Below are 57,671 nucleotides of genomic sequence, written 5' to 3'. Positions count from 1 at the left end.
CCTGCCGTCGGCGCTCGCCGCGTTGCTGCACGTCGGACCCGGAACACCGCGGTCGTTCGACTCGCGCCTCGGTCCCCAATCGGTGATCTGGGTGTCGGTGCAAGCGCGTTCGGGCACGATCAAACGATTCGTCGACGACATGGGCCTCATCGACGGCGAGGACATCTTTCTCGAGTTCGGCGACGACGCGTCGTTCGACGTGGTGCGGGCCGAGAACACCCGATCTGCCTCTCCGAGTAACATTCTCGGCCTCGTCGGCCGCCGTGGAGACGACGCACTCGATGCAGTGGACGTACTGGCGAATGTCGCCGACGCTCTCTGGCTTCCGGCGAGCGCGTCACACGACGAGGTTGTGTCGACCCTCCTCACGCGCAAGGAATTCGAGCTGATCGACGCCCTCGGATCGACCCCGCAGCTACACCACTAACCGCGTGTGGAGAACTCCACTACCGTCGAGCCCCAGCCCAAGGAGCCGAATCTCGGTGCACCGCAGCCGGTCTCGGAGATCAGGGTCCGCACCTCGTCCTCGGTGCGCCGCCCCGTTCCGTACAGACACAAGTGCAACAGGTCGCTCTCGGTGTCGTGGTCGTCGGTGGTCGCCGGATCCAGCAGATCGGTGATCAGCACCGTTCGCGCAGACGACGCACCGATCGCGCGCAGGAGCAACTGCGCGTCGGCGTCGGGATGGACGTCGAGAAGATCGACGACGATCGCCACGTCGACAGGTTCCGGCAACACGCTGAACTCACTGGCGTCGATGCGCACGATCCGGTCACGCCGCCCGTCGGTGACGTCGGTGAGGTTTCGTGTGTTGATCGCCGGCAGCCCGACGACGGCGACACGAAGTTCGGGCCTCAGTCGAACGAGAGTGTCCGCGTAGACACCGCCGCCCTCACCGTAGATGGCCACGGTCGTGACGCCGTCGAAGTCCACGGCGTCCGGTAGCGCCGGGGCGCGATACACCGCCCCGAACGCCGATTCCTCGTGGAAGTCGTCGACGAACCCCGGTTCTCGCGACTTATCGGCGAAACCATGTCCGACAGAGGCCGTTCCCGTCCGTACCGACTCGAGCAATCCGAGGAATGCCATGTCGAGCCGAGTATGGATCTTGTCGAAATGCAACGCCTGACTGAGGAACGTATCCTGATCCGCCAGAATGGAACCCGTGTCCGTGAGCGCATAGCGATCGCCGTCGACACTGAGCAGTTCCATCAACGTGAGGTGCCGAAGAAGCTTGCCCGTCGCGCGTGGATCGGTGGCGCATTCCGCGGCGATCGCCGCGGCGGTGTCCGCACCGGCGTCGACGGCAGCGAACAACCCCACCGTGACCGCAGTCCGAATGGCAACCGGCGGAAGCAGTTCCGACATCTCGTGCACCACGTCCGCAGGATCCTCTGCGGCAACAACCGATTCGGCGACATCGACCTGCTCTCGATACCGCCAGTACCCGGTGATCTCGACGAACTGCTTGGCCAGCTCGCGGTCGTGCTTGGCCCAGCGCCGCAGAGGTTTGATCGTCGACGCCTCCCCCGCCACCCACAGATACGGCTGGCCTGGACGCCAGGGCGCGTTCTGGACCGTCTCGACCAGTCGCGACTGCCCGTCGACACCGGATCGGTACAACCAGCTAACGTCCACCTCGGCGTTCGACGACAATTCCTGGCGGTGCGACGGTTCGGCGACCTCGATCACGACGGTCGCCGGCAGGTCCGCGGGTAGTTTCTCGAGGCAATGTGCGATAGCGGGCAGCGCCGTCTCGTCGCCTGCGATCAAGATCCAGTCGACGCCCTTCGGCAGACTCGACGAATGTTTCGGTCCCGCAACGAGAATCTTCTCACCCGGCTGGACGCTGTACGCCCATTCCGACGCGAGGCCTCCCTTGTGCGCGGCGAAGTCGACCACCAGTTCCCGTGCCGCCGCGTCGAACCGGCGCACCGTGTACGTCCGGCTGTACTGGAACGAACCCGACGGCCAGTCGACTGTCCCGTTGTCCAGGTTGCGAGGAACCTCGAACGGCAACGCTCCCGTTCCCGGATCGACGGGCAACAATTTGATGTCGTCGTCGAATCCGTTGCTGCACACCGCAGGAAGCTCGACGCCGTCGCGCACGTGCCGGTCCATCGACGGTCCGCCGAGCGTGACGCGACGCATGCCAGGCGTCACGTCCTCGACCGTCAGAACGTCGAATTCACGCATGCAGATCGGAAAAACTTCGACCTCGCGTACGGTCGCCGCCATCGAGCTTCCTCTTCTCTCGTGTGTTCTCAGTACTCGCCGAGTGCGACCGCGACCCAGTGGGACACGGTCGGATCGGCAGCGAGCGTCGGGAAGTCGACATCGGGAGCACCCGCCGACCGCCATCGTTCCACAAGCCCCATGATGCGGATCGAGTCCAACCCCTCGTCGAGCAGATTCAGCTCGTCGCTGATCGATTCGGGTGACTGATCCAACGCGGTGGCGATGTCGCCGATGACGGTCTCGCGGGTGAGCACAGTTGTCGTCCTTGTCTTGTCGAGGCTCGGGAGAGTTACTTGGCGAACAGTGTCTCGACCTGGTCCAGCGTCGAGATCACTCCGTCGTAGTCGGGCCGGTAGCTCGTCGCAGGCAGCTCGAACACGTTGCCCGACGCGAATGCGGGCAGGTTCGCGTAGGCCGGGTCCTGCTTCAGTTCGTCGAGACTGCGGCCGGCGACGGGAACGACGATGACGACGGGTGCAGTCGCAACGGTGCCGAGCAGTTCGTTGCTGATGATGAACGAATCACCGGATCCGTAGAGCTCGGGGTTGTCCGCCTTCGTCAGCACGTCGTCGGGTTCGAGACCGACGTTCTTCAGCAGATCGGGCAGCGTCGCGGTCTGCGGGATGAAGGCAGGCTCGTTGGTGCTCAGCGACAGGAAGTACGTCACGGGAGAGCCAGGAACGGTGATGGCGTCCTTGACCTCGGCGACCTTGTCGTCGTAGGCCTCGAGCAGACCGTCGACCTTGTCGGATTCACCGGCGGCGTCGGCCACGGCTTCGAGCTGTCCCTGCCACGTGTTGACCGAGGACGGGATGAGGACCGTCGGCGCGATGGCCGTCAACTGGTCGTACGCCTCGTCCGCTTGAACGGCGGAAATACCCTGTCCGCCACCGATGATGAGGTCCGGCTGCGCCTGAGCGATGGCTTCGATGTTCAGCGCCTCGCCCGCAGGTAGTTCCTTGGTGCCCTGCGCTTCCGCTTTCTCGGCCCACTGCGGCGGGAATCCACCGTCGAGATTGGTGACGCCGAGCAGTCGCGTGTCGGTGATCGCGATCGGTGCGTCGAGCGTGAACAAGTAGCCTGCCAGGCCTGCCGACAACACCGCGATGCGCTGCGGGTCGGCCGGAACCGTGACGTCGCCCTTGTCGGTCGACACGACTCGCGTGTCGCTGCTGCTCTCGGTGGTCGCGGCGTCGCCGTCGGATGCGGCGTCGCTGCTGCTGCATGCCGTCAGGCCGATGGTCACCGCGGCCAATGCCGCTACGACGCGCAACCCACGTCGTCGGAACTGTGTGTCAGACACTGCAAGATCCTTTCGAGATCATCATCGTTGTGTTCCCCGATCGGCTTTCGTGCCCATCGGAATTCTTCTCGCGCGCAAGCATCGGGCTTCGAACAGCGTCAACGCTCCCCGGTGGGTGGGCGCAGTCGTAGTACTCGGCAACGACGCAGTGTAAGCGAAGTTCGCGGCGATGTGGGGTGCTAGCTTCTGGGGTACTTCCACCGGATTCATCGGCCGTCCACCAGTTCCGCAACGGCGCACACCGTCTGGCGCGCGATCAGTTGCGAGATCTCGATACGAACTCCGTAGTCGCGCTGCACCCGCGAGACCAGACGCATCGCGGCGAGCGAGTCACCACCGCAGTCGGCGAAACCGTCGTCGGCTCCGATGTCGTCCAGCCCGAGCACGTCTCGGAAAATCTGTGCGACGCCTCGCTGCGTGGCGGTCTGCAGCGTCTCCGAGACATCCCGACGCGGCGGCTCGGGTAGCGCTGCGCGATCGAGCTTGCCGTTGATCGTCAACGGAATGTGATCGACGACCACGACGCGCGACGGAACAAGGTGCGCGGGTACCGAATCCCGCAGCAGCGAACGGAAATCCGTCGAACCGTCCTGTGCGACGACGTATCCCACCAACTGTGACGCTGTTCCCGTCGACCGCACCGTCGCCGCGGCACGCTCCACACCGGGCAGGGCTTCGAGTGCGGATTCCACCTCCCCGAGCTCGATGCGGATTCCTCGGATCTTCACCTGCCGATCGGCCCGCCCGAGGTATTCGAGACGTCCGCCCGGCAGGTATCGCACGAGGTCGCCTGTCCGGTACATGCGCTCACCTGCCGCGAACGGATCGGCAAGGAACACCGTCGAGGTTCGTCCCGGCCGCCCAAGATATCCCTGTGCCACGCCGTCACCCGACATGTACAGCTCCCCTGCCGCACCGACCGCGACCGGACGCAGCCCCGAGTCGAGCACTCTCGCGAAGGCATTGCGCACAGGTCTGCCGAGGCATGGCGTCGCACTGTCGCGCACTGCGGATCCCAGTGCGTTGATGGTGAATTCGGTCGGTCCGTACAGGTCGTATCCGTCGACACCGTCCTGTTCACGCAAGTGCGTCCACAGTTCCTGCGGGACGGCCTCGCCGCCGAGCATCACCAGTACCGGTGCGCGATCGCCGTCGAGCAGTCCCGCGGCCACCAATTCCCTTGCGTACGACGGGGTCACGTTGACGACGTCGATCCCGACGTCACGGTAGTGCCCGACGAGTCCGATCGGATCCGCACGAGCCGCTTCGTCGACCACATGAACGTGGTGCCCGGCGAGCATCCAGAACAGTTCTTCCCACGACATGTCGAACGAGAACGACACGGTATGTGCGATGCGGAGAGTTCGCCCGCCGACGGAATCCTCTGTGGGACGGAATATCTCGTCACGGTGATTGTGATACATCGTCGTCAGCCCACGATGCCCCACCTGCACGCCCTTGGGTTTGCCGGTCGATCCCGACGTGTAGATCACGTATGCGAGCTGATCGGGATGAACGGGCCCTGCGATCCTGTCCGGTGACACCGTCGGCGCCACGACCGAACCCGACAGAACATCGCGCACCGTCGGTGTCGACAGATCGAGTACGTCGACGTCGGATGGCAGGGCCGCGGTGACGGCCCGGACCGATTCCGACTCGGCGTCGACGGTGATGATCGCGCGTGAACCGCTGTCCTGCACCAACTCGATGTGCCGTGACGTCGGATGTGCAAGATCGAGCGGAAGATATGCTGCGCCACTGCGCATCACGGCGAAGATCGCCACGACGTGGTCGGCGACGCGGGGCAGCAACAGAGCGACGACGTCGCCTGCTCCGACACCCGATGCGGCGAGCAACGACGCGAGCGCAGTCACCCGATCGTCGAACTGCCGTGCCGTCAGCGTCTCGTCACCGCACGTCAAGGCCGGATGATCCGGCGATGCCGCAGCACGCTCGCTGAGCAACGAGTCGATATTGCCTTCGTACTCACCCGGGCCAGGAATGCGTACCCGAGGGGCAACGAGTGGTGTCGCTTCGAGATCGGCTCGGCGTCGACCGGTATGTGCGACCGTCGTGTCCGCCTGATCCACGAGCGCACCGAGCATGTCGACGACGACCGACGCCATGGCCCGCGCAGTGGTGTCGTCGACGAGTTCGGGCCGATTCTCGATCGTGAGTTCCAATCCGCCACCCCGGCTTCGCGGGTCGACGTCGACGGTCACCGCGTAGTGCGTCGCGTCGAACGCCTCGGCCTCGGAGATGCCTGCGCGCTCGAACACACCCGCTCGATCCGCGTCGCCGCCGACGTTGCGGAACACCACCAGCGTGTCGAACAACGTCTCGAATCCTGCGGCTCGCGAGATCTCGCCGAGTCCCACGTGATGGTGGTCGATCACGGCCGTCTGCCTGCCGAAGACATCCCGCACCAGGTCGTGCAACGACATTCCCGGATCCGTACGTACCCGCACCGGCACCGTGTTCAGCGTCAGGCCCACCATGCGGTCGACCCGAGGAACACGCGGGTCACGCCCGGACACGGTGGTGCCGAAAACGACGTCGTCCCGCCCGGTGACCCTGCGCAACGTCAATCCCCAAGCTGCAGAGACGATTGCGGATACGGTCACGCCCATGTCCGCGGCGAGAGCAGCCATGGCGTCGCGCACCGCGTCGCCGATTCCTATGGTGTGCCTGTTCGGAACGGACATCGTTCCCCGCGAGGCGTCGGGCGCGACGATCGTGGGCTCGTCCAGTTCGGCGAGCTGCAAAGCCCACGCCTTCGCCGACACGTCGTGGTCCGACGACGACAACAAACGTAGGTGATCGGTGAAGTTCGCAGCAGGCTCGAGCACACGAAGTGCAGCATCGACGACATCGCCGTCCGGCCGAGAAGAATCGAGACCGACCAGCATCTTCGCGGTGCCGTACAGCACGAAGAACTCGCTGAACAACACGCCTTGCGACCACGCGTCGGTCAGCAGATGATGCCCGGTCACCATCACTTGCTCGCACTGCGGACCGGTCACGACGACCGTCCGCAGCAACGGCCCACGATCGAGCGCGAACGGTCGTGAGAACTCCTCGGCCGCAACGTCGTCGAACTCGGCCTCCGACTGCACGGTCCGCACTTCTGCGACAACGACGACCGGACGAAGAATCGACACCGGTTCGGCGAACACCGAATGCGTGAAGACGCCCGTCAAGTTCGGGTACCGCTGCAACACGGCTGCCATGGCGATGTCCACAGCCCTGCGATCGACCGTCCCCGCGAACGTGAAGCGGTGTTGCACATGGTAATTGTCGCCGGTCCGGCCGCTCGTCACGGATTGGAAGTACATCCCTCGCTGCAACGGCGTCAGCGGCAGAACCTGCTGCCACCCTGGGTGATCCGCATCGAGAACCGCGCGCTCGGCATCCTCGACTCGGATCAGCTCGGCGGTGCCGTCCGCGGCCTGCCCACTGCTGCGAGATGCGGTGTCCGCGAGTCCTGCGAGTGAGCTCGATTCGAACACGGCAGCGATCTCCACGGCGATGCCGCGCCGCGCGGCTGCCGCGACGAACCGAACCGCCGCAATACTGTCGCCGCCCGCGGCGAAGAAACCGACATCCGGATCGACGACGGATCCCAGCACCTCCGCTGCTGCTGCGAGTACGTCGTCGAGAATCGACATCGATGGTGGTCGAACATCGACAGCCACAGCCGGTTCCACGAGATCCGGTATCGGCAGTGCTGCCCGATCCAGCTTGCCGTTGAGCGTGCGCGGTAGTGCTCCCAGGACGGTGATCGACTGCGGCAGGAAGTGATTCGGAACCTTCGGAGCAAGCTCCGCACGCAATGCCGTTCCGTTCGGTTCCGTTCCCTTGATAGCGACGACGTATCCGAACAACCGGACGGTGCCGTCGTCGATCTCGGCGACCTTGGCCGCGGCGTCGGCGACTCCGTCGAGCCCGCGCAGTGCAGTCTCGACCTCGCCCAGTTCCACGCGGAAGCCGCGCACCTTGACTTGGTCGTCGGTGCGGCGTAGGTACTCGATGACACTGTCGCGCTTACGGACGAGGTCCCCGGTGCGGTAGAGCCGCGCGCCTGTACGCGTCGGGTGCGCGACGAATCGTGTTGCACTGTGCGACGAGCGATTCAGATAACCGCGTGCCACCTGAGCGCCACCGAGGTACAACTCACCGGACGCACCGTCGGGAACTTCCCGCAGCAGCTCGTCCAGGACATGAGCATCGACGTCGATCCATGGGCTTCCGATGGTGACAGGTCGCCCCTTGTCCAAGCTGGCGGCCGTCGCCCACACCGTGGCTTCCGTCGGCCCGTACACGTTCCAGACCTCACTGCCCACGTCCGACAGCCGGTCCGCGAGTTCGGCCGGTACAGCCTCTCCACCGACGAGTACACGCACCGAATAGTCACGGTCTGCGGCGAGCAGCAACCGCCACAGCGACGGTGTCGCCTGCACGACGGTCGCACCGGACTCCGTGATCACACGAGCGAGTTTCGGCGGATCGACGACGGTCGCGCGCGGCACGACGACGACCGATGCCCCGACGATCAACGGGCACAACAGTTCCAGCACTGCGATGTCGAACGACACAGTCGTGACTGCGACGATCGTGTCCGACGGCCTCAGCCATTCGAGCACCACCGCAGCGTCGGCGAACGCGGCGAGGTTCGCCGACGTGATCATGACGCCCTTGGGATTTCCGGTCGTGCCGGACGTGTGGATGACATAAGCGAGCGAGTCGTCGGCCGCAGGGATGCTCGGCAAGTCGACAGCAGGTGCACTACGCACATCGATCCGATCGACCTCGACCGTGGGTAGATCGATCCACTCGACCGCCCCAGCGGTCGAGGACTGCACGAGAACGCACTTCGGCTTCGCGTCGTCGACCATGTACTGCAGCCGCTGCTGCGGATAGTCGACATCGAGGGGCAGATATGCTGCACCACAGCGTAATACGGCCAGCAATGCCGTCGGCAGATCCTGGTCACGACCGACTGCGACGGCGACGACGGAACCCGGACGTACCCCGCGGCTCACCAACTCACGCGCCGTCGCATCCACTCGGGCAGCCAGTTCGCCGTACGTGAGCAGGCGGTCCCCCGCCGTCACAGCAGCGGCGTCGGGCCCGTCGGCGACACGGTCGAGGAAGCGCTGAATCAACGACGCTGGGGCAGTCTGCCGGACTGCTGTCTCCAGGGCTTCGGAACCCCCGACCTGCGACAGCCGTTCGTCGGGACGCCCTAGAACGCACTCGAGTGAACGAACGATCTCGATGGCCAGCCTGTCGACCGTGTCGGCGTCGAACAGGTCTGCGGCACCACCGACGGCCAGGTCGATCCCGTTCCCATGTTCGCGCAACCAGATCGCGACGTCCATGCGGGCGGGCGGGTCGGCGAGCTCCAGTTCGGAAGCCGTCACGCCCCCGAAGTCGAACGAGCCGCCGCGGACGTCGTGGCCGACGATCGTCTGGAACAGCGGATGCCGTCCCAGAGCACGTTCCGGTGCGACCGCTTCGACGACGCGATCGAACGGAGTCTGCTGATGAGCGAGGGCATCGAGGCTCGTCGTGCGTACGCGTTCCAAGACCTGTGCGGGAGTCGGATTACCCGACAGATCGATCCGGTGGACGACGGTGTTGACGAGGTAGCCCACGGTGTCGCGGAAGCGTCCGTCGTCGATCAGTTCACGGTCCGACACCGTGGTGCCCAGCGGAATGTCGACCCCTGCACCGAACCGATGCCATGCCAGTGCAACGGCAGTCTCGAGGATCATCAGCGGACTGACACCGTGCTGTACGGCCGCCTGTCGAACGGCCCCGATCACGCTCTGTTGCAACGGCTTCGAGACACCGATCGAGCGGTGCGAGCCAGTACGCGGCCGCGGTCGGTCCGTCGGCAATTCGAGTTCGGCCGGGAGCCCGGCAAGCTGCGTCGACCAATACCGCTCCGACTTCTCGGACTGGCCGGCGGCCTTGTCCGCGAACTCCCAGAACGTCGGCGCTCCGGTGGTGAGCGAGGGGGTTCGGCCTGCGCTCCGTTCTCGATACGCAGTCGCCAGCGAGTCCATGATCACGCCCACCGAGGTGCCGTCGATCGCGATGTGGTGCACGACGATCACCAGAACGGTTCGGCCGTCTCCTCGAACGATCGTGGCACGCGCAGGAATTCTTCGTTCGATGTCGAATGTCGCGGCCGGGTCCGTGAGAAGCGCGTGCACCGAAGCATCGACACCGTTCACCACATCCACCGTCGTCATAGCCGGAATGTCGGACTCGGCAAGAACGACAGGATACGGATCGCCGGCCGAATCCCCTGGATAACACGTGCGCAGAATCTCGAACAGTGACAGCACATCTCGCCATGCCCCTGCCATCGCGTCGACGTCGATCGGCCCGGAGAACTCGAGTACGACCGGAACGTCGTGTGCTCGTGAACCCTGGCCCAACCGTTCGAGAATCCACAGACGCCGCTGAGCAGAGGACATCACCGGTTCGGCGGGCGCCGACACGGCAGGTTCGACCTGGTCTCCGATCGGCCGCGACAGTGTCGCAAGCACTGTCGGCGTCCGCGCGGCGAATATCTCGGCGACGGTGACCGCGACACCGCATCGTCTCAGTACCGAGACCGCGCGCATCGCAGCGAGTGAATGGCCGCCGCGGTCGAAGAAGTCGTCGTCGACGCCCACCTGGGTCTCGAGTACGTCGGACAAGCGCGCGGCGATGGTCTCGGCGGTGCGAGCATCAACGGGACGGAGATCAGGTGTGGCGTGATCGGCGGTACGGTCCGAACGTGGCGGCAGCGGGTCGATCGAGGACGGAACGAAGTCCGACGCCGGGCGCCGAAGACTGTCGATCATCTCGGCCAACACGGCCGGAAGTGCCTGTGCCACAGCACCTGCGATCGATCCGCTGACCACGGCCGGATCGTGATCGACGACGAGGGTGAAGGCGTCGCCGGGAGGCGCGAGCAGCGACAGCGGGTACTGAGTGACGCTGACGTTGCCGATTCCGGTGATGCGTGTCTCCGGGTCCGAATCATCCTGTGGACCGAACACATTCGGGTAGTTCTCGAACACGACGAGAGTGTCGAACAGGGGCCCGCGCGCGTCGGCGCACGACTCGATCTCCGACAACGACAGCTGCTGCGCGTCACCGAGTTCGTACTGTTCCCTCTGGCTTTGCTGTAACACCTCGACCAACGGGCGGCTGTCCATTCGAAGCCGGACGGGCACGGTGTTGCTGAAGAGCCCGACCATCTCCGTGGCCCGATCGAGATCGGACGGCCTGCCGGACACCGTCGTTCCGAACACCACGTCGTCGCGTCCGACGAGCGCAGCCAACACAGCGCTCCACGCGCCCTGCACCACCGAGTTGACCGTGAGGCCGTTCTCTCGCGCGAGTGCCGCGAGCCGATCCCCCATCGTCGACGGCACATCGACGTCGATCGACAGCGCTGCGCTGCCTCCGTCTTCCCCGCGAGCAACGATGGTCGGCTGTGTCAGGCCCGCGAGACGCGCACGCCACGCGCCGAGCAGATCGGTGCGGTTCAGGCGCGTCAACCAGACGAGGAAGTCGGCGTAGTCCGCGGCAGGAGGCAGACCGGAGCCCCCGTGGTTGTAGTGATGGACCAGCTCTCGGAGCACGATCGGTGTCGACCATCCGTCGGTCACCAGGTGATGGGCGTTGAGGATCAACTGTGTTCGGTTCTCCGGCAACAGCACCACCCGAGCGGCGAGAAGCGGGCCGCGTCGAACATCGAACACACGCGCAGCTGCTCGCGTCTGCAGCAGGGACGTAGCCGAGCAGGCCGCCTGACGCGACAGACCACGAAGGTCGGTGACGTCCCACGGAACGGTGATGACGCGCGGGATCGTCTGGACCGGATCGTCGACTCCCTCGAAGTGGAAGCCGGATGCCAGGTTCGGATGGCGTGTCACGACGGCGTGGAACGCTGTCTGCAGCCGCACCGGATCGAGATCGCCGTCGAGGTCGACGACCGCGGTCAAGGTGTAGACGTCGCGTTCGGTGAACCGGGCGGCGTGTGCCAGCAAGCCTGCCTGCAGTGGAGACAGCGGTAGCACGGTGGCCAGCGGCCCGGTGATGGCTTCGAGTTCCGCGATCTGAGACTGGGTGATCGACACCGCCTCGCAGTCGACGGCACTCAACCCACCGGGGAAGAGCGCGGCGTGCGCAGCCAGACTCTCCAACGCGTCGGAGAACCCCCGTCGAAGTGCATCCACACTGTTCTCGTCCAACAGTGCGCTCGCAGCGGTCCATTCGATCGTCAGCGTGCGTTCGTGCACGGACACGTTGACGGCCAACACCTCCGACAACGTGCGCGCGGCAGGCTCGACGACCCCGAATGCCTCACGCGCCGAGCGCCACCCTGGCCCGGCCAAGCCCGTCGACGTACCGAGGTAGTTCAGCACTATCTGCGGCGCAGGCAGAGAAACCAGATCGCGGCCGGCGTCGTCGAGGAAACGCAGGACTCCGTAGCCGATTCCGTTGTCGCGGCCGCGTCGTCGTTCGGCCTTGATCGCATGCAGCATGTCGGCGAGAACCGCTCCGCCCGAGCGTGCTTCGGCAAAGCTGACATCGTCGGCCACGAGCGACGCCGGTGCACGCACCGGATACTCGGTCGTGAACCAGCCGACGGTCGATCCTCGCCCCCTGTCGTGATCGGTGTCCGAGTCGCGACCGTGGCCCTCCATGAGCACCGGGAAATCACCTCGGCCCGCACCGCGATGGCCGCGAACCGCAAGCGTCAGCGCGAGGAGCAGTACCTCGTCGGGCCGTGCGGCATAGCGCGCGCACAGGTCGTCGAGTATTGCCATGGTGACAGCCGTCGATGCCGTCGTGTGTGTGATCGTCGACGTCGCATGGGTGTCGATGCCAGGACGGGGCCCGGCGTGCGTCAACGCTGCGGAGTCCGACTCCAGAACGGCTGTCCAGTGGTCGATTTCGTCGATGTATCCGTGTGCGGCCGCGCGGGCGGACAGCTCAGTGGCGCGGTGTCGCCACGACTCTTCGTCGACCTGCGGCACATCCCGGCCCGATGCGAAGGCGAGGAGGTCCGAGACCAGCACGCCCCAGGACACGGCGTCGACCGCGAAGTGATGGGCGACCGTGAGCACACGGTCCGGCCCGTCCGCCACCCGAACGATACCGACGGCCAGCATCTTTCCCGACGACGGATCGAGTGTCCCCGCGAGATCTCGTGCGTACTCGACATCACTGGTCTCGGAAGTCGTCGCCGATCCGAACTCGCTGACGACCGGCGCGTTGTGGTCTTCGAGTATCTCCACCGATTCGGCGTCCGTGACGATCATCCGCAGTGCGCTGTGCCGCTGCAGCACTGCGGCGACCGCGTCTGCAAGCGTGTCGAGGTCGAGGCGATCCTGCACTTCGACTGCCGTCCACTGCGCATACGACGCCATCACGTCGAGCGTGTCGACGGACAGTGCGTTGCGCATGATCGGGGTGGTCGGTGCGACGCCGATGGCGACGTCCTCGTCGCTGTCGGTGGGCCGTTCGAGGGCACGACCTGCCGCGGCCAGCGTCGCGAGGTCCTTCCCCGACAGAATCTCCTTGGGTGTGAGCACGATCCCGTGACCACGAAGTCGTGAGCTGATGGCGATGGCACCGATGCTGTCGCCGCCGAGGGTGAACAGATCGGCATCGAGTGAGACGTCGTCCTGGCCGAGTACGTCGCCGATGACGGCACACAGTGCGTATTCGGCTGGTGTGCTCGGGCGGCGATCGGCCTGCGACTCCGTTGCCGTCGTCGGTGCGGGCAATCGAGCCTTGTCCACCTTGCCGTTGACGGTGACCGGCAGTTCGTCGAGTACGACGACCGCTGACGGGACGAGATGGTCCGGAACACGAGTGAGCAGGTCGCGTCGGATGTCGTCGCCGGTCGGATCACCGTCGGCGGTGACGTATCCGATCAATTTCACCTCGACGCCCGACCCGACGACGACGGCCACTGCCGTTCGCACCGAATCGGTCAGGGCCAGAGCGCTTTCCACCTCACGCAGCTCGATGCGGTGCCCGCGGATCTTCACCTGATCGTCCGCGCGGCCAAGGTATTCGAACCCGCTCTCCCTGTCCCACCGGGCCAGGTCACCGGTGCGGTACATGCGCAGACCCTCGTGATGAGGGTTCGCGACGAAGCGTTCGGAGGTGACGCCCGGCCTGTCGAGATACCCTCGGGCCAGTTGTGGTCCCGCGAGATACAGCTCACCGATCTCGCCGTCGAGCGCGGGCTGTAGCGCACCGTCGAGAAGATAGGCCGCGGTGCCGTCGAGCGGGCGTCCGATACGGACCGACGCACTGTCGACGTCGTCCGAAATCGCATCCACGGTCGCTTCGGTCGGCCCGTACATGTTGTAGGCCCGAGCCGGACTCGCTGCGAGCACCTCGGCGAGTTTCGACGGCAGCGCTTCGCCGCCGACGACGACGGTGCTGACGGCCGTGTCGACCAACCCGGCGTCGACCAGGAACGATGCCATCGACGGTGTGGTGTCGACGACGTCGATGCCGTGCTCTCGGAACTTCGCGATCTGGAGGTCGGCGTCTCGTTGAACTTCGCTGTCGTACAGATGCACTCGGTGTCCGTCGAGTATCCACAGCAGCGGATCGAGTGAGGCATCGAAGGCGAACGACGTCGTGTGGGCGACATGTAGTCGACGGCCACCGGCACGAGCCGCGGCATCGGCGTAGACACTGGCACGCTGACGCGCAACGAGGTGCGCGAGGCCGCCCGCGCGGACGACGACGCCTTTCGGTGTGCCCGTCGACCCGGAGGTGAACAGCACGTAGGCCATGTCGTCGGGATCGGTCACCGAGACACCGAGTTCGGACCGACGCGCCTCGGTCGCGAGGCCGCGCAGTGCGACCACGTCGCAGTCGGCCGTCACCGGGGATTCGTCGTCGCACAGAAGCACCGCGGGCTTCGCCTGTCGAACAAGACCGTCGAGCCGCTCCAGCGGATACGACGGGTCGAGCACGACGTACGCTGCACCGACTTGCCACACTGCGAAGATGCTGGCGACGATGTCCGCGTTCCGCGGCAGCGCGAGGGCGACGACGTCTTCCGCGCCGATGCCGCGGCGGCGGAGCGCGCCCGCGATCGTACCGACTCGGTCACCGAGTTCTGCTGCAGTCCACTGCTTCTCGTCGTCCACGAGCACGACGTCGCCTGCATGGGCGTCCACCATGTCCGCGAACACGTCGGGCACGGACGGCACGTCCTGCACCAACGCAGGTGGATTCCATCCAGCGGGGATCGACGATCCACGCAGATTCACGTCACCGAGGCGGGGTCGATCGGGACTGCACAGAGCGCGGACGAGCTCGGCGAGGCCCTGCACCCGAGCGGTCGCCGCCTCGGCGGAGACGGCTCGGGCGTCGACCTCGAAGCCGAGCAACATTCGCCCGCCGTCGATCGGCGTGGCCGTCAGTCCGAGTTCCTCGGGTGGGCCACCCGCCACGTTGCGCAGAGTGCCGACGGCACCTGCGAAGTCCAGATCGAAGTCGAAGGCCTTCAGGTTGATTCCGACGCCGTGCAGCAATGCGCCTGCCCCTGGAGCCGCCAGGTCTCGTACGACGTCCTCGCCTCGATAGCGTTGGTGCGCTCGAAGCTCACCCAGCGCGGTCGCTACCGAGCTCGCCAGAGTCGCGATGTCGTCGGCGAGAGCCACCGATACCCGAAGCGGCAGAACGTTCACCGCCATCGACGGCGTGGTCAGCGCCGCGCGCGTGGTGCGCACCATCACCGGCAGCGCGAGCACGACGTCGGTGCTCTGGTGCAGGCGAGCCACGAAACCGACATATGCGCCGATGAACACGTCGGCCCAGGTGCAGCCGAGGCCATCCGCGATGGATTTCATCACTGCCATGCCATCGGCGTCGACGACGGCGCGTGCGGAATGCGTCCGAGATGCGGACCCCACATCGCCGGTCGATCGTCCGCGAAGCTCGGGAAGAGGATTCAGTCGATTCGTCCAGTACTCGCGATCGCCGACGGCATCGTCGGACTCTCGGTACCGAACGTCCTCGACGACGACGTCCTCGAACGATCCGAACGTATTGGGCCGCAGCTTCTTTCCGGTGATCGCAGAGGTGTACCGAGCAGCGAGTCTACGAGAGATCATCGCCGCGGAGTACCCGTCGACGATCAGGTGGTGGTACAGCTGAACACACCAGGTCTCCGAGTCGGACAACTGAAGCACCGTGTAGACGAACAGCTCTCGGTCCACCATGTCCCGGGCGAGAAGAGCCGCGTCGTGACGAATCTGCGCGACGCGCTCGTGCGCCGCAGCGTGCGGATCCGCCTCGCCGGACAGATCGACGATCGGAACGGCCACCTCACCTGCAGGTTCGATCCACTGCCGAGGGCCGTCCTCGGTGGACACGAACCGCAACCGCATGGTCTCGGCTTCTCCGACGGTCGCGGTGATCGCATCGATCAATGCCGGGACATCGATCGAACTGCCGTCGGCAGACGCGTCGATCTCGAGCACCTCGCCGACGAGGTAGTACGGTGAATCCGGCTCCAGCCGTTGGGCATTCCAGATTCCCAGTTGCGCACCGGTGAGCGGCAGCATTACCGTCTCGGTGTCGTCGGCGTGATGCTCTTCGACGAGTGTCATCGTGATTGAACCTTTTTGTCGATCTTGCCCACCGAGGTCGTGGGGAATTCGGAGACGAACTCGAACGTGTCAGGAACGGTGTACGCGGCGACCTTGCGCTCGGTGCGCAGGAACGCCCTCAGCTGACCCGCCGTCGGGACGTCCGAATCCGAGTCACGCCGGATGACGAACGCGCAGATCTTCTCTCCCAGAACCGGATCTGGAATACCGACGACCGAGACGTCGTGAATCGCCTCGTGGGCGAGCAGATGGTTCTCGACGACGGCCGGTGCGATCTTCTCCCCGCCGCGATTGATCTGATCCTTGCTGCGGCCGACCACCTGGAGGTAACCCCTGGCATCCTGAACGACGATGTCGCCCGTCGCGTAGAAGCCGTCCTCGGTGAATGCCGTCCGATTGTGCTGGGGTGCAGCGAAATACCCGCGAATCGTGTACGGTCCACGGGTCTGGAGGTGTCCCGGCATCCCGACCTCGACCGGTTCGCCCGCATCGTCGACCACTCGAACTTCGTCGTCCGGTGAGATGGGTCTGCCCTGCGTGCCGAACACCGTGGCGTCGTCGTCACCGACGCGGGTGTAGTTCACGAGCCCTTCGGCCATGCCGAAGACCTGAGTCAACGCGCAGCCGAGCTCGGGGCCGACGCGTCGAGCCACCTCGGAGGTGAGCTTGGCTCCGCCCACCCAGACCGATACCAGCGAGGATATGTCGCGCTCGGTGCGCGCAGACGAGTTGAGCCACGCCATCAACACCGGCGGAACCAGGGCCGCGTGCGTCACCTCGTGCTGTTCGACGAGCCGCAGACAGGTGTCCGGGGAGGGATCGGGCGCCATGACGACGCAGCCTCCGACGGCGACGAGTCCGAGCAGCCCGGGCGAGCTCATGGTGAAGTTGTGCGAAATGGGCAGTGCCGCAAGCATGACCGATGTCTCGTCGATGGCGCAGATACGCGCGCTCTCACGCACGGAGTACAGGTAGTCGTCGTGCGTGCGCGGGATCAGTTTGGGTGTACCCGTCGTTCCGCCGGACAGCTGCAGAAAAGCGATGTCCGACGGCAGGGCACGGGTCCTGCGTGCTGCAGGCTCGGCCTGGGCCCACGACGGGTCACCGACCGGTACCACGACGGTGACGAGACCGGCTACGGCAGTGTCGATCTCGGCCGCGATGTCCTCGAACGACGTCAGGCCGAACCGGTCCACGGTGACGTATCCGTGGGCTCCCGTGGCTACGCAGAACTGTTCGATCTCGGCGCGGCGATGCGCCGCGAGCGCGAATACGGGAAGGGCGCCGAGTTCGAACAACGCGAATACGACCTCGACGAACTCGGTCGTGTTCGGCATGTGCACGACGACGCGGTCGCCGCGCTGTATCCCGCGCGCCGACAGCTCACCCGCGACCTTCTGGACGCGGTCGGCGAGTTCCCAGTAGGTCAGCGACCGGTTCGCGTCGACGACGGCGATGCGCGCCGGATGCGCGGACACCGTGTCCGCCAACAGATCCGAGTGTGTCTGGCCGATCCAGTACCCCTTGTCCCGGTAGCGAGCAGCGAACTCCTCGGGGTACGCGACGACGCCGTCCAGAACGAGCGGCGCGAGCGTGTCCGCCGAAGAACTCACAGTCCGGCTCCCACTGCCACCGGCGCTCGGTTCAATGCACCCGCGACATCGGACGTCGTGACAACAGCTCCGCACCGCTTCGCCGCGTATGTTGCGGCCATCAGATGCTCGTCGCGCGAGAAGTCCGCGGTGGCGTCGAGCACGAGGAACGGGCACACGTCGGACATGAATGCCTCGGCGGCACTGAGCATGCATCCCATGTGCGCGTAGACGCCGGTGACGATCAGCTGGTCGCGGCCGTGGTGACCGAGCAGCTCACGAAGGTCGGTGCGCTGGAACGCCGAATAGCGCCACTTGGTGACCTCGATGTCGCCGCGACGCGGTGCGAGGGCGTCGATGACGTCGGTATCGCGACCCGTGCCGAGGCCTGGGCCCCAGAAGTCCGCGAGAATGCCTCGGCGCGAGGGGTGTTGGTCTCCCGGCTGCATCGTGTAGACGACCGGGATGCCCAGCTCGGATGCCTGTTCACGCAGCGCGACGATGTTGTTCACGACGGGTGTGATCAGCCCGGGCGCATCGACGTACGCGTCGATGAAGTAGTTCTGCATGTCGTGGATGAGCAGTGCGGCCCGGTTCGGGTCGAGCTCCCAGTCGACGACGTTGGCAGGAATCTCGTCACGCCCGGGAATCGAGTAGCTCGAAATCTTGGGAATTGCCATTGTCGTCCCTCTCGTTTTCTGTTGCGATTCTTCGAAACGGTTTGTCTGCCTGATCTTTCGACGCGCGCAGGGCTAGCGGTGCCTGCTCCACGCCTCCCACAGCTCGCTGTACCGACCACGCCGGTCGATCAAGTTCTCGTGAGTTCCTTCTTCGACGATCGTCCCGTCGTGCATCAGTACGATCCGGTCGGCACGACGTGCCTGATCGAGGCGATGCGCCACTATCACCGCGCTGCGACCGACGAGGGCCGCCTCCGCTGCGCGTTCGAGTAGGCCTGCGCCGCTGCTGCCTGCGTCGGCAGTGGCTTCGTCGAGAATCGCCACCGGCGGGTCCGCCAGTACCAGCCTCGCCAGCGCCAGCTGTTGGGCTTGAATCGGCGTGAGCTGGTGGCCGCCTGCCCCGACGACGGTGTCGAGCCCATCCGGCAGCAGGTCGACCCACTCGCGGGCGAACACCGTGTCCAGTGCCGCGAGCTTCGTCGCATCGTCGGCACTGGGATCCGCCAAGGCGAGGTCGTCACGCAGCGGCCCGGCGAACACGTGGACCTCCTGCGTGATCAGTGTGACGCGGCGTGCTCGGTCGGTGTCGGATGCACCGGCGATGTCGACGGACCCGAAACCGATGCGTCCGGTGCCTGGCATCCGAACACCCGCGAGCAGTGCCGCCAGCGTCGTCTTCCCCGATCCCGACGCGCCGACCACGGCGACGGTCTCACCGGGTTCGACGCGGAAGTCGATCCCCCGCACGACGGGCCTGTCCGGCCGGTAGCCGAACGTGACGTTCCGCGCCTCGAGAGTTCCCGTCTTCGGAAGCGGAGTCGTATCGCCGGATTCGGTGTGACCCACCTGGATGACACCGACGATCCTGGCGAGTGAGGCGAGCGCGGATTGCAGTTCGTCGATGACGAGCAGAACGTCCTCGATCGGTTCGAACAGGCGCAGGAAGAACAGCACTGCCGTCGTCGTCGCGCCGACCGTCAACGCGTCGGCGCCGACGAGGTAGAACCCGATGATCAGAAGCGACGCCATTCCCACGTACTGCGCGGTGTTGAGCCGTCCGTAGAAGCGGTTCTGCACGATCCGCGCACGCATCGTCCACCGCACGACCTCCCACGAGTGAAGGCCGATGCGGCGCGCGAGCGACGGCGCCAGGTCGTACGCGTGGACTGTGCGCAACCCGTGGATCGAACCCAGAACATGTTGCGCGCGAACGCCCATCGCTGCTCGTTCGGCGGCATAGATCTCGGGTGCATTGCGCAGGTACCAGCGCACCGCGAACGCGTAGATGGGCACGATGACGACGAGTGCGGCGAGGAACCGCCAGTCCAACGCGGTCAGGCCGACCGCGGTCAGCAGGACGGTGAACAACGACGTCGACAGAGCGGGTACGACCGAGGTGATGGCGTTCGACACTTCTTCGACATCATCGGTCGCCCTCGATACGACGTCTCCGCTTCCGGCTTCTTCTACGCGTTCGAGAGGCAGACCGAGGCTCGACGTGAACATCTTCTCGCGAAGCCTGGCCAGCAGCGTCTCGAACAATCTCGACGACAGGACGACTCCGAGTGCGCTGAACGCCGCGAAGCCGAGTGCTGCGACGACCATGACGGCGCCGAGTACCCAGATACGGCCACCGGTGTTGCCTTCGACGACGGCGTCGACCATCAGGCCGAGCGCCCACGGTGCGACGAGTCCGAGTGCGGCTCCGACGATCATCGTCACCACGACGACCACAGACCTCAGGCCCTGACCGTGCATCGCGCGGCGCACCTCGGCCACGACGGCCGCACGATTCGCTATGGGGAGCGTTGTCCGTTCGATCGTGGTCGTCATCGCGACACCTCCAGTGCTGCACCGTCGGCGGAGAGCGGAACGACCGTCGAGGCCGCTGCAAGCAGTGCAGGCGACGACGTGAACACGATCGTGGTCCGGCCTTCACGTGCGGTCGTCATGCGTTCTGCAACAGCGGCTTCGGTCACGGAATCGACTGCCGACGTCGGCTCGATCAGAACGAGTACCGCCGGATCGGCCGCGAGCGCACGGGCAAGGGAGACGCGTTGACGCTGACCTCCGGACAACAACCTGCCCGCCTCACCCACCGGGGTGTCGAGGCCGTGGGGAAGAACATCGACGACGTCGTCGCACGCTGCGGCGAAGATCGCGCGTGCCACTGCATCCGAGTCCCTGCACACGGTGTCTGCTGCACTGTTCTCCGCAGCGATGTTCTCCGCCAGGGTGCCTTCGAAGAGATCGCTCTCGTGCGGTGCGACGAGCAACGTCGTGCGTCGATCGCCGTCGGACAGATCCGCCGCGTCGACACCTCCGACGGTCACGGTCCCTGCGGCCGGAGTAGCGAGACCGGCGAGCACGTCGGTGAGCTGTGCGGTGAGACCGGCATCGGCCTGGATCGCGAGAAATTCACCTTCGGGGACGCGCAGGTCCAGTGCACGCCGCGACCCGAGGACCACGCCGTCGAACCGGATCTCGAATCCTGTTGTCGCGCCGAGCCGGTCACTGTGACCCCGGGCGGGTGGCGCCTGGAGCACGGTCAGTACTCGTTCCGCCGACGCCACCGCCTGGGCCCAGATGGTGCCCGCGTTCGACGCGAACGCCTGCAGCGGACCCATGACGAACTGGGTGACGGCGACGACGGTGATCAATTGGCCGACCGTCATCGCGTCACCGAGCGCCATCAGACCGGCCGCGACGGCGACACCGGCGATGAACAGTCCGGCGACGGCTTCCATGGATCCGAGGTAGCCGGCGCGCGCCACACTCGCCTTCAATGTCTTGCGCAGTGCGCGTTCGCTCGCATCGAGATACCGAGTACCTGCCTGGTGTTCCGCACCGAGGCCCTTGACGATTCGGAATCCTCCGACGAGATCGGTTGCCGTGCCCGCGGCTTCACCGGCTGCCTGCTGCTCGTGCATGCTGCGTACCCGCAACGGTGAACCGGCTCGATCCATGAGCCACAGCATCAACGGTGTGGCGACGAGGATCGCGAGGCCGAGCGGCCACGAGATGTAGAGCAGAATCACTGCGGAGGCGACCACGGCAGCGAATTCCCCGACCGGATACACGACGATCGCGACGGCACTTGCCATTTGGCGCGCGTCGGACGTCGCGATGTTCAGCAACATGCCGGGTTGCCGCGCCGGACCCGCCATTCCCCTGGCGTCGAGAATGCGGTCGGTGATTCTGGTACGTACCTGATGCTGGATCGAGTTCATACCGAGAAAGCCGATGCGCGAACCGAATCGGTAGGTCACCGACACTCCCGCGTAGACCACACCGAGGACGAGCACCCACAGGACGAGCTGGCCGACGTCACCTGGTCCGATCGCACGGTCGACGGCGACACCCATGATCACCGGAACCAGTGCGGCACAGAGCTGATGAACGATGAGCAGCGCGCCGGCAGGCACGGTGTACTTCTTGGCCGCGAACATCGTTCGCCGAGTCAGCTCGCGCGCTGTCGTCGATTCGGTGACGACGATGTCGGCGGTCGCGATCGGCGTCGCGGGCGCTGCGAAATAGACGGGCAGTTTCATCAGTGTGTCAGTACCGAATCGAGCAGCGCGCGAGATGCCAGCGAGTCCACCAGCTCACCCGAACGCACCGCGATGTTCGACAGCAGCGACGACGTCAAGCCGTGCGAGTGCTCCGTACCGCCCTGCAAGTAGATGCCTCCGGTGACGCGCTCGGCGGTCCGCAACCGGTAGTCGCGCTCGAGCTCGGGTGTACCGTCCACGGCGAACCTGCACTCGTCGGCCAACGGCCCGAGAATTCTGCGCAGATCCAGCGGCCTGAAACCCGTTGCGAAAATCACTGCGTCACATTGCAACAACTCGTCGCGGCCGGTCGGACGGTGCCGAACGGTCACATCGACGCCACTCTCGGACGCGACAGGCGTCGACACTTCCGACGCACCGTGAACGAACAGTCGGCGGTCCCCCGTGACCCGCTCGGTGTACTCGCGGCCGTACAGATCCTCGATCAGCGGCAGGTCGACGGCCGAGTAATTGGTACTGCGGTGGTAGGCCATCAGCTGGGCACGCAATTGTGGTGTAGCCGAATAGAAGTCGTCGACGGCCTCCGGATCGAACACACGGTTCGCGTACGGGCTGTCGTCGGCGGGGCTGTACCCGTACTTGCTGATGACACCGTGCACTTCCGCGTCGGCGAACCGATCGTGCAGATGTGCGACGACCTCGGCGGCGCTCTGCCCTGCACCGACGACGACGAAGCGCCGATGATGAAGCGCCGGCAACGCGGACAGATGATCCAGCAGTCGGTGGTTGTGGAAGACACGGGGCGTCGTTTCCACACCGTCGGGCAGTTTCGGGGCGAGCCCACCTGCGAGGACGACGTTACGAGCACGCAGTACCCGCGTACTGCCGTCCGCACCGACGACGGCGACCTCGAACAGCTCACCGTTCCATGTCACGGACGTCGCCGACGTCGAGTAATGGACGTCGGCAGCGACCTTGTCGGCGGCCCACCTCAGGTAGTCGTGGAATTCGACCCTGGACGGAAAGAACGTCTGCAGATTGATGAAATGAGTGAGACGTCCACGGTGCGTGAGGTATTCGAGAAAGGTGAACTCGCTGCGGGAGTTACGCTGCGTCGCGAGGTCCTTCAGGAACGAGATCTGCATCGTCGCACCGGGAAGCAACATCCCGGCGTGCCAGCGAAACTCGGGCTGCCGTTCGACGAACGTAGCCGTCAGCCTGCGTCCTTCGGGGACCTCCGAGTTGTGCTCTTTCAGAGCGATCGCCAGGCCCAGATTCGACGGCCCGAATCCGACTCCCACGATGTCGACTACCTCGGAATGATCGCTCTCCATCAGCACAAGTCGTCCTCCGTCGAAGTGATTAACGTAGCCTAACCTATCGGAAGTCAGTCAGTTTAGGCTATGTGTCGTTCGACGAGGAATCGACCCATCGAGAAGAGGGACGTGATGAGCACTCAGGCGAGTACGACGGACGAATCGACAGGAGTCGGGACACCGCCACCGGGCGAGTTCGTATTGTCCCGTCCGCACGGAACAGTGACGGCGAGTGGCGTGCGCGGGCAGTTCGACGACGCCGGTGCAGCGGTCGCCGCCTTGCGCTCGGGGAACGTTGCGCAGGTCGCAGGCGCTCTCCCCTTCGCATCGGACGCACCGTGTGCCTTGACGTGGCCCGACCGATTCGTCTCGACGACGCAGCGATGGGTCCCGAGGAGGGCACTGACGCCGCTGCCGAACTTCGCCATCGACGAACTCCGCGAGGCCGAGCATCTCGATCGCGTGCGAACCGCGGTAGAGGTATTGCGTAGTGAACACAGCGCACTGCAGAAAGTCGTTCTCGCACGCACCCTCACGTTACGAGCAGATGCTTCCGCCGACCCCGATTCCGTTCTCGCAGCACTGGTGTCGGGCACACCGCACGGAAACGGATACCGGGTCGACCTCAGCGCAGCGGGCGGCCGTTTCGTCGGCAAGACCCTTGTCGGGTCCAGCCCCGAAGTGCTGATCCGCAAGCAGGGGTCCGTTGTCACTTGCCATCCGCTCGCCGGTTCGGCGCCCCGCCACACCGATCCACGCATCGACGACGACAACGGGCGTGCACTCGCGGAATCGAGCAAAGACCTGCGCGAACACGCATTCGTCGTCGATGCCATCCGCACGGCGTTGGCACCGTTCTGCAGCGAACTCGACATCCCGGACGTGCCGACGCTGACGACCACACCACAGCTGTGGCACCTGGGAACGCCGATTCGCGGCGTACTACGCGACCCCCAGGTGACGTCGCTCGAACTTGCCCTTGCTCTGCACCCGACCCCTGCCGTGTGCGGCACTCCCACCGAATTAGCCTATGCGTCGATCGATGAGCTCGAGGGTGACAGGGGCTTCTACGCGGGCGCCGTCGGCTGGTGCACTGCGGACGGCGACGGCGAATGGATGGTGGCGATTCGCTGTGCCGAGATCAGCAGCGACAGGAGAAGAGTCGACGCCTACGCCGGCGGAGGCATCGTCGCGCAGTCCGATCCCGACGCCGAACTGCAAGAGACCATCACCAAGTTCGGCACCGTTCTCGGTGCGTTGGGAGTGCAGCTGTGACGACGGTGGTAGTAGGGGCAGGTAAAGGAATCGGGCGCGCTGTCGCGCAATTGCTCGCTCGGTCCGGGCACGAGCTGGCACTGCTCGACGCCGACGCCACCGCGCTCGCAACGACCGCGCGCCTCCTCGGGGACTCGGTGATCCCCACGTACGACGTCGACGTACGGGACGCCTGTGCCGTCGACACCGCGATCGACGACATCGAGACATCACTGGGCCCGATCACCGGGCTCGCGCACGTCGCCGCGATCCTCGAGACGGGGTCGATACTGGACTCGGATCTCGGCGACTGGCGAAAGACATACGACGTCAACGTCTTCGGACTCCTCAACGTCGTCCGCAGTGTCGGACGTCCGATGCGGGAGCGGCGGTCCGGCTCGATCGTGCTCGTCGGTTCCAACGCCGCAGGCGTCCCGCGGATGTCGATGGGAGCGTACGGGTCGTCGAAGGCCGCCGCGACGATGCTCACCCGCATCCTCGGACTGGAGCTCGCGCAGTACGGCATTCGAGCCAATATCGTCGCGCCCGGCTCGACCGACACCGACATGCAGCGATCGCTGTGGGCCGATCCGGCCGACGACGCATTCGCACAGCCGGTCATCGACGGCGACCTCGCGACGTTCAAGGCCGGAATTCCTCTGGGCCGCATAGCTTCACCCGAGGACATCGCGGACTCGGTCGAGTTCCTTCTGTCCGACCGGGCGCGGCACATCACGATGCAGTCGCTCTATGTCGACGGCGGAGCGACGCTACGAGCCTGATCCGTCATCGTCGAGCAAGCGGAATGACCAGTGGCGTGTGTGATTCGGGATCGTCGATGATGCGGCACGGCAATCCGAACACCGACTCGACCAGCTCTGCCGTGATCACGTCGGTCGGCCTGCCCGACGTGACCACGTCGCCGTCCTTCATCGCGATGATGTGGTCGGCGTAGCGACATGCGTGGTTCAGATCGTGCAACACGGCGACCATCGTGTTGCCCTGTTCACGGTTGAGCTGCGAGCACAACTCCAGCAGATCGATCTGGTGGGCGATGTCGAGGAAGGTCGTCGGCTCGTCGAGCAACATCAGAGGCGTCTGCTGTGCGAGAACCATGGCAACCCAGACACGTTGACGCTGTCCGCCGGACAACTCGTCGACCAGGCGCCCGGAGAGGTCGGTGACTCCCGTCGCGTTCATCGCGAAGACAACGGCGGCCTCGTCCTCCTTCGACCACTGCCTGATCAGTTTCTGATGCGGATAGCGCCCTCGTGCAACGAGATCGGCGACGGAGATGCCGTCGGGTGCGATCGAGGTCTGAGGCAGGAGGCCGAGTCGTCGCGCAACTTCCTTCGCGGGGTACGACGAGATCGCCTTCCCGTCCAGCAGAACGGTACCCGCCTCGGGCTTCAGCAGACGCGAGAGTGCTCGCAGCAGAGTCGATTTGCCGCACGCGTTGGGGCCGACGATGACGGTGAACTTGCCGTCGGGAATCTCGACCGACAGGTTCTCGCTGATGATGCGCTTGTCGTACCCGATCGTCACGTTGTCCGCGTGCAGACGAGCCTTGGTCAACACCTGTGTCACTGTTTTCTACCTTCCCGAGCCAACAACCACACGAAATATGCGCCACCGATGGACACCGTCACGACGCCGACCGGAAGCTGGGTCGGCGCGAACAGCCGCTGCGCAGCCCAGTCGCTGAGCACCAACAGGAATGCGCCCATCACCGCCGACGGCAGCAGCGCGACTCCCGCAGTCTTGGTGAGGCGACGCACCAGCTGGGGTGCGGCGAGCGCGATGAACGAAATCGGTCCTGCTGCAGCGGTAACCAGCGCAGTCAGTGCGACGCCCAGCACCATGAGAATCAAGCGCGTGGGTTCGGCGCGAATGCCGAGCGCCTTGGCCGCGTCGTCGCCCATCTCGAGCATCGGGAGACGCTTCGCGACGACGGCGATCGTCGGGGTGAGCACCGCCAACACGATCAGAACAGGTCCGACCTGTGCCCACCCGAGTCCGTTCAGACTGCCCGCACCCCACACGGCCGCGGCCATGGCGTCGGCGAGATCCGCTTTGATGATCAGCCATGTGTTGACCGACGCGAGGATGGCGCTGATCGCGATACCGACGATGATCAGCCGGAAGCCTTGCACACCGCGCTTGAATGCCAAGAGATACACCACTGCGGCAGTGCAGATTCCGCCGATCAGCGCGCCTGCACCGGTCTGGTAGTAACCACCGCCGAGGGTCAGGATGACGATCAACGCGCCGGTGTAGGCGCCGGTGTCGAAGCCGATAATGTCGGGGCTGCCCAACGGGTTTCGCGTCAGCGATTGGAAGATCGCACCCGAAACGCCCAGGGCGCCACCGAGAAGCAGTGCCAACGCGACCCGCGGGAACCGCCATTCCATGACGACAAGTTCGGTGAACCGCGGCGCGTCGGAGAAGATGGCCTGCAGAACATCGCCGGGCGGCACGTAGTAGTCACCGGTTCCGAGGGCGATCACGGCCACGAACAACGACAACAGCACGAGGATCGAACAGACGACGACGGTCCGGACGTCGATGCGTCCGTTGATCTTGTCGTCGGCAAGCCGGAGGATGCGGATCCTGCGACCGAAGTCGACGTCGGTCTCCTGATCGGGCTTCACGACACTCACAGTCCGCTCACCTTCTTGCGGCGGACGAGGAGAATGAGGACCGGTGCGCCGACGAACGCGGTGACGATCCCGACCTGCAACTCACCCGGACGGATGACGATGCGCCCGACGACGTCGGACAGCAGAAGCAGGCACGGCGCGGCAGCGACGGTGTACAGCAGGATCCATCGCTGGTCGGGTCCGACGAACCACCGCACCATGTGCGGGATCATCAGGCCGACGAACCCGATGGGCCCGGCCGCCGCAGTGGCAGCGCCGGCGAGCAACGTGACGGCGATGACGCCGATCACCCTGGTGCTCTTCACTTTGGCGCCGAGTGACTGCGCGAGGTCGTCGCCCAGTGCGATTGCGTTCAGAGGCCGAGCGATGACGATCGCAAGTATCAATCCGAGAGCGATGAACGGCCCGACCGCCAGCGAGATGTCGAGTCCGCGGCCGGACAGCGAGCCTGCTCCCCAGAACCGCATCTTGTCGAACGCCTCGGGATCGAGCAGCAACATGCCCGACGTGACGCCGCCCAGCACGGCAGCGAGCGCAATTCCCGCCAGTGTCAATCGAATCGGTGTTGCTCCCGCGCGCCCCATCGAGCCGAGCGCATAGACGGCGACCGTCGCGAGGATGGCGCCGAGGAACGCGAACCAGATGTACGACCAGATGCCGGTGAAGCCGAACACTCCGACGGCCAGTGCGACGAAGAACGCGGCGCCTGCGTTGACTCCCAGAATGCCGGGGTCTGCCAACGGGTTTCGTGTCATCGCCTGAATGAGGGCGCCGCTGACACCGAGCGCGATTCCGACGATCAGGCCGAGCACCGTTCGCGGAACCCGTAGTTCGCGAATGATGACGGCGTTGTTGGAGTCGTCGTACGCGAACAGGCCGTTCCAGACCTCGTTCAGCGGAATGGATTTGGTGCCGACAGCAATGCTGAGCAAGCAGATGCCGGCCAGCAGCCCGACAACGACGATCAGCCCGAGGGTGCGTCGAGCGTTGGTCTTGGCAAGGCCGCCCGGGGTCGTCGGACTCTCGAGCTGCCCAGCGACCGGCTCCTCCAGATGACCGGGGTCACCCGTCTTGCTCGCTACCTGCGTCATGCATGCACTCCCGAGATCACCACCGCGGCGGGCACCGACAGTCTTGTTCCCTGGTCAGCGCACCTCCCGCCCGAATTAGGTATACCTTACACACCTCGGTTCGGGGTCGGAGTCCGCCCTGTCAGCGGAGGGCGGCCGAGATCTCTGCGGCCGTCGCGTCGAGTTCGGGACGGGACGGCGTCGTCGGACGCGCACGAAGTCCGAAGCCGTCGCCCGACGTTCTCGGAATGACATGGAGATGGACGTGGAAGATTTCCTGCCCCGCGACCGTGCCGTCGGCGAGGAAGAAATTCACACCCGCCACGCGTGGGTTGCTCGCCCGCACCGCCGCTGCGATCTTCTGCCCGACGACGAACAGATGCGCACCGACGTCGGGTTCCAACTCGGCCAGAGAGCGCGCCTGCTGCCTCGGCACGACGAGGACATGTCCGCTCGTCAGGGGGCGGATGTCCATGAACGCGACGACTGTGTCGTCCTCGTACACCCGCGACGACGCGGCAGTTCCAGCGATGATCTCCGAGAAAATCGTGTACGGGTTCATGGGACAACAGCCTAATTCGGGGTCCACTCCCGGCTGGAACTGCAGGGCCGGAAGCCCGCGACTAGAGTTCTGCCATGGGTTTGATCGGTGGTGTTCTGTTCGACATCGACGGCGTGCTGGTCACGTCGTGGAAGCCCGTTGCCGGGGCCGCGGAGACGCTGGAGTACCTGAGCAGCAACGACATCGCGCGCGCGTTCCTGACGAACACCACGTCCAAGACTCGTTCTCAGATCGCCGACGCCCTCACCGAGGTGGGTATGTCGGTGCATGCCGACGAGATCGTCACCGCCGCGTCGCTCACCGCCGATCACCTGCGCGAGACGTATCCGGGAGCGCGGACGGTCGTCGTCAACAACGGCGACATCACCAGTGACATGCCGGGAATCGAGTTCGTCGACGAGGACGCGGGAGACCCCGATGTCGTCGTCGTCGGCGGGGCCGGTCCCGAGTTCACGCACGAACGCCTGAGCCGCGTCTACGACTGGCTGTGCCGCGGCATCCCCGTCGTCGCCATGCACCGGAGTCTGATGTGGACGACGGGTGACGGCCTGCGCATCGACACCGGCATGTACCTGGCCGGCATGGAGAAGGCGTCAGGACACAAGGCCAAAGCCGTCGGAAAGCCTGCGCCGCTTGGCTTTCAGACCGCAGCCGAACGCATGGGCGTCGATCCGGAGGATGTCATCATGGTCGGCGACGACCTGGACAACGACGTATTGGCCGCCCAGGTCGTCGGGATGACGGGTGTTCTCGTGCGCACCGGCAAGTTCCAGCAGGACGTCCTCGACCGACGCACGAAGCAGGAGTTCGGACTTCAGCCGAATCACGTCATCGATTCGGTCGCGGATCTGCCGGATCTGTTGCGCTGACGCGCCCGTGCGTGCGTAGTGACAACGGAGACCAACTCTGCACGCACAGGCGGCGCAGCCGCATCAGAGAATCGGCGACGGCGTGTACTTCGCTCCGGCGGGGAACTGGTGCAGCAGGTTCTCGACCTCGGACACCACCGCGGCGACCTGAGATTCCGCGGAACCGATGAACGCCGACTTGTCGGCCAATGCCTCGTCGAGGCCCTTCCGGTCGAGCGGGATGCGGTCGTCGGCGGCGAGGCGGTCGAGCAGATCGGGTTCCTTGCCCTGCTCACGCATCGCGAGTGCGACGGCGACGGCATGTTCCTTGATCGCCTCGTGTGCGGTCTCGCGGCCGACACCCGCGCGCACCGACGCCATGAGCACCTTGGTCGTCGCGAGGAACGGCAAGTAGCGCTCGAGCTCTTTCGCGATGACAGCCGGGTAGGCGCCGAATTCGGCGAGCACGGTCAGGAAGGTCTCGATCATGCCGTCGATGGCGAAGAACGCATCGGGCAGCGCGACGCGGCGCACGACCGAACAGAAGACGTCGCCCTCGTTCCATTGCGCGCCTGCGAGTTCCGCGGCCATCGATGCGTACCCGCGCAACACGACCTGCAGTCCGTTGACACGTTCGCACGAGCGAGTGTTCATCTTGTGCGGCATCGCCGACGAGCCGACCTGGCCCGGCTGGAACCCCTCGGTGACGAGTTCGTGGCCTGCCATCAGGCGGATGGTGTGTGCGAACGAGGACGGGCCTGCGCCGACCTGGACCAGCGCGGACAGAACGTCGTGATCGAGCGAACGCGGGTACACCTGGCCGACGCTCGTGAGCACGTGGCGGAAACCGAGGTGATCGGCGACGAGGCGTTCGAGCGCCGTGAGCTTCGACGCGTCCCCACCGAACAGGTCGAGCATGTCCTGGCTCGTTCCCATCGGGCCCTTGATGCCGCGCAGCGGGTAACGCGAGATGAGCTCCTGCAGACGCGCGAGCGCGAGGAGCAGTTCGTCGGCAGCGGATGCGAATCGCTTGCCGAGCGTCGTGGCCTGCGCGGCGACGTTGTGGCTGCGCCCTGCCATGACGATGGACGAGTACTCGGCTGCACGCTCGGCGAGCCGCGCGGCGACGGCGACTCCGTGCGCGTGGACGTGTTCGAGCGAGCGCAGGATCTGCAGCTGTTCGACGTTCTCGGTGAGGTCGCGGCTCGTCAGACCCTTGTGGATGTGCTCGTGACCGGCGAGGGCGTTGAACTCCTCGATCCGTGCCTTGACGTCGTGACGGGTGACGCGTTCGCGGTCGGCGATCGATGCGAGATCGACCTGCTCGAGGACGCGTTCGTAGTCGGCGATCGCCGCGGACGGCACGTCGACGCCCAGTGAGGACTGGGCTTTGAGGACGGCGATCCACAGCTGTCGTTCGAGGACGATCTTGTGTTCCGGAGACCAGAGGGCCACCAATTCGGGGCTGGCGTAACGGGTGGCGAGGACATTCGGAATGGTCACGGGAGTCCAGTTTAGCGGCGCGCCTTCAGCCGGCTGGTGCCACCACGTCGATGACCTCGAGCAGCATGCTTCGTGCCATCGCGCGAGGTTCCGGGTCGACCTCGCCGAGCGCTCCGACGACGGCCCCGTCGACGACGGCGACGAGCCGTCGTAACTGCGGCTCACCGACCGTGCGACCCGCCCTGCGCAGGACGTCGGTCAGCAGGTCGTCGATCTGTGAGCGAAGCCGAAGCTGCACTTCGCGTAGTTCGGGGTGCCGCGCCGACGCGATGAATCGCTCGTAGCGTGCGATCAGCCGTTCACGTCCTTCCCCCTGCCCGTCCTCGGGGCCGATGAGCAGATCGACGATGAGCTCGACCGTCGACTCCAGGTCCGTGTGGGGTGTGCCGAGCCTGTCGACTCGGCCGCGCATGACTTCCAACTCGCGGTGGCCGAGGACTTCGACAGCGCACGCGATCAGGTCGTCGAGAGATCCGAAGTAGTACGTCGTCGACGCCAACGGAAGTCCGGCCCGCGTCGCCACGGCCCGATGACGCACGGCGTCGAAGCCGCCTTCGACGAGCAGGTCGGCCGCGGCGCAGGACAACGCGTGTCGACGGCGGACTCCTTTCGGAGTGGCACCCGACACCTTGTGCGGCGTTCCGGCGGGACCAACGGACATTCGAGTCATCGTGCCAGTCCTCGGTGTCGTGTTCGACCGAAAACGCGGCTTTTGCTCGTGTGGAATCGTGAAGACCATGCACCACGCAACCATCGACCTACGTTCGGACACCGTCACCCGCCCCGACGCCGCGATGCGAGCGGCGATGGCCGACGCGGAAGTGGGCGACGACGTTCTCGACCACGACCCGACGATGGCCGCGCTCGAGGAGCGCGTCGCATCGATGCTCGGCTACGACGCGGCGCTGTGGGTGCCGAGCGGGACGATGTCGAACGTCATCGCTCTGATGATTCATCTACGACGCGGCGACGCGTTTCTCGCACCCGAGCACGCGCACGTCCTCGGCTCCGAACTCGGCACGGCCGCGTGGCTGGCGCAGGGAATGCCGCAGGTACTCCCCCACGACGCCGGGCCTGGCAGGCCGACCGCCGCGACCGTTCGCGCGGCTGCCGGCGGCCCAGGACCGTACTTCACGCTGAACACGCAGCTGCTGTGTCTCGAGAACACGCACAACTTCGCGGGCGGCGCGGTCTTCGACGCGCAGGAGTGGAACGAATTGCTGGGCGCAGCAAGGGAATCGGGTTTGCTCGTACACCTCGACGGTGCCCGTGTGTGGAATGCAGCGGCCGCTCTCGGCGTCGAACCGGGTGTCCTGACGCGCGGCGCGGACACCGTATCGGTCTGTCTCAGCAAGGGTCTCGGTGCGCCGGTCGGCTCGGTTCTGGTGTCGGATGCCGCCCGCATCACCGAGGCCAGACGTATCCGCAAGATGCTCGGCGGCGGTGTCCGTCAGGGCGGTGTCCTGGCCGCGGCCGGACTGCTCGCGCTGGACAATGTCGACTCGCTCGCCCAGGACCACTCGAATGCGCGACTGCTCGCCGACGGTCTCCGCGAGCGCGGGTGGGACGTCGCCGAACCACAGACCAACATCGTCCTGGCGACGGTTCCGGACCCAGCGGCCTCGGTGGCCGAGCTGGCCGCGTCGGGAATCGCTGCGGTGACCGTCGCCGGGAAGGTGCGGTTCGTGACGCACCGGGACGTCTCGGAAGCCGATGTCCGTGAGGCGTTGGCGCGCCTCTCGCCCGTGCGCGCGTAGCGCCCTCGCCCTACCGGCCGAACACGGGTGCGAGGCGCTCCAATGCCGAGCGCATGTCCGCAGTCGCGCCCGCGAACGAGAACCGAATCGTGTGGTGGCCGTGCACGGTGTCGAAGTCGACGCCGGGCGCGATCGCCACGCCCGTCTCCGCGAGTACCTGCTCGCACCACGCCCGCGAGTCCTGCGTCAGGTGGCCCACGTCGGCGTAGGCGTAGAACGCCCCGTCGGCCGGTGCGAGGTCGGTGACACCGAGGGTAGCCAGACCGTCGAGCAGAATCCCTCGGTTGACGGCATATCTCTGCACGTGGCCGTCGAGTTCGGCGCGGGAGGCGTCCGTGAATGCGGCAATCGCGGCAACCTGCGAGATCGCGGGCGGGCACACGGTCATGTTCGACGCGAGCCTCTCGACGGCCCGGTGCAAATACCTCGGTATCAGCATCCAGCCGAGCCGCCAGCCCGTCATCGAGAAGTACTTCGACACCGATCCGACGACGACGGATTCCCTCGACGTCGCCCAGGCACTCGACGTCGTCACGTCGCCGTACGAGATGCCGTGGTAGATCTCGTCGGAGATCAACAGGGTGCCGTGCGCGTCGCACCAGCGTGCGATCGCGGCGAGTTCGTCGGCCTCGATGATCGTGCCCGTCGGATTGGCCGGGCTCGCGATGATCAGCCCCTTCGGCGGCTCGGGAAGGGCGTCGAGCATCTGCACCGTCGGTTGGAATCTGGACTCCGCGCCACAATCGAGTTCGACGACGCGGCATCCCAACGCCGCCAACGTGTTTCGGTACGCCGGATATCCCGGGCGGGCCATCACCACGGTATCGCCGATATCGAACGCGGCGAGGAACAACAGCGTGAACGCGCCCGACGAGCCGGTGGTCACGACGACGTCGTCCGGATCGACGGTCGCCCCGATCTCCTCCGAGTGATACGCCGCGATCGCCTCGCGTAGTGGGAGAATGCCGAGGGTCTCGGTGTAGCCGAGCAGGTGCGCGTCGAGCGCGTCGCGCGTCGCCTGCAGAACCGGAGCAGGCGCGGGTGTCGACGGCTGTCCCGCCGCGAGCGACAGCACGTCTCCGTGCGTCCGCGTCCGCACGGCTGCAGCTTTGAACACGTCCATCACGTGAAACGGTTCGATCTCGGATCTTCTCGATGGAGTTCTTCTCGACGGGGTGACCACACCGGAAAGGCTATCCGGGCCGCACCTGACGCAACGCGACGTGGTCGGCACGGAAATGGCTGTATCCGACGGCACGGGCCTCACCGGCCGCGTCGAAGTAGACGATCTCGCGCACGAGCAGCGGGCTCGACTCCTCGACTGCGAGGATCCCGGCGGTGCGCTCGTCGCACCTCACCGCTTCGATCGACACGCTCGACCTGCCACGCGCAACGCCGAACATACGCTGGAAGAAGTCGTCGAACGGCACCGTCCGTCCTGCTGTGTTCATCGCAAGAACACGAGCCGACAACTCGTCGTCGTCGAGTCGGTGGTACGTCGTCTGCAGCAGAAACGGGACGGTCCCTCGCCGCACCGTCTGCTCGATCATCAGAACCTCGGCCGAATCGACCGCGAGCTTGGCACGCAGCAACGGCGTGGACGGAACGATCGAATACTCCAGCTCGTCGACGACGATCGCATCGACGACCTCTCGGTCGGGCAATGTCTCGTCGAACGACACACCGATGTGCACACCACCTCGTGTGCAGCGCCGGGCAAGACGGGTGTCGTTCATCGGACAGTCCTTCCGTAGTCCCTTGATTTTGGAGAGACTCTCTAAAAACTGCTCGGTTTGTGACTTATCAGACAGTCTCCGCCGTGCACACACCCCCGCCCTGGCCGACAATGAATTCGGTGCGTCGCGTGCGCCGCATCAGGAGGCCGGGAACCCATGACCAAGAATGCATTCGACCGCGAAGCAGCCGCTCTGCTACGCAAACGTCAGGATGCGGAACGCGCGAAATACATGTCGGCTCAGCGCAGAACAGCGCCGGGACTGCACAACTCGCCGCACCGCGCCTACGAGCAGCTGCGCTCCGCCATCCGGACCCGCTCCGGAATGCCCGACGGTCCACTCGTCGAAACGGCATTGATCAAGTCCTACAGCGTCAACCGCAACACGCTACGTACGGCGCTGCAGATGCTCGCATCCGACGGCTTGCTTCGTCGCGAGCGACGCACGGGCACCGTCGTCGCACGACACGTGCAGGAGTTCACCGACATCGAGATCGTCGGTCGCCGAGGCACGTCGGAGTCGGACGACGGAACGGTCGTCATGCAGGATCTTCACCGCTCGATCGACGAGCTTCCTCCGTTCGCCCGCACGCGATTCGACACCGACGCCGAACTGCTGTTCACGTACGAGCAGCTCGCGTCCGTCGACGGCGAGCCCTTGTTCACACATTCGGGATTCATACCGCTCGGCCGCGATCACGACGAGTTCTTCGACCGAGTTCGCCTGCTGGGCAACACCCCTCGACCACTCGGTAACGCCTTCGCTCGACTGTTCGGACGCCCGCTCGCCGAGACGGAAATCGACATCGAAGCCACCCCCGCCGACGCCGACACCGCAGCACTGCTGCGGATCGATGTCGGCGCACCGCTTCTGCTGCGAGAGATGACACAGCGCGACGTCGACGGCGTCGTCCGTCAGGTCACCTTCACGCAGTTCCGCGGCGATCGAGTGGCCCTGACGTCCGAAGTGCCGTAGACGAACTCAGAACGCCAGCAGGTTCCCGCGGAACGTGTCGTGACTGTAGGAGTCCCGCACCACTCCGCGCTTACGCAGAGCCGGTGCCAACCCGTCGGCGATCTGTGCGATGTTGTTTCGCGTCACCGACGACGCGATGAGGTAGCCGTCGCCGCCTGCCTCCTGCATGTATTCGTCCATCAGTCCGGCTACGTGTTCCGGAGTGCCGACCAGTTCGACCGACTCCGCGATCTGGCGCTTCTGCACGGCTTCACGAATCGTCTTGCCCGCGCGGGCGAGATCTTCCATCGTGCTCTTGTGCCCGTTGTTGTCGGACAGATCCGGGAACGGCCCGTCGATATCGAACTGAGAGAAGTCGATGCTGGTGAAGTACGACATTCCGGCCATCATTGCATCGATGTTGGACGCCTGGGCCTCACGGATCTTGTCGCGCTTGGCGATGGCCTCTTCGTTCGAGTCGGCGAGGATCGGCGACACCAGATACAACACCTTCGCTTCGTCGGCCTTGCGACCGTATTTCAACATCCGGGACGTGATGTCGGACCTGTAGTTCTTCATTCCTTCGACACCCTTGGGCGCCGCGATGATGGTGTCGGCGTACTGCGCGCCGAAATCCTTACCAGCCGGAGAGCCGCCGGCCTGACAGATCACAGGATGCCGCTGTGGCCCTGGAATGGTGTTGAGCGGTCCACGCGAGCGGAAGTACTTGCCTTCGAAGTCCACGGTGTGGATCTTCTCGTGATCGGCGAAGACTCCCGCCTCCTCGTCCATGATCACCGCGTCGGCCTCCCACGAGTCCCACAGCTGCGTCACCACGTCCGCCCATTCGGCGGCCATCGCATAGCGCTCGTCGTGCTCGACGTGCTGCGTCAGACCGTAGTTCTGCGCAGCCTGATGGGGGCTCGCCGTCACGAGATTCATCCCGACGCGGCCGTCGGTCACGTGATCGAGTGTCGAGAACAGGCGCGCCGCGAGGAACGGCGGGTAGAACGTCGTGGCCAGAGTCGCGATGATGCCGATGTTCTTCGTCGCCTGCGCGATCAACGGTACGAGCGGCATCGGATCGAACCGAATCGTGCCTCCGTTCTTCACCGAGGACTCGAACGTCCCCTTGTAGATGTTCGGCAACACGGACGAATCCTCGAGCATCATGTAGTCGAAGCCCGCACGTTCGAGCGACTGCGCCATGTCGACGAACAGATGCGGTTTGCCGATGTCCGCGCGAACGTTGCCGGACCACCGGTCGTTCCAGCCGTACACGCCGAATCCGGTCTGTAGAAACCACCCCATGTGAAACACGTGAAACTCTCCTTCGATTGGCAGATCAGGTGTGCGACGTCGTCGCGGATACTCGTGTCAGATCAGGTCGATAGCGGCTCCAGCACAGATTCCACGGCGTCCGGTCGACGTCGAACAACGTCATCTCCCGGCTCAGAATCGTTGCGCCCTCGTCGATTCCGAGACGGGACGCCGTCACGGCGTCGCACCGGAACGCCTCCATCGTGCTGTGGTAACCGCCGTACTGTCGGCCGTAGAGGATCTCGAACGCGACTGCGACGTCGGGAATCTCGTCGAGTTCGTCGAGCGCGCGCACCGCGGCGCTGAACCGAGAGAAATCCACACCGACGGGCGAGTAGCTCACGTTCACGTACAGCGGAACGTCACCGAGGGAGGTGACCTGTTCGATCATGACGACGTTCTCGTCCGTGGTGTCGAGTTGCGCGCTGATGTACGGCGTCGACCGGACGATGCCGTGGGTCACCTCCTCGACGGTGAACAACCCTGCGGTGGCAGCGTCCACCTGCGCGTCGGGCAGGAGCTGGCCTGGCCCGACGCGGTACTTGGGATGGACCACGGCGTCTTCGAATCTCGACGGTCGCATGACTACGGCTTCGACACCGCGGTGTAGTCGACGACATTGTCGGTGCGGTGCGCGAAACCGGTGATGCCCTTGCGAAATACCATCAGCGGAGCCACATTCGCGATCTGGATCATGGGTTTTCCTTCCTGCCAGATCATTTCGGCCTCGTGCCAGTGGACCGCAGCCTCGGGCGACAACGCGTCGCCTGCCGCGATTCCGGCGTCGACAGCCGCGTAGTACCGGTCGTCCTGCCAACTCGAGATGTTGCGTCCCGGGTTGGTCTTCGAGTACGACAGCAACAGCGAGTACGGAGGCGATTCGTACGACACGGACATGTCGCGCAGCAGGATGGCCTGAAATGCTTTCTTGCCCTGGCGGTCGGCGAGCGTGGCGGCCGGGAGCACCTCGATCTGCACGTCGAAACCGGCGTCCCTGCCGAACGATTGGATCTGCACCGCGACGTCCTGCAGGTCTGGAACCGCGCTGCTGGCGATGACGGTGAACGATACCGGCGTCGATACTCCTGCGGCAGCGAGCAATTCAAGCGACTTGGCCGGGTCGTAGGTCTGCGTCTGCAGACCGTCGGTGATGCGGTTGGGCAGGTTGGGATCCAACATGCCCACCGACGGGTAAGCGCGCCCCTGGTAGACCTGCTCGATGATCTGATCGAACGGCACGGCGTAGCCGAGTGCCTGACGCACGGCCGGGTTGTCGAATGGTGCCGTCTCGGTCTGCATGTAGAGCCACGTGAAGTTGTTGGTCTGCGTGTCGAACGTCGTGAAATCCGCGTTCGTCGACATCGACTTCACATCGGCGGGCAGGATCTGTACGGCGACGTCGATCGCTCCTGTCTGCAGCAGCGACGCACGGGAACCGGCGTCGGGTACGACGCGCTGGATGATCCGATCGACCGGCGGTTTGCCGAGGGCGAACGCCTCGCTCGCCGAGTAGGTGATCTGCTGGCCGTCCTCGTAGCTGTCCATGACGTACGGTCCGAAGCCGAAGTTGCCGTTGATGTTCGACCATTCGATCGCATACGGGTCGTCCGGAGTCGCCTGCGACTTCAGCAGCACACTGTCGTAGATCTCACCGGAGATCTTGGAGATGACGGCCAGCAACGGGAACCCGTATCCCGGTTCGGCGATCGTCCAGGACACCGTCAGATCGTCGATCTTCTTCAGCTGCGTCGCCGGATCGGTGATAGCGGGCAACGAGATCGACGGAGTGATGGAACTCGAATTCCACTTACGCTCGTACGACCAGATCACGTCGTCCGCGGTCAACGGATTACCCGCGGGGCTGACGACACCGGGTCGTAGATGGAACGTGTAGGTCAGCCCGTCCGCCGACACCTCCCAACTCTCGGCGAGAACACCCTCGTGGGAGTACAGATCCTGCTGCAGCGAATTCGGGTCGTCGGGAGACTGCACGTACGGATTGCGGATCAGCCCCGCTCCGGTGAGCAGCGTGTACTCGAACCCTTCGTAACCGCCCGGCTTCGAGTCGAAGGCGAGCCCGCCCGGCATGGCAGCGATCGCTTCCACGAGCGTTCCTGCGCTCGATCCCGACGACGAGGCGCTGCTCCCCGACCCGCACGCAGTGCCGAAGGCACCGAGCGCGATGGCCAGGAGCGATCCTTTGAGGACCGTGCGCCGATTGGCTTGTAACGCGAGTGGAGCAACTGGTGACATGGATGATCCTCGAGAGTAGAAGTGAAAGACGTTGTCCAAGAGGACGGTCAGCGACGACGTCGCAGCAGTTCGTTGAAACCTGTGGATACGGCGGCGATCGTGATGCCGAGAGCCAGCGCAGGGAACGCAGCCGGCCACCAACGGCCGACGGCGGCGTCGGAGGATCCCCGGGCGAGCATGCTGCCCCATTCCGGGGTCGGCGGAGCGACGCCTGCACCGACGAATCCCAGTGCGGCAGTGACGATGATGGCGACCGCGAAGATGACCGATGCGTTCTCGACCGCTGCGGTCACGGAGTTCGGCAACACGTGCCGGACGGTGAGCTGGAATTCGCTCTGGCCGCCCCCGCGGGCGGCGTCGAGATATGCCTCGGACCGCACTCGGAGCACCTCGGTGCGCACGAGTCGAATCTGTATGGGCGCCAATATGATCGACAACGAGATCATCAGAGTGCTGGTGCCTGCTCCGAAGAACGCGATGATGACGAGACCGGTCAACACGGACGGGATCGCCTCGACGAGGTCGACAAGACGGGCGCTGCCTCGCGACGCCCACCCGAGCGGGCCGCGTCGTGACTCGTTCATGCCGATCGTCAAGCCGACGATCGCGCCGATGAGCGTCGCACAGACGGTGACGACGAGAGCGATGGACAGATTGAGCCTCGACGCCGCGAGCGTGCGGGAGAACACGTCGAGTCCGGACGAATCGGTGCCGAACCAGTGCGTACCGTTCGGCGCTTCGGACGCGGCCCCGGTCACGGCAACCGGATCGTACGGAATGAACAGCGGCGCAGCGAGAGCCACGAGAACGAGCAGGAGCAGCGGGACGACCTTGAACGGATTCAGCGATCGGACGTACCTGCGGATTCGGGCTCCGCGGCCGGGAAAGTAGTCGGAGAATTCGTCGCGTGGTGCGACGGGAACGGTGTCTATGCTCATTCTGCTTTCACTCCCGGTCTACGACGTGGATCGATGGTCATGTTGACGAGGTCGACGAGCAGGAACACCAGCAGCGACAGCGTCGCGACGACCAGCAGGAATCCCTGCACGACGACGACATCACCGCTGTTGACGGCGTCGAGCACGTATTTGCCCATGCCCGACAATCCGAACAGCGTCTCCAGAATCACCGTGCCACCGAGGAGATAGCCGAACAGTGTGCCCGCCATCGTGATTCCCGACGGCATCGCGCGTCGATAGATGCTCTTGACCACCGTCCACCGCTTCGCACCCGAGGCGATACGGAACCGGGTGGCAGGGGCGTCGAGTTCGGTGTCCAACGCAGTCACCAACACTCGGATCAGCAACGCCGAATGCGCCGCGCACATCACGAGAATCGGCAACGCCAGATGCTCGAGCGTCGACGAGAATGCGTCTGGCCGTCCTGCGATCAACGCGTCGATCAACGGGAAGCCGGTGGCGGTGGGTGGCGGGATCTCCTCGATGTTCAGCCGACCCGTCGGTGGCGGCACCAGCTGCAGCGTCGCGTAGAAGATGAAGATACCGGCCACTGCGAGAACGTATTCCGGGACCGCGCCTGCCGCTCGGGCGTAACTGCGGACTGCCTTGGCAAAAATCGAACGCGAATGGAACACCGCGATGTACGACGCGACCGCGCTGACGATCAACGACGCCCCGAGGCCGAGGAACGCGAGCTCCAATGTCGGTGGGAGTCGGGTGGCGATCTCGTCGAGTACCGGCCGTCCGTTGACGAGCGAGCTTCCGAGATCGAAGTTCAGCAGTCCGGACAGGTAATTGCCGAGCTGCGCGAGCATGGTGCCGTTCAGACCCATGCGTTCCTGCATCGCCGCGTACGACTCGGGCGTGAAGTTCTGTCCGAGGATCGCCCGCACCGGGTCGCCCGGCATCGACCGCACGAGGAGGAAGGTCAGGATCACGAACACGAGCAGGTGCACCGGCAACGCGAGGATTCTCGTGATCCACCAGCGATGCCGGGTGAATGCACCCGCCACCCGCGCCTTGACACTTCGATTGCGCGCGGCGGACCACTCGGTGTTCGCGCCCGCGAGTTCGACGACCGGTTCGGTGTCCGGTTCCATGACCGTCATGCGCTCTGTGCCTGTCTGTGCGACGAACCATGGGCTGCGAGAAGCATTTTCGTGTACGGATGTTGCGGATTCTCGAGCACCGCGCGCGTCGGCCCGAGTTCGACGACCTTGCCGTGGAACATCACAGCGATCTCGTCGGTGATGAACGCGGTGGCAGGCAACCCGTGCGAGACGAAGACGAGGCCTGCACCGTTGTCCATGCAGTACGACTTCAGCAGGTTGAGAATCGACCCCTGTACCGAGACGTCGAGCGCGGAGGCGACCTCGTCGCAGATGAGCAGTTTGGGTCGGACCACGAGGGCGCGGGCAATGGCGAAGCGCTGCCGCTGACCGCCCGACACCTGGCTCGGATACCGCGTCGCCAGTTCGACGGGCAGAGACAGATCGCGGAACGTCTGCAATGCGAGATCGAGCGCTTCCTGCTTCGACGCACCGAACAACGTGACGATGGGCCGCGTGACCGATTCGACGAGGGTGTGCCGAGGATCGAACGACGACGTGGTGTCCTGCGAGATGAACTGAACCGAGCGTCGGAACAGGGCACGGCCGGCGCGCGTCGACAGCACCGTCGACAGCGACTGACCACCGAAGTCGATGGATCCGGCAGTCGGAGTGTCGAGGCCTGCGAGCATCCGCGCGAGAGTCGATTTCCCCGAACCGGATTCGCCGACGATGCCGAGCCGTGTCGTCTCGTCGATGGCCAGATCCACGGAGTCGACGGCGCGATGGCGAGCGAGCATCGGACCGAACTCCCGCACCACGCCCTGTGCGGTCAGATCGACGTGGCTGGCGGCCTTCTCGTCTCCGATGAGGTTGTCGGCCCGGCTGACCGATTTCAACCCGATCATGCGACGACGCGCTCTGCGCTGGCCATCGCGTCCTCGAGCGTCGGCAGGAACTTCTCGTAGGCGGTGTCCATCGTCGGCACGCACCGCAGCAGCCCGATCGTGTACGGATGCTTCGCCTCCGCGCCGATCGTCGACGACGCCTGCTCCTCGACGATGTGGCCGTGGCGCATGACGCAGATCCGGTCGGTGTAGTCGAGGCACAGCGGTAGGTCGTGACTCACGACCAGCAACGAGGTCCCCATCGACTCGGTCAGCTCGACGAGCAGTTCCATCGTGGCGCGAGCCAGCGACGCGTCGAGAGCGCTGGTGGGCTCGTCGGCGATGAGCAGTTTCGGGCTCGCGGCCAGCGCAAGCGCCATCATGACGCGTTGCCGCATGCCGCCGGAGAGTTCGTACGGCTTCGACGACATCACGCGTGCGGTGTCCTTCAGACCGACGCGCCGCAGCCAGTCGCCTGCCGTGGTGCGCGCGTCGCGCCGCGACATCGTCTCCGCCGCGCGCAGGACTGCGCACAGCTGGCTGCCGATACTGTAGACAGGGTCCAGTGACGTCATCGCGTCCTGCACCACCATGGCCATTCCGGGGATGCGCGACGGCAACCGCGACCGCCCCGACATCGGGATCGGGTTGCCGTCGAACTCTGCTCGTGTCGCGCTCACGACGATGCCGGGATTCATGAGGAAGCCTGCCGCCGCCATCGCCAATGTCGTTTTTCCCGAACCCGATTCGCCGACGAGGGCGACCCGCTCGCCACGTCCGACCCGGAGATCGACGTCGGAGATGGCCGCAGGCCCTTCCGGCCCGCCGTAGCGCACGGTCATCGACTCGACCGTGAGGAGATCGGCTGCTTCGTTCGTTGCATGCACTGTCATACCGCCTATGCCTGTCTCGAATGTGATCGGGAGAACCTGCTTCCCCGATGCCGTGAGAGTGAACCGGCGGCGACGGTGACGCCGGTGAAAGGGCAGAAGAACCTGCGAAAGAGGTTGCTGGAGCTAGTCTTGCGAGCACGCGTTTCGATAAACGTGTGGTGCGTTAAATCCTGATTGCGCCGCAGCGGAGTGGCTGCGAATCAGAACTCGAGCAGATTCTCGCGGAACGTCTCGTGCGCGTAGCCGGATCGAATGAGGCCGCGTTTGCGCAGGACCGGGGCCAGACCGTCGGCGATTTCGGTGACGTTCTTTCTGGTCACGGGTGTGGCGATGAGGAACCCGTCGCCGCCTGCGTGGTCCATGACTTCCTCCATCTGGTCGGCGATGCGGTCGGGTGTGCCGACCAGGTCCACCGATTCGATGGTGCGGTGATTCGCGGCGATCTCGCGCAGGGTCTTCCCGGACTTGGCGAAATCCGCCATCGTGCTCTGGTGGCCGTTGTTGCCGCTCAGATCGGGCATCGGCGCGTCGAGATCGAACTTCGAGAAATCCATGCTGGTGAAGTAGGACATGGCCGCCAGGTTGCCGTTGACGTTCGCAGCCTGGGCCGCTCGTGCCATCGCCTGCTTCTCCAGCGCTTCCTCGTTGGTCTCTCCGATGATCGGCGACACCAGATAGAGAACCTTCACGTCGCTCGGCTTGCGTCCGTGCTCGATCATCCGTACCGACACGTCGTCGCGATATGCCTTCATCGCGTCGGCGCCCACGACGGCGGAGACGATGGTGTCGGCGTGCGCGGCACCGAGATTCTTGCCTGCCGACGACCCACCGGCCTGGCAGACCACGGGACGATGCTGCGGCCCCGGCGGAAGATTCAGTGGTCCACGGGTCCGATAGAACTCACCCTCGAAATCGGCCGGGTGAATCTTGGTGTGATCGGCGAACATCCCGCTCTTCTCGTCGAGCTGCAGCGCGCCCTTCTCCCAGGTGTCCCACAGCGCTGTCACCGCGCGCATCCACTCGTCGGCCATCTCGTAGCGCTTGTCGTGTTCGACGTGCTTCTCGAGTCCGTAGTTCATCGCCGCCTTGTGCGGACTCGCGGTGACGATGTTGACGCCGATGCGGCCCTTCGTCAGGTGGTCGAGCGTCTGATAGAGCCGTGCCGCGAGGAACGGCGGGTAGAACGTCGTCGCGACCGTCGCGATCACTCCGATATGTTCGGTCGCCTGCGCGACGAGCGGCATCAGCGGCAGCGGATCGAAACGAATGGCTTGCCCTGCGCTGACGGAACTTTCGAAGGATTCCTGGAAGATGTCGGGCAGCACCGAGCTGTCCTCGAACATCATGTAGTCGAATCCGGCGCGCTCGAGCGCTTTCGCGGACTCGACGAACAGATCCGGGCGTCCGACGTCGGCGGCGACATTGCCCGACCACGGCTGATTCCAGCCGTAGACGCCGAATCCCGTGGTGAGGAACCAACCGAGATGGAACATGACGATTCTCCTTGTGCTAGTAGGCGAGCAGGTTTTCGCGGAACGTGGGGTGGGTGTATTCGCTGCGGATGAGATCCCGACGTCGTAGCTCGGGAGCGAGGCCGTCGGCGACGGCACTGATGTTGCGTCGCGTCACCGGTGACGCGACGAGGAAACCGTCACCGCCTGCGTAGTCCATGGCCTCGGCCATCTGGTCGGCGACCGAGGACGGGGTGCCGACGAGCGGGATCGAGTCCTTGACGCTGCGGCTCAGTGCCACTTCGCGCAAAGTCTTTCCCTCGCCTGCCTTCTGGAAGTCCGCAGCAGTGCTTTGGTGACCGTTGGTGCGCGAGACGATGTCGGGGAACGGGGCATCGAGATCGAACCCTGAGAAATCGATGCCACTCCAATACGACAGTCCGGCAAGGACTCCGTCCACGTTCGCGGCGACGGCTGCCTGCTTCCGGTCGCGCCTGTCCTTCGCTTGCGCATCGGTGTCGCCGAGAATCGGATCCACGAGGTAGAGCACCTTGATCTCCCGCGGATCTCGCCCGTGAGCCACCATCCGCGCCGAGATGTCGTCACGGAATTCCTTCATCGCCTCGACGCCGACGACGGCCGAGACGATCGTGTCGGCGTGTTTGACTGCCACATCGCGACCGGCAGGTGAGCCGCCGGCCTGGCAGACGACGGGACGGCGCTGCGGCCCGGGAATCGTGTTGAGCGGTCCCCGTGACCGATGGAATCTGCCCTCGAAATGAATCGGGTGCACCTTCGTGTGATCGGCGAACACCGCACGTTGCTCGTCGATTCCGAGTGCGTCCGGATCCCAGGACTCCCACAACTGCGACACGACCTGCATCCACTCGTCGGCCATGTCGTACCGCAGATCGTGTTCGACGTGCGAGTCGAGGCCGTAATTCTGCGCCGCCGCATGGGGACTCGCGGTCACGAGGTTGACGCCGACCCTGCCGCCCGTCAGGTGATCGAGTGACGTCATCAGCCTCGCCGCCAGGAACGGCGGATAGAACGTCGTCGCCATCGTCGCGATCACACCGATGTGGCGAGTGTGCCTGGCCACCAACGAGATCAGCGGAAGTGGATCGTAGCGAACCGTCGCACTGCGCACCGAATCCTCGAAGGATCCGCCGTAGACATCGGGCAGCACCGAGGAGTCCTCGAACATCATGTAGTCGAAGCCAGCTCGCTCCAGGGAACCGGTGGCGTCGAGAAACAGATCCGGGCGTCCGACGTCGGCGCGCACGTTACCCGAGAACTGCCCGTTCCATCCGTACACACCGAATCCGGTGCTGAGAAACCATCCCCTGTGAAACATGTGGGTACCTTTGCTCGTTCGTCGAAAGTACTAGTAGGACAGCAGGTTCTCGCGAAGAGACGAGTACTCGTAGCCATCGCGGATCAGCCCGCGCCTGCGTAGTTCCGGCGCCAATCCGTCGGCGATCATCTGCACGGTCCGCGGAATGACCGGAGCTTGGACGAGGAACCCGTCGCCGCCGACCTCGTCGATGACGGCCTCCATCTGGTCGGCGACCGTCGGGATCGACCCGGTGAACGTCACGGCCCCGGTCGATCTCTTGGACAGGAGCTCTCGCAACGTCTTTCCCTCGGAGCCGCGCAGATGATGGTCCGTCGTGCCTCGGGCCGCATTGGTCTCGACTTTCGGCACCGGAGCATCGAGGTCGTACGTGCTGAAGTCCAGACCGCTCGAGAACGACAGCATCGCGAGGTTCGCTTCGATGTTCGCGTCGGAGGCCGCCATCGCCTTCTCCTCCTTGGCTTGGGCGGCCTCGTCGGTGTCCGCGATCGTGAACGACGCCAGGAACAGCACCTTCACCGAGTCCGGATCACGGCCTGCCGCAACGGCTCCCGCACGAACTTTCTCCCGGTAGCTCTTCATCTGCGCGACGTCGCCTGCCTGAGCGATGACCGTGTCCGCGACCGCGGACCCGAACGCGACACCGGCGGGTGATCCACCTGCCTGGCAGATGACCGGCTTGTGCTGCGGACTCGGTGGCAGGTTCAAAGGTCCACGCGTGCTGTAGAAGTCACCCTCGAAGTTCGCGTAGTGCACGCCGGACGCGCGGGCGAACTCTCCGGTGTGTTCGTCGAGGGTGAGTGCGTCGGGATCCCAACTCTCCCACAGCGCCGTGACGGCCTGCACCCATTCGGTCGCCATCTCGTAGCGCTTGTCGTGCTCGAAGTGGCGATCGAGACCGAAGTTCTGTGCAGTCCGATCATTGTGCGCTGTCACCAGATTGATGCCGAACCGTCCGTTGCTGAGCGTGTCGAGCGTCGACGCGAGTCGTGCCGCGAGGAACGGCGGATAGAACGACGTCGTCATCGTCGCGATCAGACCGATACGCTCGGTCTCCATCGCGATCGGCGCGATGAGTGTCAGCGGATCGTGCTTGGGAGAAATGAACGCGTTCGACAACGAGTACTCCGTCGACCCGCGGAACGCGTCGGGCACGAACGAGCCGTCCTCGAACATCATGTAGTCGAATCCGGCGCGCTCCAACGCTTTTGCGGTGTCGATGTACAGCTCCACGTCGACCCAGCTGGTCGATCCGTTGCCGTTCCATTGGTCCCGCCAGTTCTGCACTGCGTAGCTCAGAAACCATCCCATGTGAAACACTGCTCAACCCCTTTCGTGGCTGGTGTCGATATCACCGTGGGCCGTTTGCGGAATCACATCGATCGTGTGACGGGAATATTGCGCCGTACGCGCCAATGTGAAGAATGACAGCAACGCGGCGAGAGCAAGAGACGGAAGAATCACTGCCATCGCGACGGAGATCCCCGATCCCAGCAGCCCGAGCAGCGGTGCCGTGACGGCCCCGACGGCGAATTGAGCGACACCGACGAGCGCCGACGCCGATCCCGCATGCGCCGGGTCGACCGTCATCGCCAGCGTCGTCAGATTGGGCATCAGAAGCCCGTGGAAGAACACCAGCGCAGCGAACGACAGGCCGATGACCAGCACAGGGAAGTTCAGCAGTAGTGCCGCGGCGCACCAGATCGCGACGGTGGACTGGGCCGCCAGTCCCACGCGAGTGATCGACGACGACGCGAAGCGCCCGATCAGGGCCGAACTGACCTGCGTTCCCAGCATCAGCACGAACGCGTTACCCGCGAACACCAGTGAGAACGCCGTCGCCGACAAGCCGTATCCGTCCTGGAAGACGAACGACGCACCGGCCAGATAGGTCAGACCGACGCCCGACACACACGCGAGCGTCAGGGCACAGGCCCGAAACCAGGCATCCGACAGGACGGAACGGTAGCCCGCAAGATAGGACGTGCCCGGGGTCTCGGCGGCCGCTCTGGCCATCGACACACCGCCGGTCTCGGGCAGGAACACGACCGCGACGGCCAGGCATCCGACGCCGAGGCCCGTGATGAGCCAGAAGATCGCTCGCCACGTCGACCAGTCCACGATCACCGCACCCACGACGGGTCCGACGAGCGGAGCCACCGTCGTGACGGCAGCCATGTGAGAGTAGAAGCGCGCCAGCGCCTTTCCCTCGAACAGATCGCGGCCGACGGCACGTGCGGCCACCAGTGCAACGGCGGCGGTGAGCCCCTGCCCGACGCGCGCCACCATCAGCGACTCGACACCCGGCGCTATCGCACAGGCCGCAGAACACAGGCAGTAGGCGACGACCGCGATCAGCACCGGATTGCGCCTGCCGAACGAATCGATGACGGGGCCCGCCACCAACTGTCCGACGATCAACCCGACGAGGAGCGCGGTGAGCGTCAATTGGATCGACGCGTCGGGAACCGCGTAATCGGCGGCCATCTCCGGAAAGGCAGGCGTATAGGCGTCGAGCGAGAACGGGCCGAGCCACGACAAAGCGCCGAGCACGACGACGGCTCGTGCGGACGACATCCGCGGAGAGATGATCACGATGCCACTCCGACCACGCCGCCGGGGAACCGAGTTCGGTTGCCGGGGTCGAACAACGGCACCGCGACCGCACCAGAGCGTCGGATACGTCGGTACGCGTCGAGGATTTCGTAGATGTTCTCGGACATGCCAACCGGGTGGTCGTCGGTGAAGTTTCGTTCATGGAAGTAGACGTCGGAAATAGCCAGCGGCGCAGTGTCCGTCGCGACCTCGATGCACATCGACGCGCGGTGATGCCCGCCCGTCCACCATGCACGAATGCCGGGTGCGATCTCGTCGTCGTCGACGAGTCGGAGCTGGGCTCGCCCTGCCCCGGTCAGCCAGGCCAGCAGGCTCGGCGGGATCGTACTGTCGGGTCGGTCGTGCGGATGGTCGGGCGAGGTGTGGAAGCTGACCCATCCTTCTCGTGCGATCCAGAACGTCGCATCCGAGAACCGCAGCGCGGCTCCCGTGGAATACAGACCGAGCGGCGCGAGAATCACGTCGGTCACGCCTTCGGGGCCGACCCCGAGAGTTGCGAGAGCGTCGACGAGGTTCTCGTCGTGGGCGATCGTCGTTCCCATGGAACGCGAGTACGCGTCGTTGACGGGTGCCAGGTCGTCGGGAAACCCGGTGTTGATCAGAATCGTTCGGCCGTGGCCGCGTATCAGTACGGAATGGAAGGTCAAATCGTGGCGCACGAGGTGGTCCGAACCCCAGAACACCATGGAACCCGGAAAGCTGCCGGTTCCGGTGGGGATCAGGCGGACCTCGTAGTCGCCGACAAGCGCCGAAGTCATCGACTGCTCCTCGAACTCGAAGTGGACAGCGCCGAAGAGGGCGCTGCACCCGAATTCTCTTGCCGTACTGTGCCGTCCAGGGCGCAATCGTGTAACCGACTGATTGCGCCGGATGCGTCAGCGGGAGGCGAACATCCTGATCCTCTGATCCCGGCTGCGTTCGAGGTGACGACGCATGTCCGCGCGAGCACGTTCCTCGTCGCGCTCGCGCAGGGCGGTGAGAATCGACTGGTGCTCGGAGTTCAGCACTTCGGGCTCACCGTAGTTCGACGGTGGGCCACTGTCGTAGATTCGCAGCTGCATCGTCAGCCGCACGAGGAGCGCCGAGATCGTCGCGTTGTGTGCTGCGTCCCACAGCACTTCATGGAAGCGGAAGTTGGCTGCGCGCACCTCGTCGGGATCTGCTCCCGAGCAGCATTGATCGTGTACCTGTTCGAGCCGGGCAAGGTCGAGGTCGGTTCGGCGAGTGGCAGCCGACGCCGCAGCCTCCGATTCGAGCGCGATGCGCGCTGCGTAGATCTCGACGACGTCCTCTGGCGTGCCCGACCTGACGCGGAACCCACGCGGCGCACGCTCGAGCAGACCATCGTGGACGAGTAGGTTGAGCGCCTCTCGGATCGGTGTGCGAGAGACGCCGTACGACGCGGCGAGCGTCGTCTCCAGAAGGACCGCAGGCTGGGCGAACTTCCCGGCGAGGATGTCCGATCGCAAACGCACGTACTGACGCGAGGTCTGATCCGACCCGTCCATACCCGCCTCCTCTCGCTCCTCGGAATCCTATTCGCGGATGCAAGCGTATACACTCGTCGACGCTACTGCTCGAAAGGACTGACAATGCCCCCGATCATCGACCCACGCGACCTCGTGGCCAGGCTGGACGACCCGTCGGTCGTCGTGATCGACGCATCCGTGACGTTGGAATCCCCTCGATTCGACGGCGACTACCGTGTCGCATCGGGAGAATCCGGGTGGCGTGAGCAGCACATTCCCGGTTCGTTCCACGTCGACTTGTTGACGAGTTTCTCGGACACGTCCGCAGCGATCCACCACACTCACCCCAGCGCCGAGATGCTCGCCGCCGACCTCGCGCGGCTGGGAATCACGCCGGCGTCGTCCATCGTCCTGTACGACCAGGGGTCGACGATGTGGGCCGCGCGCCTGTGGTGGGTTCTGCGCAACGCCGGAATCGACGCGCAGGTGCTCGACGGCGGACTACCTCTGTGGGTCTCGCTCGGATTGCCCGTCGCCTCGGGGGGTGCCGACGCTCGACCGCCGATCTCTGCGCCGGTGCTACCGGACCTCGGGCTCTGGGCGGACAAGGACGACGTCGCCGCCATCTCACGCGGTGTTGCCCCGGGAACCCTGATCTGCGCGTTGTCCGCCGAGCACTTCGCCGGGTCGATCCCGACGCGATACTCCCGACGCGGGCACATCCCCGGCAGCCTCAACCTGTCGGCCCGGTCGTTCCTGGATTCCGACGGTCGCGTCATCCCCGCCGATTCACGTGAAACCGTCTCTCCCACAGTGATCTACTGCGGCGGCGGCATCTCCGCCTGTCTGACGGCGTTGGCCCTCACCGTCGCCGGCCACGCCGACATCCAGATCTACGACGGCTCACTCGAAGAATGGAGCGCCGAAATGTCGCTTCCACTCGTCACCTCCCCTACCACCGAGGATCACTGACATGACTCACCCCACTGCCGATTCCGTTGCCGACACCCTTGCCGCACTGCGTGATACGACGCCTCTGGTGCAGTCGCTCACGAACATCGTGTCGGCGAACTTCGTCACCAACGTCCTGCTCGCGGCAGGCGCCAGTAACGCACACATCGACAATGCCCACGAGGCAGCAGGTTTCGCTGCCATCGCAGGAGGCGTGCTGATCAACCTCGGCACCCCCGACGACGGCACCGCCGAAGCATTCACCCTCGCCGCCGACGGCGCGGTCGCTGCAGGCACTCCGTGGGTTCTCGACCCCGTCGGTGTCGGCGGCCTACCGTGGCGCACCGGCCTCGCCGCCGACCTGCTGAAGAAGAGCCCGACCGCCATCCGCGGCAACGGATCCGAGATCATCGCGCTTGCAGGCCTGGGCAATTCGACGCGCGGTGTCGACAGCGCGTCGGACTCCGGGGACGCCGTACCCGCGGCCGTCTCGTTGCTCGACCAGGCCGAGGCCGTATCCGCCTCGGGGCCGGTCGATTACATCGTCGGACGTAGCACCGACGGCCCGATCGGCGTCACCGTCTCCGGTGGCAGCCCCCTCCTGACGAAGGTCACCGCGACCGGCTGCTCGCTGGGTGGCCTGGTCGCTGCCTATCTCGCGGTGGCGTCGACGCCTCTGCTGGGACTGACTGCAGCACACGCCCACGTCGCGGTGGCTTCGGAACTGGCAGAACACAACTCGTCGGGGCCTGGATCGTTTGCCGTCGCGTATCTCGACGCCCTCGCATCCGTCACACCGGACGACCTCCGGACGCAGGCACGAATCGAACGACTGGACGTATGAGCATCAAGACCTTCTGGTACCTGACCCCCGCCGACGGCGACTTCCCGTGGAGTCCCGACGGGCTGCACCCCGTCGACATCGGTCGGTACATCCGGCTCGCGAAGACCATCGACGACGGCGGATTCGAGGGCGCACTCGTTGCGACGTGGCCGAACGATCCCTTCGTCTCGGCCTCGTTCGCGGCGTCACACACCACTCGGATGAAGTTCCTCGTCGCGATCTACGCACAGATGATCCCTGCGCGTCTGCTGGCCGACAAGGCGTTGACGTTCGACGCGTTCAGCGGCGGCCGTTTGCTGATCAACTCCGTCAACGGGCGCGAGAACATTCTGACGAAGTACTCGATGGACGTGCCCCACGACGAGCGCTACGAGCAGGGTGAGGCGTACTGGGCCGACTTCCGCAAGTTCTACGCCGAGGGCTCGCACTCGAACTTCCCGAACACCCCGCTGTCGCTGAATGCCGTTCAGGATCAGGGTGTTCCGCTGTGGGGCGCAGGCGACTCGGAGGCCGGACTGAGGAACTCGGGCCGCGTGTTGAACTCCTACCTGACGATGCTGCGCGAGACCAGCTTCATCGAGAGCAAGTTCGGCGAAGCGCGCACTGCAGGCGCTGTCGAAGGGCGGGCGTTCGAGGACTTCGGCGCCCTGTCCGGGGTGATCGTGCGCGCATCGCATGACGAGGCGATCGAACGGTTCAGGTCGCTGTTCGAAGTCGCGGGAATCGACCAGATCACCGACGTACTCGACAAGGCAGTGCGTCGTCGCACAGGCGGGAAACAAGACCTGTCGACGTTCACCGCCCGAGACGCCCAGCGTCAGGGATGGGTCGAGACGATCCTCGCCGGCAAGCTCCCCGAGCCCGACGACCTGTACCTCGGCGACGGCATCCACGCCGGGATCACCGCATGGTCGCCGCTCGACATCTTCGCCACCGGAAGCTCGGCCGTCTACTACGTCGGAACACCGGACGAGATCACGTCCTCGGTAGCTGAGTTGAAGGCTCGTACGGGACTGACGTCGCTCATCCTCGCCGGGTGGCCGTTGATCGACGAGGCCGAACACGTTGCCGAACACCTGATCCCGAGGTTCGACGCTCTGGACTGAGTTATCCACAGCTGTGGATGACTTTCGGTCGAGTTCTCGGTTTCGTGCAATGGTGTGGCGCCATGGGGGTGTACACGCGCACACAGCTTGTGGAGTCCGGGATCTCGCCGGCGGGCATTGCGCGCAGAGTGCGCAGCGGCGCACTGGTTCGGTTGCTGCCGAGCGTGTACTCCGACCCCGAGCCGACGTATCTCGACCTGTGCGTGGCAGTAACTCTGTGGCGCGGGGATGCCGTGCTCAGCCACGACAGTGCGGCATGGTTGTGGAATCTGCTGGACGGTGAACCGTCGACCGTTCACGCAACGGTCCCCCGCTCCGTGCGGTGCGACAGCGTCGACTGGTTGGTACTCCATCGCCGCTCGGTACCGACCTTCGAACGCCAGGGACTCCCGGTCGTCTCGGCAGTCCAATGCTTCGTGGACGTGGCCGCATCACTCGAAGGTGCCAGCCTGGAGCAGTTCTTCGACCACAACATGAGTACACGCGTGTCCTGGCGTGCTGTGGCCGATCACCTCGACACTGCCAAGGGTATGAAGGGCATGGTCGAACTGCGCAGACAACTCGAGGTGTGTTGCCCCGGCACCCTGTCGGAACCCGAGCGCATGGTCGCGAGGGCCTTACGAGCGCGAGGCATCCGGATGGAGATCAATGCGCCCATCGGTCCGTACTTCGGAGACCTTGTCGATGAGCTGGCCAGGGTGGACGTCGAGATCGACGGGCGTGAAGTTCACAGCACGCCGAGAACGTTCGACAACGACCGAGTACGTCAGAACTGGATGGTCATACGGCGTTGGTTGGTGCTCAGGTATTCCGCGGCCACGGTCTACCGAGATGTCGACAAGGTCGCAGACGAGATCGCGGCGATCGTGCGGCGCCGTAGGAAGAGCAGGGGTAACTGAAGCTCCATTATCTTGCCGAATTTCCCTTTTTCGGGAAATTTCGCAAGATAATGGAGCAACAGTGTCGGGTGTCAGAGAGAGATACGCCCTTCGAGCGCGGCCAGACCGATATCCGTGCGGAAGTGGCTGCCCGGCAACGTGATCGACTCGATCTTCGCGTACGCGTCTGCACGTGCCGCGGCCAGATCCTCGCCGGATCCGACGACACTGAGCACACGACCACCGGCCGAGACGACGGCGCCGTCCTCGACCGCGGTCCCTGCGTGCAGCACTCCTGCGGCGTCGGCACCGGTGATGGTGTCGCCCGTACGCGGACGACCGGGGTAGTTCTCGGCGGCAAGCACGACGGTCACCGCAGCGCCGTCCTTCCACTGCAACGGTGCGAGCGATCCGAGGGTGCCGGTTGCCGTTGCGTTCAACGCCTCGCCGAGAGGCGACTCGAGTAGTTCGAGCACTGCCTGCGTCTCGGGATCACCGAAGCGGCAGTTGAATTCGACGACGGCAGGCCCCTGCGAACCGATCGCGAGGCCTGCATAGAGCAGACCGGAGAACGGGCAACCCCTTTTGACCATCTCGGCTGCAACGGGTTCGACGACGTCGGTGACGATCTGCTGGACCACGTCGGCCGGCAGCCAGGGCAACGGCGTGTACGCGCCCATGCCACCGGTGTTCGGGCCGGTGTCGCCGTCGCCGACGCGCTTATGGTCCTGCGCGGGCAGCAACGGTACGACGGTCTCACCGTCGACAAGGCAGAACAGCGACACTTCGGGGCCGTCGAGGAACGATTCGAGCAGCACCGGGTGGCCGGTCTCGAGCAGTTCGGCGGCGTGATCGCGTGCCACGAGCCGGTCGGTGGTCACGACGACACCCTTACCCGCGGCGAGACCGTCGTCCTTGACCACCCAGTTGGGGCCGAACCGGTCGAGGGCCGCATCGAGGTTCGCCGGTGAATCGACGATCTCGCTGTGGGCGGTTCGAACGCCTGCGGCGGCCATGACGTCCTTCGCGAACGCCTTGGATCCTTCGATACGAGCGGCCGCGGCGGACGGGCCGAACGTGGCGAACCCTACCTCACGCAGCGCGTCCGCAACACCGAGGACGAGGGGGACCTCGGGTCCGATGACCACGAGGTCCGCCTCGACCTTACGAGCGAGATCGGTGACTGCCGCACCCGATGCGACGTCGACGGAATGCTGCTCGGCGAGCTTCCCCGTGCCTGCATTACCCGGAGCCACCAGCAGCTTGCTGACGTTCGGGTCCTTGCTCAAGGCGAGGAGGAGGGCGTGCTCACGAGCACCGGAACCTATGACGAGTACGCGCACAGTGCATCAGGGTATCGGCTCGACCCTCTGCGACGAAAACTCATCGGCTGAGGTCGTACAGCGTGACTCCGTCGACCGTCGTCGCGGTGTAGTTCGCCTCGACCCACTCGGAGATCTCCGCCGACGTACCGGAGCTGCTTCCACCCATTCCTCCACCTGCGATGAAGTAGTGGATCTGCCCGTCGGACACGTACTGCTGGAACTCCTCGAGCGTCGGCGACGGGTCGGTCCCGTTGAAGCCGCCGATGGCCATGACGGGGTCTTCCGTCGCGAGCTGGTAGCCCGACGCGCTGTTGGATCCGATGGCCGCGGCGACCCAGGTGTAGGAGTCGGCATCGTCCTCGAGCAGCGACGTGATCGCCTCGGTGGGCGTGCTGCCACTCAACAGTCCGCCGGCGCCGCCGCCCATGCGACCGTCCGAAGCGGCACCGTCGGACGCAGCGCCTGGCATGCCTGCAGGAGCCTGACCTGCGCCCGCCTGGCCCATCTGAGCACCACCGGGCATCGGAGACCCGGCGGGCATCTGTGCGCCGCCCGGCATCTGACCCATCTGGCCGCCGCCATCACGCGCGCCCATACCTCGTCCGCCGCCAGGACCACCCATACCCATTCCGGTGGACGGACCCGCAGTGACGATCGACCCGGTGTGTGGGGTCGTGACGGTGTCGACAGCGTAGGCCGTCGGACCGGCAAGACCGGCGAACATGATCGCGAGAATCGATGCGACAGCGAGCTTTCCACGCGTCATCGCAGGAATCAGCACCGCTACCGCTGCGACCGATCCGACGACCAGCACCGCCCAGCGAAGCCACGGAACGAAGTCCGCGCTGCGTCCCAACAGCACCCAGGCCATGGCCACCGCGGCGACCACTGCGACCGCCATACCGATACGCACCCACAACTGCTCACGACGACGCCATGCCAGCACGCTGCCCGCGCCGATCAGCGCCGCGATCGCCGGCGACAACGCAACCGTGTAGTACGAGTGGAAGATGCCGGCCATGAAGCTGAACGTCAGACCGGTGACCAGCAGCCACAGACCCCACACGGTCAACGCCGCGCGCTGCGGATCGGTACGCCGGACACGTCCACGCAAGGCGAGGCCCAGCACGAACAGGATCAACGCCGACGGAATGAGCCATGCGATCTGGCCGCCCTGGGACGCGTCGAACATGCGGGTGATGCCGGTTTCACCCCACATGCCACCACCCGTACCGCCACCCATGCCACCGCCGCCGGGCGTGACACTGCCGGTTTCTTCACCGTTGAGGCGACCGAGGCCGTTGTAGCCGAGCGTGAGTTCGAGGATGGAATTGTTCTGGGATCCGCCGATCCACGGGCGAGACGACGCCGGCCACAGTTCCACGGCCAGAAGCCACCATCCGGCGGATACGATCGCGGCAGCCAGTGCGGCGAAGAGTTGCCCGATCCGCTTCACCACCGTGGGTCGTCCAGCAATCAGGTACATCAGCGCAATCGGCGGAATGACGAGCATGACCTGCAACTGCTTGGTCAGGAACCCGAAGCCGACGAACACTCCGGTGAGCACGAGCCAGCGAGTACGCCCGTCCTCGACGGCACGCATCGACGCCCACACGGCGGCAATCATCAGCAGCACGAGCAGCGCGTCGGGATTGTTGAAGCGGAACATCAGTGCCGCAACGGGAGTCACAGCGAGAGCAAGCCCAGCGAGAAGCCCTGCTGCAGCGCCGAACTGACGTCTGATCGTCGCCCACAGCAGCGCAACCGAGCCGACGCCCAGCAGTGCCTGCGGGATCAACATCGCCCACGAGCTGAGCCCGAAGATACGTACCGACAGCGACATCAGCCACAGCGACATCGGAGGCTTGTCGACGGTGATCGAGTTCGCGGCATCCGACGAGCCGAAGAAGAACGCCTTCCACGACACCGAACCTGCTTGTACTGCAGCGGAATAGAACGAGTTGGCCCACCCCGACGCGCCGAGGCCCCAGATGTACGCGACGGCTGTGCCGATCAGGAGTGCTCCGAGTCCGATCCACTCCCAACGTCTTCCGGTCTGCCGAGCGGGAGCATCGGCGGTACGTTCCATCAACATCGTCACTTCTGCACATCCTCTTTGTTACGGAACACCCAACGCAGGGCGACGAATCGGCACACCGTCGCAACGAGATTCGCGACGACGAGCACTGCCAGCTCCACGTGCCGTGACACGTCGGGGGCCCAGGCGTGCAGAAGGGCGAGCGATCCACTCGTGACCAACAGGGCGAATCCGAACACCAGCAGACCTTGCAACTGATGCTTGCCCGCGTCCTCGGAGCCGCGGACACCGAAGGTGAACGCACGGTTCGCGGCTGTGTTGAGTACCGCGGTGATGAGCAGGCCCATGAAGTTCGCAGCCTGCGCACCGATCAACGGGTGCAGGATCAGGTAGAGCAACGCGTACGCGATGGTGCTCGCGACGCCGATGATGGCGAACCGCACCAGCTGGCCGACCATTCCATGCGGTACTCCGGCCACGAGCGGCTCCCGTCCGAGACTCCTACGTAGGTCGGCGACCGGCAGCGCTCCACTGGCGAGCGCACGTCCGACGCGCCAGCAGCCCTGCAGGTCCTTCACCGCGGTGTCGACGATGTTGACGCTCGAGTTCGGGTCGTCGACCCAGTCGACCGGCA

Annotated in this window: 43 protein-coding genes (2 of these 43 cut by a window edge); 10 read left to right on the top strand and 33 right to left on the bottom strand. The window is 65.2% G+C overall.

Annotated elements, in window-relative coordinates; genetic code table 11:
• Window positions 1–427: the 3' end of a hypothetical protein gene (locus CHB96_RS03600; RefSeq protein ID WP_089243227.1), read on the top strand. It extends 1,073 nt beyond the left edge of the window; 427 of the gene's 1,500 nt are visible here — the last part of the coding sequence; the start codon falls outside the window, past its left edge; the stop codon is at window positions 425–427.
• Here CHB96_RS03600 and CHB96_RS03595 read toward each other — a convergent pair.
• The 9 genes from CHB96_RS03595 to CHB96_RS03555 form a co-directional block, all read right to left on the bottom strand.
• Window positions 424–2,238, bottom strand: coding sequence for a siderophore-interacting protein (locus CHB96_RS03595; protein ID WP_089243226.1), 1,815 nt, complete (start codon window positions 2,236–2,238; stop codon window positions 424–426). The two genes, CHB96_RS03600 and CHB96_RS03595, sit on opposite strands and share 4 nt — an antisense overlap.
• Window positions 2,239–2,264: 26 nt before the next feature.
• Window positions 2,265–2,492, bottom strand: a complete 228-nt coding sequence (locus CHB96_RS03590) for a phosphopantetheine-binding protein (protein ID WP_089243225.1) — start codon at window positions 2,490–2,492, stop codon at window positions 2,265–2,267.
• Between the two features lie 35 nt (window positions 2,493–2,527).
• Window positions 2,528–3,541, bottom strand: a complete 1,014-nt coding sequence (locus CHB96_RS03585) for an ABC transporter substrate-binding protein (RefSeq protein ID WP_089243224.1) — start codon at window positions 3,539–3,541, stop codon at window positions 2,528–2,530.
• Window positions 3,542–3,747: 206 nt separating this feature from the next.
• The gene (locus CHB96_RS03580) at window positions 3,748–16,197 is read right to left on the bottom strand and encodes a non-ribosomal peptide synthetase (protein WP_089243223.1); all 12,450 of its coding nucleotides are present in this window, start codon (window positions 16,195–16,197) and stop codon (window positions 3,748–3,750) included.
• Entirely contained in the window at window positions 16,194–17,810 is a 1,617-nt protein-coding gene (locus CHB96_RS03575) for a (2,3-dihydroxybenzoyl)adenylate synthase (protein ID WP_089243222.1), read from the bottom strand. Before CHB96_RS03575 ends, CHB96_RS03580 begins: the two co-directional genes overlap by 4 nt.
• Complete coding sequence (locus CHB96_RS03570) at window positions 17,807–18,469, bottom strand: isochorismatase family protein (RefSeq protein ID WP_089243221.1); 663 nt, start codon at window positions 18,467–18,469, stop codon at window positions 17,807–17,809. Before CHB96_RS03570 ends, CHB96_RS03575 begins: the two co-directional genes overlap by 4 nt.
• A 72-nt stretch (window positions 18,470–18,541) precedes the next feature.
• Complete coding sequence (locus CHB96_RS03565; protein WP_089243220.1) at window positions 18,542–20,302, bottom strand: ABC transporter ATP-binding protein; 1,761 nt, start codon at window positions 20,300–20,302, stop codon at window positions 18,542–18,544.
• Window positions 20,299–22,020 carry an ABC transporter ATP-binding protein gene (locus CHB96_RS03560; protein ID WP_089243219.1) on the bottom strand — a complete coding sequence of 574 codons (1,722 nt, stop codon included), beginning with the start codon at window positions 22,018–22,020 and terminating at the stop codon, window positions 20,299–20,301. Before CHB96_RS03560 ends, CHB96_RS03565 begins: the two co-directional genes overlap by 4 nt.
• Complete coding sequence (locus tag CHB96_RS03555) at window positions 22,020–23,315, bottom strand: lysine N(6)-hydroxylase/L-ornithine N(5)-oxygenase family protein (protein WP_089243218.1); 1,296 nt, start codon at window positions 23,313–23,315, stop codon at window positions 22,020–22,022. Before CHB96_RS03555 ends, CHB96_RS03560 begins: the two co-directional genes overlap by 1 nt.
• A gap of 114 nt (window positions 23,316–23,429) precedes the next feature.
• On the opposite strand from CHB96_RS03555, the gene CHB96_RS03550 reads away from it, so the two are divergent.
• Both CHB96_RS03550 and CHB96_RS03545 read left to right on the top strand, forming a co-directional pair.
• Window positions 23,430–24,572: an isochorismate synthase gene (locus CHB96_RS03550; protein ID WP_089243217.1), complete on the top strand. Its 1,143-nt coding sequence runs from the start codon at window positions 23,430–23,432 to the stop codon at window positions 24,570–24,572.
• Complete coding sequence (locus CHB96_RS03545; protein ID WP_089243216.1) at window positions 24,569–25,333, top strand: SDR family oxidoreductase; 765 nt, start codon at window positions 24,569–24,571, stop codon at window positions 25,331–25,333. Before CHB96_RS03550 ends, CHB96_RS03545 begins: the two co-directional genes overlap by 4 nt.
• A gap of 4 nt (window positions 25,334–25,337) precedes the next feature.
• Here CHB96_RS03545 and CHB96_RS03540 read toward each other — a convergent pair whose 3' ends face one another.
• The 4 genes from CHB96_RS03540 to CHB96_RS03525 all read right to left on the bottom strand — a co-directional run bounded on the left by CHB96_RS03540 (window position 25,338) and on the right by CHB96_RS03525 (window position 28,843).
• Window positions 25,338–26,129: an ABC transporter ATP-binding protein gene (locus CHB96_RS03540; protein WP_089243846.1), complete on the bottom strand. Its 792-nt coding sequence runs from the start codon at window positions 26,127–26,129 to the stop codon at window positions 25,338–25,340.
• Window positions 26,130–26,134: 5 nt separating this feature from the next.
• Complete coding sequence (locus tag CHB96_RS03535) at window positions 26,135–27,211, bottom strand: FecCD family ABC transporter permease (RefSeq protein WP_371828980.1); 1,077 nt, start codon at window positions 27,209–27,211, stop codon at window positions 26,135–26,137.
• Entirely contained in the window at window positions 27,208–28,302 is a 1,095-nt protein-coding gene (locus tag CHB96_RS03530; RefSeq protein ID WP_089243215.1) for a FecCD family ABC transporter permease, read from the bottom strand. The genes CHB96_RS03535 and CHB96_RS03530 overlap by 4 nt, the downstream gene beginning before the upstream one ends.
• A gap of 121 nt (window positions 28,303–28,423) precedes the next feature.
• Entirely contained in the window at window positions 28,424–28,843 is a 420-nt protein-coding gene (locus CHB96_RS03525; protein WP_089243214.1) for an HIT family protein, read from the bottom strand.
• 74 nt (window positions 28,844–28,917) lie between these two features.
• Here CHB96_RS03525 and CHB96_RS03520 point away from each other — a divergent pair, with 74 nt between their 5' ends.
• A complete protein-coding gene (locus CHB96_RS03520; RefSeq protein WP_089243213.1) occupies window positions 28,918–29,712 on the top strand; it encodes an HAD-IIA family hydrolase in 795 nt (264 codons plus the stop codon).
• A 63-nt stretch (window positions 29,713–29,775) separates the two neighbouring features.
• Here CHB96_RS03520 and purB read toward each other — a convergent pair whose 3' ends face one another.
• Window positions 29,776–31,194: an adenylosuccinate lyase gene (purB, locus tag CHB96_RS03515; protein WP_089243212.1), complete on the bottom strand. Its 1,419-nt coding sequence runs from the start codon at window positions 31,192–31,194 to the stop codon at window positions 29,776–29,778.
• Between the two features lie 25 nt (window positions 31,195–31,219).
• Window positions 31,220–31,864: a TetR/AcrR family transcriptional regulator gene (locus CHB96_RS03510; RefSeq protein ID WP_371828979.1), complete on the bottom strand. Its 645-nt coding sequence runs from the start codon at window positions 31,862–31,864 to the stop codon at window positions 31,220–31,222.
• Window positions 31,865–31,931: 67 nt separating this feature from the next.
• Between CHB96_RS03510 and CHB96_RS03505 the strand changes: the two genes are divergently transcribed.
• Window positions 31,932–32,951, top strand: a complete 1,020-nt coding sequence (locus tag CHB96_RS03505; protein WP_089243840.1) for a threonine aldolase family protein — start codon at window positions 31,932–31,934, stop codon at window positions 32,949–32,951.
• Between the two features lie 10 nt (window positions 32,952–32,961).
• Here CHB96_RS03505 and CHB96_RS03500 read toward each other — a convergent pair whose 3' ends face one another.
• Window positions 32,962–34,074, bottom strand: a complete 1,113-nt coding sequence (locus tag CHB96_RS03500) for a pyridoxal phosphate-dependent aminotransferase (protein ID WP_089243211.1) — start codon at window positions 34,072–34,074, stop codon at window positions 32,962–32,964.
• A gap of 70 nt (window positions 34,075–34,144) precedes the next feature.
• Window positions 34,145–34,687: a UTRA domain-containing protein gene (locus tag CHB96_RS03495; protein ID WP_089243210.1), complete on the bottom strand. Its 543-nt coding sequence runs from the start codon at window positions 34,685–34,687 to the stop codon at window positions 34,145–34,147.
• 156 nt (window positions 34,688–34,843) lie between these two features.
• On the opposite strand from CHB96_RS03495, the gene CHB96_RS03490 reads away from it, so the two are divergent.
• Window positions 34,844–35,662: a GntR family transcriptional regulator gene (locus CHB96_RS03490; protein ID WP_089243209.1), complete on the top strand. Its 819-nt coding sequence runs from the start codon at window positions 34,844–34,846 to the stop codon at window positions 35,660–35,662.
• A 6-nt stretch (window positions 35,663–35,668) separates the two neighbouring features.
• Here the strand turns inward: CHB96_RS03490 and CHB96_RS03485 are convergent, their stop codons facing one another.
• The 13 genes from CHB96_RS03485 to CHB96_RS03425 form a co-directional block, all read right to left on the bottom strand.
• The gene (locus tag CHB96_RS03485; protein WP_245865260.1) at window positions 35,669–36,952 is read right to left on the bottom strand and encodes an NtaA/DmoA family FMN-dependent monooxygenase; all 1,284 of its coding nucleotides are present in this window, start codon (window positions 36,950–36,952) and stop codon (window positions 35,669–35,671) included.
• 34 nt (window positions 36,953–36,986) lie between these two features.
• Window positions 36,987–37,544 carry a UTRA domain-containing protein gene (locus tag CHB96_RS03480; RefSeq protein ID WP_089243207.1) on the bottom strand — a complete coding sequence of 186 codons (558 nt, stop codon included), beginning with the start codon at window positions 37,542–37,544 and terminating at the stop codon, window positions 36,987–36,989.
• Between the two features lie 2 nt (window positions 37,545–37,546).
• Window positions 37,547–39,214 carry an ABC transporter substrate-binding protein gene (locus CHB96_RS03475; RefSeq protein WP_089243206.1) on the bottom strand — a complete coding sequence of 556 codons (1,668 nt, stop codon included), beginning with the start codon at window positions 39,212–39,214 and terminating at the stop codon, window positions 37,547–37,549.
• 47 nt (window positions 39,215–39,261) lie between these two features.
• Window positions 39,262–40,152, bottom strand: coding sequence for an ABC transporter permease (locus CHB96_RS03470; protein ID WP_089243205.1), 891 nt, complete (start codon window positions 40,150–40,152; stop codon window positions 39,262–39,264).
• A complete protein-coding gene (locus tag CHB96_RS03465; RefSeq protein ID WP_217899917.1) occupies window positions 40,149–41,282 on the bottom strand; it encodes an ABC transporter permease in 1,134 nt (377 codons plus the stop codon). The genes CHB96_RS03470 and CHB96_RS03465 overlap by 4 nt, the downstream gene beginning before the upstream one ends.
• Window positions 41,279–42,130 (bottom strand): ABC transporter ATP-binding protein, encoded by an 852-nt coding sequence (locus tag CHB96_RS03460; protein ID WP_089243204.1) that lies wholly within the window; start codon window positions 42,128–42,130, stop codon window positions 41,279–41,281. Before CHB96_RS03460 ends, CHB96_RS03465 begins: the two co-directional genes overlap by 4 nt.
• Window positions 42,127–43,002, bottom strand: coding sequence for an ABC transporter ATP-binding protein (locus tag CHB96_RS03455; RefSeq protein WP_089243203.1), 876 nt, complete (start codon window positions 43,000–43,002; stop codon window positions 42,127–42,129). Before CHB96_RS03455 ends, CHB96_RS03460 begins: the two co-directional genes overlap by 4 nt.
• Window positions 43,003–43,202: 200 nt before the next feature.
• Window positions 43,203–44,495, bottom strand: coding sequence for an NtaA/DmoA family FMN-dependent monooxygenase (locus CHB96_RS03450; RefSeq protein WP_089243202.1), 1,293 nt, complete (start codon window positions 44,493–44,495; stop codon window positions 43,203–43,205).
• A gap of 16 nt (window positions 44,496–44,511) precedes the next feature.
• Window positions 44,512–45,810: an NtaA/DmoA family FMN-dependent monooxygenase gene (locus tag CHB96_RS03445; protein WP_089243201.1), complete on the bottom strand. Its 1,299-nt coding sequence runs from the start codon at window positions 45,808–45,810 to the stop codon at window positions 44,512–44,514.
• Window positions 45,811–45,840: 30 nt separating this feature from the next.
• Window positions 45,841–47,121 (bottom strand): NtaA/DmoA family FMN-dependent monooxygenase, encoded by a 1,281-nt coding sequence (locus tag CHB96_RS03440; protein WP_245865207.1) that lies wholly within the window; start codon window positions 47,119–47,121, stop codon window positions 45,841–45,843.
• A gap of 12 nt (window positions 47,122–47,133) precedes the next feature.
• The gene (locus CHB96_RS03435; RefSeq protein ID WP_089243199.1) at window positions 47,134–48,405 is read right to left on the bottom strand and encodes a multidrug effflux MFS transporter; all 1,272 of its coding nucleotides are present in this window, start codon (window positions 48,403–48,405) and stop codon (window positions 47,134–47,136) included.
• Entirely contained in the window at window positions 48,402–49,184 is a 783-nt protein-coding gene (locus tag CHB96_RS03430) for an MBL fold metallo-hydrolase (RefSeq protein ID WP_089243198.1), read from the bottom strand. Before CHB96_RS03430 ends, CHB96_RS03435 begins: the two co-directional genes overlap by 4 nt.
• A 117-nt stretch (window positions 49,185–49,301) precedes the next feature.
• Entirely contained in the window at window positions 49,302–49,934 is a 633-nt protein-coding gene (locus tag CHB96_RS03425; protein WP_089243197.1) for a GntR family transcriptional regulator, read from the bottom strand.
• Between the two features lie 84 nt (window positions 49,935–50,018).
• Here CHB96_RS03425 and CHB96_RS03420 point away from each other — a divergent pair, with 84 nt between their 5' ends.
• From CHB96_RS03420 to CHB96_RS03405, 4 genes are all read left to right on the top strand, one after another.
• The gene (locus CHB96_RS03420; protein ID WP_089243196.1) at window positions 50,019–50,867 is read left to right on the top strand and encodes a sulfurtransferase; all 849 of its coding nucleotides are present in this window, start codon (window positions 50,019–50,021) and stop codon (window positions 50,865–50,867) included.
• A gap of 1 nt (window position 50,868) precedes the next feature.
• Window positions 50,869–51,690 (top strand): hydroxyethylthiazole kinase, encoded by an 822-nt coding sequence (gene thiM / locus CHB96_RS03415; protein WP_089243195.1) that lies wholly within the window; start codon window positions 50,869–50,871, stop codon window positions 51,688–51,690.
• A complete protein-coding gene (locus tag CHB96_RS03410; protein WP_089243194.1) occupies window positions 51,687–52,796 on the top strand; it encodes an LLM class flavin-dependent oxidoreductase in 1,110 nt (369 codons plus the stop codon). Before thiM ends, CHB96_RS03410 begins: the two co-directional genes overlap by 4 nt.
• A gap of 62 nt (window positions 52,797–52,858) precedes the next feature.
• A complete protein-coding gene (locus tag CHB96_RS03405; protein WP_089243836.1) occupies window positions 52,859–53,695 on the top strand; it encodes a type IV toxin-antitoxin system AbiEi family antitoxin domain-containing protein in 837 nt (278 codons plus the stop codon).
• A 71-nt stretch (window positions 53,696–53,766) separates the two neighbouring features.
• On the opposite strand, the gene purD is transcribed toward CHB96_RS03405, so the two are convergent.
• The 3 genes in view from purD to CHB96_RS03390 are tightly spaced (at most 40 nt apart) and all read right to left on the bottom strand, a layout consistent with a single transcriptional unit that may run on beyond the window.
• Window positions 53,767–55,017: a phosphoribosylamine--glycine ligase gene (gene purD / locus CHB96_RS03400; protein WP_089243193.1), complete on the bottom strand. Its 1,251-nt coding sequence runs from the start codon at window positions 55,015–55,017 to the stop codon at window positions 53,767–53,769.
• Between the two features lie 40 nt (window positions 55,018–55,057).
• Window positions 55,058–57,094 (bottom strand): glycosyltransferase family 39 protein, encoded by a 2,037-nt coding sequence (locus CHB96_RS03395; RefSeq protein ID WP_176444150.1) that lies wholly within the window; start codon window positions 57,092–57,094, stop codon window positions 55,058–55,060.
• A gap of 2 nt (window positions 57,095–57,096) precedes the next feature.
• On the bottom strand, window positions 57,097–57,671 hold the 3' end of the coding sequence (locus CHB96_RS03390) for a bifunctional glycosyltransferase family 2/GtrA family protein (protein ID WP_089243191.1). The gene runs 655 nt beyond the window's last position; the window shows 575 of its 1,230 coding nt (coding positions 656–1,230); its start codon lies beyond the right edge, outside the window; its stop codon occupies window positions 57,097–57,099.

It is taken from the genome of Rhodococcoides kyotonense, assembly GCF_900188125.1.
Lineage (GTDB): Bacteria > Actinomycetota > Actinomycetes > Mycobacteriales > Mycobacteriaceae > Rhodococcoides > Rhodococcoides kyotonense.
This window is presented reverse-complemented; position numbering and strand designations above follow the sequence as displayed.

What these genes read in the sequence shown, in the direction of transcription:
- CHB96_RS03525 (WP_089243214.1), bottom strand. Translation starts at nt 28,843, where the DNA reads ATGAACCCGTACACGATTTTCTCGGAGATCATCGCTGGAACTGCCGCG.
- CHB96_RS03475 (WP_089243206.1), bottom strand. Translation starts at nt 39,214, where the DNA reads ATGTCACCAGTTGCTCCACTCGCGTTACAAGCCAATCGGCGCACGGTC.
- CHB96_RS03520 (WP_089243213.1), top strand. Translation starts at nt 28,918, where the DNA reads ATGGGTTTGATCGGTGGTGTTCTGTTCGACATCGACGGCGTGCTGGTC.
- CHB96_RS03510 (WP_371828979.1), bottom strand. Translation starts at nt 31,864, where the DNA reads ATGACTCGAATGTCCGTTGGTCCCGCCGGAACGCCGCACAAGGTGTCG.
- CHB96_RS03405 (WP_089243836.1), top strand. Translation starts at nt 52,859, where the DNA reads ATGGGGGTGTACACGCGCACACAGCTTGTGGAGTCCGGGATCTCGCCG.
- CHB96_RS03445 (WP_089243201.1), bottom strand. Translation starts at nt 45,810, where the DNA reads ATGTTTCACAGGGGATGGTTTCTCAGCACCGGATTCGGTGTGTACGGA.
- CHB96_RS03480 (WP_089243207.1), bottom strand. Translation starts at nt 37,544, where the DNA reads ATGCGACCGTCGAGATTCGAAGACGCCGTGGTCCATCCCAAGTACCGC.
- CHB96_RS03555 (WP_089243218.1), bottom strand. Translation starts at nt 23,315, where the DNA reads ATGGAGAGCGATCATTCCGAGGTAGTCGACATCGTGGGAGTCGGATTC.
- CHB96_RS03430 (WP_089243198.1), bottom strand. Translation starts at nt 49,184, where the DNA reads ATGACTTCGGCGCTTGTCGGCGACTACGAGGTCCGCCTGATCCCCACC.
- CHB96_RS03410 (WP_089243194.1), top strand. Translation starts at nt 51,687, where the DNA reads ATGAGCATCAAGACCTTCTGGTACCTGACCCCCGCCGACGGCGACTTC.
- CHB96_RS03530 (WP_089243215.1), bottom strand. Translation starts at nt 28,302, where the DNA reads ATGACGCAGGTAGCGAGCAAGACGGGTGACCCCGGTCATCTGGAGGAG.
- CHB96_RS03495 (WP_089243210.1), bottom strand. Translation starts at nt 34,687, where the DNA reads ATGAACGACACCCGTCTTGCCCGGCGCTGCACACGAGGTGGTGTGCAC.
- thiM (WP_089243195.1), top strand. Translation starts at nt 50,869, where the DNA reads ATGACTCACCCCACTGCCGATTCCGTTGCCGACACCCTTGCCGCACTG.
- CHB96_RS03565 (WP_089243220.1), bottom strand. Translation starts at nt 20,302, where the DNA reads ATGACGACCACGATCGAACGGACAACGCTCCCCATAGCGAATCGTGCG.
- CHB96_RS03580 (WP_089243223.1), bottom strand. Translation starts at nt 16,197, where the DNA reads ATGACACTCGTCGAAGAGCATCACGCCGACGACACCGAGACGGTAATG.
- CHB96_RS03500 (WP_089243211.1), bottom strand. Translation starts at nt 34,074, where the DNA reads ATGGACGTGTTCAAAGCTGCAGCCGTGCGGACGCGGACGCACGGAGAC.
- CHB96_RS03595 (WP_089243226.1), bottom strand. Translation starts at nt 2,238, where the DNA reads ATGGCGGCGACCGTACGCGAGGTCGAAGTTTTTCCGATCTGCATGCGT.
- CHB96_RS03485 (WP_245865260.1), bottom strand. Translation starts at nt 36,952, where the DNA reads ATGGGGTGGTTTCTACAGACCGGATTCGGCGTGTACGGCTGGAACGAC.
- CHB96_RS03550 (WP_089243217.1), top strand. Translation starts at nt 23,430, where the DNA reads ATGAGCACTCAGGCGAGTACGACGGACGAATCGACAGGAGTCGGGACA.
- CHB96_RS03465 (WP_217899917.1), bottom strand. Translation starts at nt 41,282, where the DNA reads ATGACGGTCATGGAACCGGACACCGAACCGGTCGTCGAACTCGCGGGC.
- CHB96_RS03455 (WP_089243203.1), bottom strand. Translation starts at nt 43,002, where the DNA reads ATGACAGTGCATGCAACGAACGAAGCAGCCGATCTCCTCACGGTCGAG.
- CHB96_RS03420 (WP_089243196.1), top strand. Translation starts at nt 50,019, where the DNA reads ATGCCCCCGATCATCGACCCACGCGACCTCGTGGCCAGGCTGGACGAC.
- CHB96_RS03450 (WP_089243202.1), bottom strand. Translation starts at nt 44,495, where the DNA reads ATGTTCCATCTCGGTTGGTTCCTCACCACGGGATTCGGCGTCTACGGC.
- CHB96_RS03560 (WP_089243219.1), bottom strand. Translation starts at nt 22,020, where the DNA reads ATGAAACTGCCCGTCTATTTCGCAGCGCCCGCGACGCCGATCGCGACC.
- CHB96_RS03470 (WP_089243205.1), bottom strand. Translation starts at nt 40,152, where the DNA reads ATGAGCATAGACACCGTTCCCGTCGCACCACGCGACGAATTCTCCGAC.
- CHB96_RS03395 (WP_176444150.1), bottom strand. Translation starts at nt 57,094, where the DNA reads ATGTTGATGGAACGTACCGCCGATGCTCCCGCTCGGCAGACCGGAAGA.
- CHB96_RS03440 (WP_245865207.1), bottom strand. Translation starts at nt 47,121, where the DNA reads ATGGGATGGTTTCTGAGCTACGCAGTGCAGAACTGGCGGGACCAATGG.
- CHB96_RS03570 (WP_089243221.1), bottom strand. Translation starts at nt 18,469, where the DNA reads ATGGCAATTCCCAAGATTTCGAGCTACTCGATTCCCGGGCGTGACGAG.
- CHB96_RS03460 (WP_089243204.1), bottom strand. Translation starts at nt 42,130, where the DNA reads ATGATCGGGTTGAAATCGGTCAGCCGGGCCGACAACCTCATCGGAGAC.
- CHB96_RS03490 (WP_089243209.1), top strand. Translation starts at nt 34,844, where the DNA reads ATGACCAAGAATGCATTCGACCGCGAAGCAGCCGCTCTGCTACGCAAA.
- CHB96_RS03425 (WP_089243197.1), bottom strand. Translation starts at nt 49,934, where the DNA reads ATGGACGGGTCGGATCAGACCTCGCGTCAGTACGTGCGTTTGCGATCG.
- CHB96_RS03505 (WP_089243840.1), top strand. Translation starts at nt 31,932, where the DNA reads ATGCACCACGCAACCATCGACCTACGTTCGGACACCGTCACCCGCCCC.